We start from the raw sequence: 57070 nt of genomic DNA on the forward strand, positions 1-57070 counted from the left end.
CCCCGCCGTGGCGGCGACGGCCGCCACGGCGAGGACCCACGCGCGCCCGCGTCGTCGCGGGGCGGTCATCAGATCGGGGTGGTCGTCACCTGCCAGCCGAGCCGCTGCGGCGCGGTGGAGGTCCACGTGACGGTCTTGATGTGCGTGTGCTTGCCGGCGCTGTACGCGTCGTAGGAGGTGTTGCCGCTGACCTTGGGCACGTAGATGCCGTAGGTGCAGTAGCGCGTCGACTTGGCCGGGACGTTGACGGTGATGCTCGAGCCGTACGTCGTCGACATGCTCGCCGAGACGCCCGAGGTGACCGAGGCCTTGAACTCGGCCAGGATCGACGCCTTGACCGCCGCCTCGACGGTCGCGCTGACGGTGTGGGACGCCGAGGTGGTGCTCGACGCGGTGCACGTCAACGACATCGAGCTCCCCGTGCGGTTGATCGCCGAGTCGCGGTAGGCGACCTTGAAGCTGGTCGCCTGGACGGACGTCACCTTCGAGCAGGCGGACACCGACGCGCTGAGCGCGGTGCACGAGGTCGCCGAGGCGGGCGCGGCCAGGGCGACCGGCGTGCCGATGCCGAGCGCGAGGAGCAGGGCGGTCGAGGCGAGTCGGCGACGGGTGGTGGTTGTCACGGGTTTCCCCCTTTGTCTGGTCCGGACGGACGCGTCACTGTGACACCCGTCACCCGACGCCGACATGCCCCGGGCAGCGGATCACCCGAACGGCGCAGCCCTGCACGGCGTGTCGCCCGGCGCGTCCGGGCGCGCCCGAGGCGTGTGGCTTCGACCGGTTCGCGGTCGGCGTCCTGATCACCTGGTGAGACGGCACGTCCGTCACCTGGGCTGATGTCCCAACTCGGTAACGGAACCTGCAGGGATACTCCCCGGTAACATGCGCGTCACCTCGCGCTCACTAGAGTCCGATCCAACGACCGGCCCGTGCGATCTGGTGCACCCGCCGCACCGCGGCACCGTGCGTGCCGGGGGACGTGCGTCCACCGACGCGCCGGGTCGGTGCTCTGACGAGAACCCAGGAGACACGCGTGAAGAAGCTCATCCGTGTGGCCGCGCTCAGCGGGGCGGTCGCCCTCGCGCTCACGGCCTGTGGCAGCGCCCCCAGCGACGACGACACGACGCCCGGTGCGGGGGCGACCGGCGGCGAGACCACCGCGGCCGCGCCCGAGGAGGTCGACTTCAAGGCATGCATGGTCTCCGACTCCGGCGGCTTCGAGGACAAGTCGTTCAACCAGTCCGGTGCCGAGGGCCTGCAGCGCGCGGCCGACGAGCTGGGCGTCCAGATCAACATGGTCGAGTCGACCGCCGCGACGGACTTCACGCCGAACATCGACCAGATGATCGCCGACGACTGCAACCTGGTCATCGGCGTCGGCTTCCTCCTCGAGGACCCGATCCAGGCCGCGGCCGAGGCGAACGCGGACGTCGAGTTCGCGCTGATCGACTCGCCGTTCCGTGACGCCGAGGGTGGCGTCGTGACGATCAAGAACGCCAAGCCGCTGCTGTTCAACACGCAGGAGGCCGCCTTCCTCGCCGGCTACGTCGCCGCGGGTACGAGCGCCACCGGCACGGTCGCCACGTTCGGCGGCATCCAGCTGCCGTCCGTCTCGATCTTCATGGACGGCTTCGCCGACGGCGTCGCGCAGTACAACACCGACTCGGGCAAGACGGTCAAGGTCCTCGGCTGGGACAAGGCCAAGCAGACCGGCTCGTTCACGGGTGACTTCGAGAACCAGGCCAACGGCCAGAACCTCGCCAAGGGCTTCATCGACCAGGGTGCGGACGTCATCATGCCCGTCGCCGGCCCCGTCGGCCTCGGTGCTGCGGCCGCCGCGAAGGACGCGGGCGACGTCGCGCTCGTCGGCGTCGACGCCGACTGGTTCCTCACGGCGCCGGACTACTCGAGCATCGTCCTGACCTCCGTCATGAAGGAGATCGGCCAGGCGGTGTACGACACGGTCAAGGAGGCCGCCGCGGGCAGCTTCTCCTCCGAGCCCTACGTCGGCACTCTCGAGAACGGCGGCATCGGCATCGCCCCGTTCCACGACTTCGAGTCGAAGGTGCCCGCCGAGGTCACCACGCGCGTCGAGGAGCTCAAGCAGCAGATCATCAGCGGTGAGCTGAAGGTCGAGTCGCCGAGCCAGAACTGACGGCCCACGACGGTGGCCCGGGCACGCGCCCGGGCCACCGTCGTGCCGGTGCGGCTAATGTGCAAGCAACGACGCGAAGGAGCGTGACCTCGTGAAGCTCGAGCTGCGGGGCATCACCAAGCGGTTCGGCGCGCTGGTGGCGAACGACCACATCGACCTCGTGATCGAGCCCGGCGAGATCCACGCCCTGCTCGGCGAGAACGGCGCCGGCAAGAGCACGCTCATGAACGTGCTCTACGGGCTGTACGACCCCGACGAGGGCGAGATCCTGCTCGACGACCAGGCGCGCACGTTCGTCGGCCCCGGCGACGCGATGGCGGCCGGGATCGGCATGGTGCACCAGCACTTCATGCTCGTGCCGGTGTTCACCGTCGCGGAGAACGTCGCCCTCGGGCACGAGCCGGTCAAGGGCGGCGGCATCCTCGACCTCGCGCAGGCCCGCCGCACGGTGCGGGAGATCTCCGACCGCTTCGGGTTCGACGTGGACCCCGACGCGCTCGTCGAGGACCTGCCCGTGGGCGCGCAGCAGCGCGTCGAGATCATCAAGGCGCTCTCGCGCCGCGCCGAGGTCCTCATCCTCGACGAGCCCACCGCGGTGCTCACGCCGCAGGAGACCGACGAGCTGATCGCGATCATGCGCCAGCTCAAGGAGTCGGGCACGTCCATCGTCTTCATCACGCACAAGCTGCGCGAGGTCCGGGCCGTCGCGGACACGATCACCGTGATCCGTCGGGGGAAGGTCGTCGGCACCGCCGAGCCCACGTCGAGCGAGACCGAGCTCGCCTCCCTCATGGTCGGCCGCTCCGTGTCCCTGGGCGTCGACAAGGCGCCGGCCGAGCCCGGCGCGGTCGGCCTCGAGGTCCGCGGGCTGACCGTCATCGACGCCGCCGGCGTGCGGCAGGTCGACGACGTGAGCTTCGAGGTGTCACGCGGCGAGATCGTCGCGATCGCCGGCGTGCAGGGCAACGGGCAGACCGAGCTGACCGAGGTCATCCTCGGCCTGCAGAAGCCGGTCGCGGGTGCCGTGCGGCTGGACGGCACCGACCTCGCCGGCCGCAGCGTCAAGGAGGTGCTGCGCTCGGGCGTCGGCTTCGTCCCCGAGGACCGGACGCTCGACGGCCTCGTCGCCGACTTCACCGTGGCGGAGAACCTGGTCCTCGACCTGCACGACGAGGAGCCGTTCGCCCGGGGCGTGCAGATGGACCTCGCCAAGGTCCGCGCGAACGCCGAGCACCGCACGGTCGAGTTCGACGTGCGCACGCCGTCGATCGACGCGCCCGCCGGCACGCTGTCGGGCGGCAACCAGCAGAAGGTCGTGCTCGCGCGCGAGATGAGCCGGCCGCTGCGGCTGTTCATCGCGTCGCAGCCCACGCGCGGCCTCGACGTCGGGTCCATCGAGTTCGTGCACAAGCGGATCGTGCAGGAGCGGGACCACGGCACCCCCGTGATCATCGTGTCCACCGAGCTCGACGAGGTGCTCGCGCTGGCCGACCGGATCGTCGTGATGTACCGCGGTCGGATCGTCGGCACCGTGCCCGGCGACACCGACCGCGACGTGCTCGGTCTGATGATGGCCGGCGTGCCGCTCGCGGAGGCCCGGGCCCAGGCGGCGAGCCACCACACGGTGCTCGGCGAGCTCGACCTCGAGACGGACGACGACGTCACCGACGCGCCCGGCTCGCAGGACCCCACCCAGGAGGCAGACCGGTGAGCACCACGCCACCACTTCCCGACGGCGCTCCCGGCGAGCACGTCCCGCCCCCGGCGGGCACCGGCACCGACGCGGTGACGACGACGAAGGAGCAGCCCGAGCCGCGCAGCAGCTCGGTGCTGCGCGAGATCCTGTCGAGCGGGTGGCTCGTCACGGTGCTCGCGGTCGTGCTCGCGCTCGTCCTGTCCGGCGTGCTCATCGCCGCGGCGGACGAGGAGGTCCAGAAGGCCGCGGGCTACTTCTTCTCCAAGCCGACGGACACCCTCACGGCCGCGTGGGACGCCGTGTCCAGCGCCTACGTCGCGCTGTTCCACGGCGCGGTGTACGACCCGAGCAAGGACACGTTCGCGGCGTCGATCAAGCCGCTGACCGAGACCATGACGACGTCGGTGCCGCTGATCCTCGCGGGTCTCGGCCTCGGCATCGGGTTCCGTGCGGGCCTGTTCAACATCGGCGCCCAGGGGCAGATCATCCTCGGCGCGGTCGGCGCCGGCTGGGTCGCGTTCCACCTCGACCTGCCCCCGGTGCTGCACCTGCTCGTCGCGATGCTCGCGGCCGCGGTCGCGGGCGGTCTGTGGGCCGGGATCGCCGGCTTCCTCAAGGCGCGCACCGGTGCGCACGAGGTCATCACGACGATCATGCTCAACAACATCGCCGTGTACCTCGTCGCGTACCTGCTGACGACGTCGGTGCTCAAGAACCCGGGCAGCACCAACCCGATCTCGCCGCCCGTGCCCGAGTCGGCGCAGTACCCGGCGCTCCTCGGCGGGCAGTTCCGCCTGCACTGGGGGTTCGTCGTCGCGGTGCTCGCGGCGGTGTTCGTCTGGTGGCTCATGAGCCGCTCGACCATCGGCTTCAAGTTCCGCGCGGTCGGCTCGAACCTGCACGCCGCGCGCACCGCCGGCATCTCGGTGAACGCGTCGTTCGTCTGGGTCATGGTGGTCGCGGGTGCGCTCGCCGGGCTGGGCGGCTCCGCGCAGGTGCTCGGCACGGACAAAGTCCTCACCGCGGACGTGGCCGCGAGCTTCGGGTTCGACGCGATCACGGTCGCGCTGCTCGGCCGGTCCAAGCCGCTCGGCACGTTCTTCGCCGGTCTGCTGTTCGGCGCGCTGCGCGCGGGCGGGTTCGCGATGCAGGCGCGCACGGGCACGCCGATCGACGTCGTGCTCGTCGTCCAGTCGCTCGTCGTGCTGTTCATCGCGGCACCGCCGCTCGTCCGTGCGGTCTTCCACCTGCCGACCCCCGGCACCCGGCGCGAGCGCGCGCCCCGCCCCACGACGAAGGAGGTGGCCGCGTGAGCGCCCCGACGACGGACCGTCCGACGCCCGCGGGCGCCGGACCGGCGCAGACCAAGCCGCTGCCCCCGATCTCCTACAAGGCCCCGATCGGCTACGGCGTGGTCGGCGTGCTCTCCCTGGTGCTGTTCGGGCTGCTCCCGGAGGGTGGGCTGGAGTCGACCTTCACGGTCTCGACGAGCAAGGACTTCGTCACGATCGACCCGGTCACGGTGCCGTCCAAGCTCACCGCGATCGTGCTGTCCCTCGTCGCGCTCGCGCTCGCCGCCTACTCCTACCGGGCCGCGAGCCGGCGCCGGAAGGTCGGCGTGTGGCTGCCGGTCCTGTTCGGCGTCGCCGTGATCCTCGCGTTCCTCACCTGGGCGGACGCGGGCAAGGCCTCGCCCATGCCGCTGACCGGGCTGCTGCAGGGCTCGCTGTTCCTCGCGATCCCGCTGGTGTTCGGGGCGCTCGCGGGCACGCTGTGCGAACGGTCCGGCATCGTCAACGTCGCCATCGAGGGGCAGCTGCTCGCGGGCGCGTTCCTCGCGGCCGTCGTCGCGTCGATCACGCAGTCCGCGTACGCCGGGCTCGTCGCCGCGCCGATCGCGGGAGCGCTCGTCGGTGCCCTGCTCGTGCTGTTCTCGATCCGGTACGTGGTGAACCAGATCATCGTCGGCGTCGTGCTCAACGTGCTCGTCGTCGGCGTCACGAGCTACCTGTTCTCCACCGTGCTGAAGAACGACGCGGCCACGTTCAACTCGCCGCCCAAGCTCCAGACGATCGACATCCCGCTGCTCAGCCAGATCCCGGTCGTCGGACCCGTGCTGTTCCGGCAGACCGCGCTCGTCTACATCATGTACGTCGTCGTCGCCCTGTTGCAGATCTTCCTGTTCCGCAGCCGGTGGGGCCTGCGCCTGCGGTCCGTCGGCGAGCACCCGAAGGCCGCGGACACCGTCGGCATCAAGGTCAACCGCACGCGCATGCGCGCCACGCTGCTGGGCGGCGCGGTCGCCGGTCTCGGCGGCGCGTTCTTCACCGTCGCGGCCGGTCTCGCGTTCGGCAAGGAGATGACCGGAGGCAAGGGCTTCATCGCCCTGGCCGCGATGATCCTCGGCCGGTGGAACCCGGTCGGGGCGCTCGCCGCCGCGCTGCTGTTCGGCTTCTCCGACAACCTGCAGGTGGTGCTCGGCATCATCGGCACGCCCATCCCGTCGCAGATCATGCTCATGACGCCGTACGTCGTGACGATCTTCGCCGTCGCCGGGCTCGTCGGCCGGGTGCGCCCGCCGGCGGCCGAGGGCATCCCGTACGCCAAGTGAGGCAGGTCGTCAGGTGAAGGAAGTCGACTGGGACGCGCTGCGTGCGGTCGCGACGGAGGCGATGCGCCACGCGTACGTGCCGTACTCGCGGTTCCCCGTGGGTGCCGCGGCGATCGTCGACGACGGGCGCGTGGTCAGCGGGGCGAACATCGAGAACGCGAGCTACGGCGTGACGCTGTGCGCGGAGTGCTCGCTCGTCTCGGCGCTCGTGATGTCGGGCGGCGGGCGGCTGGTCGCGTTCACGTGCGTCGACGGGCATGGCGACGTGCTCATGCCGTGCGGGCGCTGCCGCCAGCTGCTGTTCGAGCACGGCGGTCCGCGGCTCGTGCTCGAGACCGTGTCGGGAGTACGGACGATGGACCAGGTGCTGCCCGACGCGTTCGGGCCCGCCGACCTGGAGGAGCGAGCATGAGCGAGCAGTTCGACGCGGTCGACGTCATCGTCGCGAAGCGTGACGGGCACCGGCTGAGCGACGCGCAGATCGACTGGGTCATCGACGCGTACACGCGCGGCGTGGTGGCCGACGAGCAGATGTCCGCGCTCAACATGGCGATCCTGCTCAATGGGATGGACCGCGCGGAGATCGCGCGGTGGACCGCCGCGATGATCGCCTCCGGCGAGCGCATGTCGTTCGCCGACCTGGGCCGCCCGACCTCGGACAAGCACTCGACCGGCGGCGTGGGGGACAAGATCACGCTGCCGCTCGCGCCGCTCGTCGCGGTGTTCGACGTCGCGGTGCCGCAGCTGTCCGGCCGCGGGCTCGGCCACACCGGCGGCACGCTCGACAAGCTCGAGTCCATCCCCGGCTGGCGCGCGGCGCTCAGCAACGACGAGATGATGCGCCAGCTCGCCGACGTGGGAGCGGTGATCTGCCAGGCCGGCTCCGGCCTCGCACCCGCGGACCGCAAGCTCTACGCGCTGCGCGACGTCACGGGCACGGTCGAGGCGATCCCGCTCATCGCGAGCTCGATCATGAGCAAGAAGATCGCCGAGGGCACGGGCTCGCTCGTGCTCGACGTCAAGGTCGGCTCGGGCGCGTTCATGAAGGACCTCGACCGCGCCACCGAGCTCGCGCGCACGATGGTCGAGCTCGGCACGGACGCGGGCGTCACGACCGTCGCGCTGCTCACCGACATGTCCACCCCGCTCGGCCTGACCGCGGGCAACGCGCTCGAGGTGCGCGAGTCCGTGGAGGTGCTCGCGGGCGGCGGTCCGGCGGACGTCGTCGAGCTCACGCTCGCGCTCGCGCGCGAGATGCTCGACGCCGCGGGACGCCCCGACGCGGACCCGGCGGCGGCGCTCGCGGACGGCCGCGCGATGGACGTGTGGCGGCGCATGATCGCGGCCCAGGGCGGCGACCCGGACGCGACGCTGCCCGTGGCGCGCGAGACCGAGGACGTCGTCGCGCAGAGCGACGGCGTGCTCACGACGCTCGACGCGTACGCGGTCGGCATCGCGGCGTGGCGCCTCGGTGCGGGACGCGCCCGCAAGGAGGACCCGGTCCAGGCGGGCGCGGGCGTGCAGATCCACGTGCGTCCGGGCGACCGCGTCACCGCGGGCCAGAAGCTGCTCACGCTGCACACCGACACCCCGGAGCGGTTCGCGCGGGCGCGCGAGGCCCTGGACGGCGGCGTGGTCGTCGACCCCGCCGCTGCGCCCGGTGCCGGCCCGCTGGTGCTCGGCCGGGTCACGGCCTGACCACCGGCACCCTGCCGGCGCCCGGCGCCCGATGCCGGTGCGGCCGTGCGGTGCTGCGGACCAGGGCTGCCGACCAGGGCTGCCGGGCAGGGCCGCTGACCAGGGCCGAAGGCCCACTGGCGGCGGACAGGGCACGGGAGAAGGATGAGCAGGACGACCCGGCGACGAGGAGGACGCGATGAGCACGCTGCCCGGACCTGACGCCTGGCGGGACGCGGGGCTCGAGCCCGCCGACCCGGCCGTCCCCGCCCGGCTGACCGACGACGAGACGGACCGGCCCGCCGACGCGCCGGACCCGGAGGAGTACGTCCCGGACTTCGCGCGGCCCGACCGTGACGGCGCCGCCGACGAGGCGGACGTCGTCGAGCAGGACACCGAGGTCCCCCTGGACGACGACGAGGACGAGGCGTGAGCAAGAAGACGGACGAACCGACGCACGACACGGCCGGCGACAGGGCTGACGAGGACGCCGGCGGCAGGACCGAGGAGGGCGCCGGCGAGCAGTCCGCCGAGGTGGTGCAGGCGGACGACGCGGTCCCCGACGCGGTGCAGGCGCTCGTCGCGTTGGTCCCCTCGTTGCCGAAGGTGCTGCTGCACGACCACCTCGACGGCGGGCTGCGTCCGGCCACGCTCGTCGAGCTCGCGGCGCAGATCGACCACGCGCTGCCCGCGACGGACCCGGGCGAGCTGGCGGCCTGGTTCGTCGACGCCGCGTCGGCCGGCTCGCTCGAGCGGTACCTGGAGACGTTCGCGCACACGGTCGCGGTGCTGCAGACCGCCGACGCGCTGCGCCGCGTCGCGCGGGAGGCGGTGCTCGACCTCGCGGCGGACGGCGTGGTGTACGCCGAGCTGCGGTACGCGCCCGAGCAGCACGTCGAGGGCGGGCTGAGCCTGCAGGAGGTCGTGGACGCGGTCGGCGCGGGTGTGGACGAGGGCGTCACGCAGGCGCGCGAGGCCGGCACCCCGGTCCGGGTCCAGCTGGTGCTGTGCGCGATGCGGCACCTGGACCGCTGGGCGGAGGTCGCCGAGCTGGCGGTCGCCAACCGGGACGCCGGTGTGGTCGGCTTCGACCTCGCGGGCCCGGAGGACGGCTACCCGGCGTCCGCGCACCCCGAGGTGTTCGCGATGCTGCGCGCGGCGCACTTCCCGTTCACGCTGCACGCGGGCGAGGCGGCCGGTGTGGAGTCCGTGTCCGACGCGGTCGCGGCGGGTGCGTTGCGGCTGGGCCACGGCGTGCGGCTCGTCGACGACGTGGGCTCCGACGACCTCGGCGACCGGTTCGGCCTGGTCGCGCACTGGGTGCGCGACCAGCGGCTCGCGCTCGAGGTGTGCCCGTCGTCGAACGTCCAGACCGGCGCCGCACCCTCGGTCGCGGAGCACCCGGTGACCCGGCTGCGCCGGCTGGGCTTCGCGGTCACCGTCAACACCGACAACCGGCTGCAGTCCGGCACCACGCTCGGCCGCGAGCTCGCGCTGCTCGTCGAGCAGGCGGGCTGGACGCTGCACGACCTGGAGGACGTCGCGGTCACCGCGGCCGCGCAGGCGTTCCTCCACCACGACGAGCGCGCCGCGCTCATCGACACCGTGATCCGGCCCGCGTACGCCGCGGCCCGGGGAGGAAGGCACCGCGCATGACCCACGACCCGCTCGACGCAGCAGCCCTCGCCCAGTTCGTCGACCACACGCTGCTCAAGCCCGAGGCCACCCGCGCGGACGTCGACGCGCTCGTCGTCGAGGCGGGCCGCCTCGGCGTCTACTCGATCTGCGTGTCGCCGTCGTTCCTGCCCGTCGACGTCTCGGGGGCGCCCGGCCTCAAGGTCGCCACGGTGTGCGGGTTCCCGTCGGGCAAGCATCACAGCGAGGTGAAGGCCGCCGAGGCCGCGCGTGCGGTCGCGGACGGGGCCGACGAGGTCGACATGGTGATCGACGTGGGCGCGGCCAAGGAGGAACGGTTCGACGACGTGCAGGCGGACATCGCCGCCGTCCGCGCCGCGATCCCCGCGCCCGCCGTGCTCAAGGTCATCATCGAGTCCGCGGCGCTCAGCGACCACGAGATCGTGCACGTGTGCAAGGCCGCGGCGGCGGCCGGTGCGGACTTCGTCAAGACCTCGACGGGGTTCCACCCCGCGGGTGGCGCGTCGGTGCACGCGGTGCGCATCATGGCCGACACCGTGGGCGGTCGGCTCGGCGTCAAGGCGTCGGGCGGCATCCGCTCGGCGGGCGACGCGCTGGCGATGATCGAGGCCGGCGCGACGCGTCTCGGCCTGTCCGGCACGGCCGCGGTCCTCGCGGGCCTGGAGTCCGAGTCTGCCTACTGAGCCACCCCGCTCGCGGTGACGGGTGGAGAAGCGCTCACCAGACGAGCGCTTCTCCACCCGTTCGGTGTGTCAGGCGATGCCGAGGGCCGCGCGGACGTCGGAGGCGACCGCGTCGAGGCGCTCGCGCGCGCGGTGGCGGGCGACACCGACCGCGGCCTCATCGGCGTCGGGCACGACCGGCTCGACCACCTCGAGGTAGCACTTGACCTTCGGCTCGGTGCCCGAGGGGCGCACGATGACGCGCGTGCCGTCGGCCGCGTCGAGCCGCAGCCCCTCGGTGGGCGGCAGCCCGCCGCGCTCCTCGTCGGTCCCGTGCGCGAGGTCGACGACGCGCGTGACGGGGGAGCCGCCGAGCGTGGTGGGCGGCTGCGTCCGGACCCGGCCGACGGTCGCGGGGATCGCCGCGAGGTCGTCGTACCGGGCCGACACCTGGCCGGTGAGGTACAGCCCGTGCGTGCGCGCGAGGTCGTCGAGCGCATCGACCAGCGTGCTCCCCGACGCCTTGAGCCGCGCCGCGAGGCCGGCGACGAGCAGCGCGGCCGAGATGCCGTCCTTGTCCCGTACGGTGCCGGGAGCCACGCAGTAGCCGAGCGCCTCCTCGTACGCGAACACCAGGCCGTCGACGCGCGAGAGCCACTTGAAGCCCGTCAAGGTCTGGACGTGGCGCACGCCCGCCCGCTGCGCGATCTGCGCGAGCTGGCGCGAGGAGACGATCGAGCTCGCGAACGCGGCCTCGGGGTCGAGCGGCCCGCCGTCGGCGGCCATCCGCTCGGCGGCGACCTGCCCGAGGAGCGCGCCCGTCTCGTCGCCGTGCAGCATGCGCCAGCCCTCGGCCGCCGCCGTGTCGGGTCCGCGGTACGCGCGTGCGCGCGGGTCCTGGATTGCGACCGCGCACCGGTCGGCGTCCGGGTCGAGCGCGATCACGAGGTCGGCGCCGCGGTCGGACGCGAGACCGAGCGCGAGGTCGATCGCGCCCGGCTCCTCGGGGTTGGGGAACGCGACCGTGGGGAAGGCAGGATCGGGCTGCTCCTGCTCGGGGACGACGAGCACGTCCGTGAACCCCGCCTCGGCGAGCACACGCTGCGCGACCGCGCCGCCCACGCCGTGCAGCGGGGTCAGCACGACGGACAGGTCGCCGGCGACCGCGCGCACGGTCGGGTCGGCCAGCGTGAGCGTCGCGTCGACGTACGCGTCGACGACGTCCTCGCCCAGCACGGTCCAGCCGTGGTCGGCCCGCGGCACGGACGCGACGGACGGCACGCGGGCGATCTCGGCGGCGATCGCCGAGTCGGCGGGCGGCACGATCTGCGCGCCCTGGCCGCTGTCGGTCACGACGCGCCCGCCGAGGTAGACCTTGTAGCCGTTGTCCTGCGGCGGGTTGTGCGACGCGGTGACCATGACGCCCGCGTCGGCGTCGAACCGGCGCACGCAGAACGCGAGCACCGGGGTGGGCAGCGGGCGGGGGAGCAGGAGCACCTCGATGCCGACGGCCGTCAGGACGGCGGCGGTGTCGAGGGCGAACTGCTCGGACTTGCGGCGCGCGTCGTAGCCGACGACGACGCGCGGCGCCGGGGTGAGGCCGTCGAGCTCGCCGAGCAGGTAGTCCGCGAGCCCCGACGCGGCGCGGATCACCACCGCGCGGTTCATGCGGTGCGGGCCGCCGGCGATCGCGCCGCGCAGCCCCGCGGTGCCGAACTGGAGCAGCCCGGAGAACCGGTCGGCGAGCTCGGCTCGCGCGTGCCGCGCGGTGCGCAGCACCGTGAGCTGCTCGAGGTCCGGGTCGGCGCCCTCCTCGAGCCCGGGCGGGGACTCCTGCGCGAGGCGCAGCAGCTCGCGCAGCTCGTCCGCGGTCTCGGGGTCCGGGTCGTCGGCGATCCATGCCTCGACCCGGGCCGTGAGGTCATCCCACGCGTCGTCGGCGCTCATGCCCCCAACGTACTGACCAGTACGCTCGCGCACGAACCGAACGTCCCGGCCCCGCCGCGCGGCGGTGTGTCAGCGGCGGTGTATCAGCGGCGGGGTGTCAGCGGCAGGCCGTCACAGGCGGCGGATGATGTCGGCCAGCAGCGCACTGATGCGCGGCCCGGCCGCGAGACCGGCCTCGAGGACCTCCTCGTGCGACAGCGGCTGCTCGCTGATGCCGGCCGCGAGGTTCGTCACGAGCGAGATCCCGAGCACCTCGAGCCCCGCCTGCCGCGCCGCTATCGCCTCGAGCGTCGTCGACATCCCGACGAGGTCGCCACCCAGCCGCCCGGCCATGCGCACCTCGGCCGGCGTCTCGTAGTGCGGTCCGCGGAACTGGACGTACACGCCCTCGTCGAGCGACGGGTCGACCTCGCGCGCGAGGCCCCGCAGACGGGGCGAGTACAGGTCGGTCAGGTCGACGAACGTCGCACCCTCGACCGGCGAGGTCGCCGTCAGGTTGAGGTGGTCGCTGATGAGCACCGGCGTCCCCGGACCCCACGCCGGGTTCAGGCCGCCGCACCCGTTGGTGAGCACGACGGTCGTGGCGCCCGTCGCCGCCGCGGTGCGCATGCCGTGCACGACGCGCCGCACCCCCTTGCCCTCGTACAGGTGCGTGCGCGAGCCGAGCACGAGCGCGTGCTTGCCGCTCGCGCCGATGCGCACCGAGCGGATCGTGCCGACGTGCCCGTGCACGGCGGCGGCCGAGAACCCCGGCACGTCGGTGCTGGCGACCTCGGCGACCGTCTCGCCCAGCAGGTCCGCCGCACCGCCCCAGCCCGAGCCCAGCACGAGCGCCACGTCGTGGCGCGGCACCCCCGTCGCGTGCGCCAGGTGCTCCGCGGCCGCGCGGGCCACGTCGAACGGGTCGGTCGTCGGGTCGTCGAGGTCCAGGACGTCGGTCATGACGAGAACGCTAGCCCCGACCGCGCCCGGGGCACGCGTCACGGCGCGCGGGACGTGCCGAGCCTCACGCAGGCTGCCCACCGGCTGCTCGTGAGGCATGCGCCGGCACCGGGCAGAATGCACACGTGAGCACACCGCCCGGTACGCACGCCCTGCCCGACACCCGCGTCGTCATCGTCGGGGGAGGCCCCGGTGGCTACGAGGCCGCTCTCGTCGCGCGGCGCCTGGGCGCCGACGTGACGGTGGTCGAGGAGAAGGGGCTCGGCGGGTCGGCCGTGCTCACGGACGTCGTCCCGTCCAAGACGCTCATCGCGACCGCCGAGTGGATGACGATCGCCGACCGCGCGCCCGAGCTCGGGATCCGCAGCGGCCTGAGCCACGACCACGGCCACCACATCGACCTCGCCGCGGTGAACACGCGCGTCAAGGCGCTCGCGGCCGCGCAGTCGGCGGACATCCGGGGACGCCTCGAGAAGGAGGGCGTGCACGTCGTGCTCGGCCGCGGCCGCCTCGACGGGCCGCAGCGGGTCGTCGTCGACCTCGTCGACGGCGGCGGCGAGACGACGCTGGACGCCGACGTCGTCCTCGTCGCGACCGGCGCGCGCCCGCGCGAGCTGCCCGAGGCGCGGCCCGACGGCGAGCGCATCCTCACGTGGACGCAGCTGTACGACCTGCCCGCGCTGCCCGAGCGGCTCGTCGTCGTCGGCTCGGGCGTCACCGGTGCGGAGTTCGCCGGCGCGTACACGTCGCTCGGCTCGGACGTCACGCTGGTCTCGTCGCGCGACCGCGTGCTCCCGGGCGAGGACGGCGACGCGGCCGAGCTCATCGAGGAGGTCTTCAAGCGCCGCGGCATGACCGTGCTGTCGCGCTCGCGGGCCGCCGGGGCGCGCCGCACCGCCGACGGGGTCGTCGTGACGCTCGCCGACGGGCGGGAGGTCGAGGGGACGCACGTGCTGTTCGCGGTCGGCTCGATCCCGACGACGAGCGGGCTCGGGCTCGAGGAGTCCGGCGTGCGCCTGGCGCCGTCCGGGCACATCGAGGTCGACAAGGTCTCGCGCACGAGCGTGCGCGGCGTCTACGCGGCCGGGGACGTGACCGGGGTGCTCCCGCTCGCGTCGGTCGCGGCGACGCAGGGGCGCATCGCGATGTCGCACGCGCTGGGCGACGCGGTCATGCCGCTGTCGCTGCGCGCGGTCGCGGCGAACATCTTCACGGCACCGGAGATCGCGACGGTCGGCTACTCCGAGCAGCGCCTGCAGGAGGAGGGGGTCGCGTACGAGGTGAGCACCCTGCCGCTGACCCGCAACCCGCGGGCCAAGATGCTCGGTGTGCGCGAGGGGTTCGTCAAGATCTTCGCGACGCGCGGCGCGGGCACCGTGCTCGGTGCGGTGCTCGTCGGCCCGCGCGCGTCGGAGTCGGTGTTCCCGCTCGCGCTCGCGATCACGCACCGCTTGTCCGCCGACCAGGTCGCGCAGGTCATCACGGTCTACCCCTCGATGTCCGGCACGCTGGCCGAGGTCGCGCGCACGCTGCACCACCGCGCCGCGGACTGACCGCGGGGAGCGTCAGGGGAGCGTGACCCGGACGACGAGCGGGAGGTGGTCGCTCGTCGTGACGTCCGTGAGCACGTCCGCCGACGCGAACCCGACGTGCCGGCCGAGCACCCAGTCGATCCGCTCGGCGGGTGCGTCGGACGGTGAGGTGAGTGCGTCGGCGTCACCGACCTCGTCGACCGCGCTGACCCACCCGGCGTCCGTGAGCAGCTCGACCTCCGGCCACCCCGGCCGGGCGTTGAGGTCACCGCCCAGCACGCTCGGCCCGGTGCCCGGCTCGGCCGCCAGCAGCGTCGCGAGCTGGTCCAGGCGCGTCGGCGTGTTCTCGGCGCGGTGCTGCAGGTGGACGGACGTCACGCGCACGGCCTCGCCCCCGGCCGTCGTCACCGTGGCCGAGAGTGCCGAACGCCCCTGCGGACCGGCGCCGTACGGCAGGACGGTCACGGCGACGTCCGTGAGCCCGGACCTGGCCAGCACCGCGTTGCCGAACTGCCGGTCGGCCGCCGGCGCGTACTCGACCGTCATGCCCAGACGGCGCGCGAGCCACGTCGCCATGTCCGCTCCGCCGCCGAGCACCCAGCCGCGCTCCACCTCCTGGAGCAGGACCACGTCGGCACCCGCCGCCTCGACGGTCGCGGCGGCGGACTCGAGGTCGACGCCGCCGGACGGCGTGACTCCGTAGTGCAGGTTCCAGCTCACGACCGTGAGCGCGTCGCCCGCGGCGCGCGCGGGCACGTCCCGGCCGTGCGTGCTCGTCGTCGACGGGCCGAGCCCGACGAGCGCGAGCACGACCGGCGGGACCAGCAGCAGGCGCGCGGCGCGCACGCGTGCGGGCTGGCGCAGGTCCGGTGCCGGGTCCGGGGCGGGGCCCTGCGCGCCGCCCGACGCGCTACCGAGCGGGGCGACGGGCGCCGGTGTGCGGTGGTGCAGGCCGCAGACCGCGACGACCACGGCCGCGGCCACCGGCACGTACGCGTTGTCGAACGGCAGCGGGACGTCGTAGTCGAGCATGTAGCCGAGCAGCGGCAGCACGACGCCGAGCCCGGCGACCGCGACCGCACCCGCGGTGCGCCACGTGCCCGGAGGCGCCGAGCGGCGCACGGAGAGCGTCCCGACGAGCACGACGCCGAGCACGGCGTCCAGCACCACGACGGCGACGAGCGCCGTGCCGCCGGAGGTGAGCATCGCGAGCGCGACCGCGGCGACCACGAGGACCGCGGCCCCGACGCGCACGGCTCCCGGCCAGCGGTCGGGGCGCAGCAGCAGCCACCCGCCCAGCCCGGTCGCGAGGACCACGGCCAGCCCGGCCCAGCCCAGCGCGATCCCGGCCTGCGACGCGAGGAACGCGGGGTTCGCGCCGATCATCACGGCGATCGCGATGACCGGCCCGAGCGCCCACAGCCGGCGCGGACGGTTCGTCGCGGGCGCCCCCGCGCCCGTCCCGCCCGAGGTGACGCGGACCGCGGCGAGCGGCGCGACCGCGACCGCGACCGCGACGACCCAGCCGACCCACGACGACCGCCACACGGCGTCCCACGAGCCCAGCAGCACCTGGAGCCCCGCGGACAGCCCGCAGCCGACGACGACCCCGAGCGCGGCCTGCCGCGGCCCCGAGGCGCGCCCCGCGACGAACGCGGCCGCGACGACGAGCACGCCGACCGCCCAGGCCACGGACACGAGCCCGAGCCCGTACCGCGCGTCGCCGTCGAGGCCCTGCAGCACCACGCGCAGCACCGCGAGCACCGCCGCGCCGACGATCACGGTGCGGCCGGTCGGGACCCCGCTCGGCGCGCGCGTGGCGACCAGGAGCGCCCCCGCGACGAGCCCCGCGGCGGCGTACGTGGCGAGCGCGGTGACGCCGACGGTCACGACGCCCGACGCGAACGCGTGGTCGAGCAGCGGACCGCTCGCGCGCACGAGCTCGAGCGTGGCGACGACGAGCGCCGCGAGCAGCCAGACGCGCGTGGGCGTGCCGTCGTCGGGCGGCCGGGCGACGCTGCCGGCCGGTGCCTGCTCGTCGGCGGACCCGGTGGGCCGCGCCTCTCGCGTGTCGTCGCTCGTCACGCGCCGAAGGGTACGCGCCGGGCCGTGAGCGGCCCGCGCGGGACACACGTCCCGGCCCGGGGCGTCCCGGTGGGCCCATGATGCGGCACATGCGCCCGCACGGTCCCGTCGTCCGAACCGTCCGCCACGACCCGGCGGACCGGCCGCTGCTGGTGATCTGGGAGGCCACGCGTGCGTGCGCGCTGTCCTGCGTGCACTGCCGGGCCGAGGCGCAGCCCCGCCGTGACCCGCGCGAGCTCGACACCGAGGAGGCGACCGAGCTCATGCGTCAGGTCGCGTCCTTCGGACGGCCGTCGCCGATCTTCGTCATCACGGGCGGCGACTGCTTCGAGCGCGAGGACCTCGACGAGCTCGTGCGGCGCGGGCGTGGGCTCGGGCTCGCGGTGGCGGTCTCGCCGTCGGGCACCGCGAAGCTCGACCGTGCGGCGCTCGTGCGGCTGCAGGAGGCGGGCGTGACCGCGATGTCGCTGTCGCTCGACGGCGCGACGGCGCAGGTCCACGACGGCTTCCGCCGCGTGCCGGGGACGTTCGACCGGACCGTGCAGGCGTGGGCCACGGCGCGCGAGCTCGGCATGAAGGTGCAGGTCAACTCGACGATGTCGAGCCGCACGGTGCACGAGCTGCCCGACCTGGCGGCGCTCGTGCGCGAGTACGGCGCGATGACGTGGAGCGCGTTCATGCTCGTGCCGATGGGCCGGGGCGTCGACCTGGGTGCGCTCAGCGCGCAGCAGTGCGAGGACGTCATGAACTACCTGTACGACCTGGGCCCGCACGTCCCGGTGAAGACGACCGAGGGCCACCACTTCCGGCGGGTCGCGCTGCAGCGCGCGGTGCTCGAGGAGCGCGGCGCGGACCACGTCGAGGTGATGGGCCTCGGCGAGCTGTACGCCGAGCTGACCGAGCGGACGGCCGTGTTCGGGTGGGGCGACGCGGTGCGGGCGCGGCGCCCCCCGGTCAACGTCAACGCGGGCTACGGGTTCGTCTTCGTCTCGCACGTCGGCACCGTGCACCCCTCGGGCTTCCTGCCGGTCTCGGCCGGCGACGTGCGCGAGCAGCCGCTCCCGGAGATCTACCGCTCCTCGGAGCTGTTCACCGGCCTGCGGGACACCTCGCTGCTGACCGGGCGGTGCGGGACGTGCGAGTTCGCCCGGGTGTGCGGCGGCTCGCGGTCGCGCGCGTACGCCACGTCCGGCGACCCGCACGCGTCCGACCCGCTGTGCGCCTACGAGCCGGGCTCGTTCCCGTACGCCGAGGACGTCGCCGCGCTGCTGGCGTCCTGACCTGCGCGACGCACCCGCGTGAGCGGGTGCGCGCGGCGGGTGCAGCCCGCACACTCGTCGTCATGCTGCGTGACGTCACCGCCCACCTGACGCTCGACGTCCGCGCCCCCGCGACCCTCGCGCTGGCGCTCGCGGTGGCGACGGGTCACGACGCCGACGAGCGCCTCGAGGTCACGCTCGACGGCGTCCCCCTCACCCCGCGCGAGGTCCCCGACGCGCACGGCACGCGCCTGCACGTGCTCGACGCGGGGCCGGGCACGCTCGTCGTGGACTACGGCGCGACCGTGCGCGGACGCACCACCACACCCGGGGCGAGCGAGGCCGACCGGCTGCGCTACCTGCGGCCGAGCCGGTACTGCGAGTCGGACTCGCTCGGGCCGACCGCGCGCGCCGAGTTCGCCGGGCTCGCCGGGCAGGACCTGCTCGCGGCCGTCTCGTCGTGGGTCGGCACGCGCCTCGCCTACGTGCCGGGCTCGAGCCTGCCGACCGACGGCGCGGTGCGCACGCTGCTCGCCCGGCAGGGCGTGTGCCGGGACTACGCGCACCTCGTCGTCGCGCTGCTGCGCGCGCTCGACGTGCCCGCGCGGCTCGTCGGGGTGTACGCGCCCGGGCTGGACCCGATGGACCTGCACGCGGTCGCGGAGGCGTGGGTGGACGGCGCGTGGCGCGTGGTCGACGCGACGACGCTCGCACCCCGGTCCACCCTCGTGCGCGTCGCCACCGGGCGCGACGCGTCGGACACCGCGTTCCTGTCCGTGCACGGCGGCGCCGCGGACCTCACCGCCTTCCGCGTGGGCGCGGTCGTCGACGAGCTGCCCGACGACGACGTGCGCACGCTCGTGACGCTCGGCTGAGCGCCTCAGGCGAACAGCGCCTGACCGACGAACGGGCTGTGGCTCGTCGTGATCGGGGTGCCGTCGCTGCCCGTCACGAGCGAGCCGTCGGGCACGCCCGGCGGCACCGCGAACAGACCCGAGCCGGTGTGCTGCAGGTACTCCATGAGCCCGTCGTCGCGCGACAGCGTGGTCTGCATGGGGACGTAGTGCGTGCGGGGGTCGCGGACGAACGCGATGAAGAACAGCCCCGCGTCGAGCCGCCCCAACGAGTCGTTGCCGTCGGTGAAGTTGTAGCCGCGGCGCAGCATCCGCACGCCGTCGTTGTGCGTGGGGTGCGCGAGCCGCACGTGGCTGTTGAGCGCGACGAGCGGCGTGCCCTCGCGGCCGGTGACCTCGAAGTCGGGCTCGGTGAGCTCTTCGCCGCCGGACAGGGGCGCGCCCTCACCCTTGGTGCGTCCGACGAGCGCCTCCTGCTCGCGCAGCGACGTGCGGTCCCACGTCTCGATCTGCATCCGGATGCGCCGTGCGACGAGGTAGGTGCCGCCGACCAGCCACGACGAGTCGCGCGAGTCGTGCGCGGCCGCGTCCTCGCCCACCCACACGTGCCGCTCGAGCTCGTCGGGCTCCTCGGCCTTGAGGTTGGCGGTGCCGTCCTTGAAGCCGAACAGGTTGCGCGGCGTCGTCTGCGCCGTGGACGTCGAGGACGTGCGCCCGTACCCGAGCTGCGTCCAGCGGATCGTCGCGGCGCCGAAGGCCGCGCGCGACAGGTTGCGGATCGCGTGGACCGCGACCTGGGGGTCGTCGGCGCACGCCTGCACGACGAGGTCGCCGTCGCTGCGCGCCGGGTCGAGCGCGTCCGCGGGGAAGTGCGGCAGCTCGACGAGCGCGTCGGGCAGACGGTCCGCGAGGCCGAACCGGTCGGTGCCGTCGGCGGCGACGAACAGCGAGCGGCCGAACCCGAACGTGACGGTCAGCCCCGCGGCGGGCAGGTCGGCGGCCTCGCCCGTGTCGTCGGGCGGCGCGTCGTACGGGCCGGACGCCGCACCGTAGGGGCCCGCCGACAGCCCCTGCGTGAGGCGTGCGGCGATCGTCGTCCAGCGCTGGAGCAGCGCGACGAGGTCCTCGCGGTCGTCGGTCGTCACGTCGAACGACGCGAGGTACAGGCGGTCCTGCGCGGGCGTCACGATGCCCGCCTGGTGCCGGCCCGTGAACGGGTAGGTCCCCGCGGCGCGGGTGTCCGGGGCAGGCTCGCCGGCCGACGCCGCCGCACGACCGGCGGCGAAGCCCGCGGCGCCGACGGCGGCGGCACCGAGCAGACCGCCGCCGAGCACCGCGCGACGCGTGACGCCCCGCGACCCGGGGGCGGGCGGCTGCTCGGTCACGTCAGACCCCCGTGACGACGGCGGTCAGCCGGGACAGCGGCTCGGAGAGCGCGTCGACCGCGGTGGACAGCTGCTTGACCTGCTGCGCGGTCAGCTCGTCGTACGCCGTGAAGCCCTTCTCCACCGAGCCGTGCTCGGCGAGCAGCCCCTCGAGCGCGGCGAACCGCTCGACGAGCGTCGCGGCCAGGTCCGGGTCGGCGCCCTCGACGACGTCCGCGAGCACCTCGTACGCCACGCGCGCGCCGTCGACGTTCGCCTGGAAGTCCCACAGGTCGGTGTGCGACCAGATCTCCTCCTCGCCCGTGACCTTGCCGGTCGCGACCTCGTCGAGGAGCTCCTTGGCGCCGTTGGCGATCTGGAACGCCTCGAACGTGAACTGCGGGTCGTTGACCTGGTCGACGAGCTGCTGCGTCCACCCGACGAGGTCGTCCGCCGCCTTGGTGCGCTCGGCGTCGGTGAGCGGCACGTACTCGACGCCGCCGTTGTCGGCGGCGAGCGGCGGCCACAGGTCCTTCTCGATGTAGTGCCAGCCGCTCCAGGTCTGGCCGTCCTCGAGGTCGGCCTCGCGCGCGTCGGTCAGCGGGTCGAGGTCACCGAAGGACTCGGCGACGGGCTCGACGCGCTCCCAGTGGACGCGCGTCGCGGCGTAGAGCGCGCGCGCCTCGTCGTCGTCGCCCGCGGTGTAGGCGTCCGCGAACTCCTGCGTGCCGGCGATCAGCGCGCCCACCTGGTCCTTGACGTACGCGACGTACTGCGCCTCGGCGGCGGCGAGCTGGTCGGCCGCGTCGCCCGTCGGCCCGACGGCCTCGCCCGAGTCGGTCACGGTGAACTCGGCGCGGATGCCGTCGCCCACCATGCCCGGCTTGCACGCCGTGTAGTACGTGCCGGGTCGCACCTGCACGACGAGGTCGCGCGTGAGGCCCGGGCCGATGTTCTCCACCTCGGAGACCACCCGCAGGCCGTCCTCGCCGAGCAGGTAGAACTCGGTGACGTCCGTGCCGTCGTTGCTCACGGCGAACGTGAGCGTGCCGCTCGGGGCGGTCGTGGCCGACACCTCGCACGCGTCCTGGGTGCTGCTCACGGTCAGCGCACGCCCGGGCGCGCCCGACGCGGCCGGGGTCGCGTCGTTGTCGACGCAGGCGGCGAGCGGCAGGACGAGAGCGACGAGCGCGAGCGCGCCGAGGGTGGAGCGGGACATGGGTCTCCTCAGGAGCGGGGTGGAGGTGCGGGCGTCCGACGCGGGCGTCAGGGGGTCGCGACGGGCGCGACGACGGCGGGCGCCGACGGCCTGGGCGCCGTCGACCGGCCCCACGTCGTGCGGACGAACACGGTCAGGACGACGGCGACGTAGGAGGTCCACGCGACGAGCTGGAGCCACGTGGTCGCGGGCGTGAAGTTGAAGACGCCCTTGGCGAGCGTCGCGTACCAGGACGAGGGCGGGATGCTCGCGGAGACGTCGAACGCGAGCGAGTCCAGGCCGGGCAGGATGCCGGCCTCCTGCAGGTCGTGCACGCCGTAGGACAGGACGCCTGCCGCGACGAGGACGAGGAACAGCCCGGTCCAGGCGAAGAACCGGCGTAGGTCGAGGCGCACCGCGCCGCGGTACATGAGCCACGCGGCCAGGACCGCGACCGCGATGCCGAGCGCGGCGCCGGCGAGCGGCGCGCTGGTGCCCGACGAGGTCGCCTGCGCGCCCGCCCACAGGAACAGCGCGGTCTCGAGGCCCTCGCGGCCCACGGCGAGCAGCGCCATGACGACCACGGCGCCCTTGCCGGCTGCGATCGCGTCGTCGAGCTTGTGCTGCAGGTCCGCCTTGAGGTGGCGGGCGGTGCGCGCCATCCAGAAGATCATCCAGGTGATGAGGCCGACCGCGACGATCGACAGCGTGCCGCCGATGGCCTCCTGCGCCTCGAACGACAGCCCCTTGGGCCCGAACGTCAGCAGCGCGCCGAACGCGAGCGAGACCCCCACGGCGACGGCCACGCCGCCCCACAGCGCGGGCAGCAGGTCGCGTCGCCCGGTCTTGACCAGGTACGCCACGAGGATGCTGACGACGAGGGCTGCTTCGAGCCCCTCGCGCAGGCCGATGAGGAAGTTCGCGACCATGGTGACCGTTCGCCGAGTGTGTGCGTCCGCGGCGCCGGACGCCGCGAGGTGAGGTCAGGCTTACCTCACACGATTCGCGAGGTTACACCCGTGCCCGGGGTCGGCGGGAGCCCGGTACCGAGCCCGACGATGTGTCTCGCGTCACGCGTCCAGGCCGCACGGGGCGCTCTGCGGGGTCGCCGGGATCGCGGCCAGGAGCGTCGGCCACGCGTCCGCGAACGCGGGCAGCAGGTCGAGCGCGGCGACCTGCTCGATCGGGACCCACGCGACCGCGAGGGACTCGGCGTCCGTGGCGCGCGCCTCGAACGGGCGCACCTCGTCGGCCAGCACGGTCGTGTACGACCAGTCCGGGTGCCGCAGCACGTGCGACGCGAACGGCCGCACCGCGTCCGCGGGGACGCCGGCCTCCTCGTGCGCCTCGCGCAGCGCGGCCGCGGTCGCGTCCTCGTGCGGCTGGCGTGCCCCGCCCGGGATGCCCCACGTGCCGCCGTGGTGGCTCCACGGCGCGCGGTGCTGCAGCAGCACGTGCGTCGGCCGGCCGTCCGGGGCGCGGCGCGCGACCAGCAGCCCCGACGCGCCGTGCAGACCCCAGTGCCGCGCCCCGCACCCGCGCTGCACCCAGCCGTCGCCCGGCGCGGGCGCGTGGCGGGGCAGGTCGGTCATGCGGTCGGGCTCAGTCGACGATCTCGCAGATCGCGGTGCCGGCGCTCACGCTCGCGCCGACGCTCGCGGCGAGGCCCGTGACCGTCCCACCGCGGTGCGCCACCAGCGGCTGCTCCATCTTCATGGCCTCGAGCACGACGACGAGGTCGCCCTCCGCGACCGTCGCACCGTCCTGCACCGCGACCTTCACGATCGTGCCCTGCATGGGGGAGGCGAGCGTCGTGCCGTTGGCCGCCGCCTTCGGCCCGCTCGCGTTGCGGCGCGCGGGCCGGCGCGGCATCCCTGCGCGGGCCGGACCGGGACGCCCCAGGCCGAGCGCGGCGGGCAGCACGACCTCGAGCCTCTTGCCGCCGACCTCGACGACGACGCGCTCGAGTGCCGGCGGCTCCTCCTCGGGAGCCGGGGCCGCGGCGGGCGCCCTGCCGAGGGTTGCGAGCGTGTCGGCGAACTCGGTCTCGATCCAGCGCGTGTGCACCGCGAACGGCGTGGCGGCGTCGGCCGGCGCGAACGCCTCGTCCTCGAGCACCGCACGGTGGAACGGCACGACCGTCGGGATGCCGACGACCTCGAGCTCGGCCAGCGCGCGCCGGGCGCGCGCGATCGCCTGCGGCCGGTCGGCGCCGGTGACGATCAGCTTGGCGATCATCGAGTCGAACGCACCGGAGACCGTGTCTCCCTCGACCACGCCCGAGTCGACGCGCACGCCGGGGCCGGACGGGAAGCGCAGCGTGGAGATGCGGCCCGGCGCGGGCAGGAAGTTCGCGGCCGGGTCCTCGCCGTTGATGCGGAACTCGATCGAGTGCCCGCGCGTGGCGACCTCGTCGTAGCCGAGCGGCTCGCCCGCCGCGATGCGCAGCTGCTCGCGCACCAGGTCGACGCCCGAGATCTCCTCGGTGACCGGGTGCTCGACCTGCAGGCGCGTGTTGACCTCGAGGAACGAGACGGTCCCGTCGGCGCCGACGAGGAACTCGCACGTCGCCGCGCCCACGTAGCCGGCCTCGCGCAGGATCGCCTTGCTGGAGGTCACCAGCTGCTCGCGCTGCGCGTCCGTGAGGAACGGCGCGGGCGCCTCCTCGACGAGCTTCTGGTGGCGGCGCTGCAGCGAGCAGTCGCGCGTGCTCACCACGACGACCGTGCCGTGGGCGTCGGCGAGGCACTGCGTCTCCACGTGCCGCGGCTTGTCCAGGTACCGCTCGACGAAGCACTCGCCGCGGCCGAACGCGGCGACCGCCTCGCGCACCGCCGACTCGTAGAGCTCGTCGACCTCGTCCGCCGAGCGCGCGACCTTGAGGCCGCGGCCGCCACCGCCGAACGCGGCCTTGATCGCGATCGGCAGGCCGTGCTCCGCGACGAACGCGTGGATCTGCGCCGGGCCGTCCACCGGGTCGGGCGTGCCCGCGACGAGCGGCGCGCCCGCCTTCTGCGCGATGTGCCGCGCGCTGACCTTGTCGCCCAGCGCCTCGATGGCGTCCGGCGACGGGCCGATCCACACCAGGCCCGCGTCGGTCACGGCGCGCGCGAAGTCCGCGTTCTCCGCGAGGAACCCGTACCCGGGGTGCACCGAGTCCGCGCCCGCGCGGAGCGCGACGTCGAGCAGCTTCTCGATCGACAGGTACGTGTCCGCCGCGCGGGCGCCGTCGAGCGCGAACGCCTCGTCCGCGAGGGTCACGTGCAGCGCGGTGCGGTCCTGGTCCGCGTAGACGGCGACGGACCCGACGCCTGCGTCACGGCAGGCGCGCGCGATGCGGACGGCGATCTCGCCGCGGTTGGCGATGAGGACCTTGCGCAGCGGGCGCACGGCAGGGGCGGACAGGCTGGAGGGCACGGCTCACCGTAACGCCCCGGTGTGCGGCGCGGCCTCGTCGTCGCCGCCCGCCGGAGAAGATTGGGCTTGCACCCAACCTGCGCGGCCCGGGTTTTGTAGGAACCCGACGACGCCCGCGCGCCGCTCGGGGGTCGGTGTCCGGACCCCGCTGCACGATCCCCACAACCCGACCGTGGCGCACGGCGCGAGCGGGGCGGGTGGGTCAGGGGGTCCAGAGGGCCGGCAGCGGCAGGTCGACCTGGAGCAGGAGCGTGCGCAGCAGCGGCAGCGAGAGACCGACGACGCCGTGGTGGTCGCCCACGATGCGCTCGACGAACGGGCCGCCCCGCCCGTCGATCGTGAACGCCCCCGCCACCGTCAGCGGCTCGCCCGTCGCCACGTACGCCGCGATCTCCTCGTCGGACACGTCGGCGAAGTGCACGACGGTCGACGACGTGTCGCCCAGCACCGCCCCCCGCCCCGCCCCGAGCGTCCCGGGCCGCGGCTCGGGCGCGTCCTCGTCGGGCTCGCGCAGGTCCACCACCCAGTGGCCCGTGTGGAGCGTGCCCGCGCGTCCGCGCATCGACCGCCAGCGCGCGACCGCGTCGTCCGCGTCGCGCGGCTTGCCGAGGACCTCCCCGTCGAGCTCGAGCATCGAGTCGCAGCCCAGCACCACGAGGTCGGTGGCGTCCGCGAGGTCGTCGGGCAGGTGCGCGGCGACGTCGTGCGCCTTGGCCTGCGCGAGCACGAGCACCGCGTCCGCCGGGTCGAGCACGCCGTCCGCGTCCCCGTAGCGCTCGCGGGCCCGGGCCAGCACCGCGTCCTCGTCGACGGACGAGACCGCCACGAGCGGCTCGATGCCGGCGGCGCGGAGCGTGGCACGGCGGGCGGGGGAGGCGGAGGCGAGCAGCAGGCGGGTCACGGCCCGCACCCTACCCACGCAGGTCGCGGGGTCCGAGCCGCGCGCCGAGGGACGATTGTCGGGGTTCGCGCACAGGAACGTGGGTCACAATGGCGGTCGCGCGCTTGCGCAGCGTCGGGGGCCGACGCAGGACGCCGGGTGGCTCGGGAGGGCTCGTGGGCAAGGAGAACACCGTGGTCGACGTGGACGACGACGACCTCGAGCTCGACGACCTGGTCGACGACGACCCCGACCTGCTCGCGCCGCCGGACCCGGCGTGGCGGCGGCGCACCGCGATCGAGATGGTGGTCTCGGGCCTGATCGGCCTGTACGCGTCGTTCGTGCTGTCCATCGAGGCGCTCGTGCTGGCCGCCGACAAGAACGCCAAGCTCAGCTGCAGCTTCAACGAGAAGATCAACTGCGCCACGGTCGCGAAGCACTGGGCCGCCGAGCTGCTGGGCTTCCCGAACGCGTTCCTCGGCATCGCCGCCGAGGCCGTCGTGCTGACCGTCGCGGTCGCGCTGGTCGGTGGCGTGGTTTTCCCGCGCTGGTTCATGCGCACCGCGCAGGCGATCTACACGATCGGGTTCCTGTTCGCGTGGTGGCTGTTCTACATGTCGTACTTCGTGATCGGCGCGCTGTGCCCGTGGTGCCTGCTCATCACGCTCACGACGACCCTGGTGTGGGCCGGGCTGACGCGCATCAACATCCGCGAGGGGCACATCGCGCTGCCGGGCCGGGCCGGTGCGGCCGGCCGGCGGTTCGTCCAGGAGGGCAACGACTGGTTCGTGACGATCGCGCTGCTCGTCGTCATGGCCGGGATGATCATGGTCAAGTACGGGTACACGCTGTTCTGAGCGGAGCGCGCGAGCCGCACGACGAAGGCCCGGACCCCGAGAATCCGCCCACAGGGGCCGGGCCTTCGTCGTGGGCGGGTCAGAACGCGAGCTTGAGGACGTCCAGGGGGAGCGAGCCGAGGTCGAGCGCCTTGGCGTGGAACGCGCGCAGGTCGAACGCGTCGCCGGCGGCGGCCCGTGCCGCGTCACGCGTCTGCTCCCACAGGCGCTGGCCGACCTTGTAGGACGGCGCCTGGCCCGGCCACCCGAGGTAGCGCATCCACTCGAACCGCACGAACGACTCGGGCATGTTCACGTTCGCGAGCAGGAACGCGAGCGCCTTGTCGGCGTCCCAGCGGCCGCCGCCCCACTGCTCGGGAGCGGGCAGGCCGAGGTGCACACCGATGTCGAACACGACGCGCGCCGCGCGCATCCGCTGGCCGTCGAGCATGCCGAGGCGGTCGCCCGGGTCGTCCAGGAAGCCGAGGTCCGCCATCAGGCGCTCGGCGTACAGCGCCCAGCCCTCGCCGTGACCCGAGGTCCAGCAGGCGAGGCGGCGCCACGTGTTGAGGTCCGCCCGGTTGTACACCGCGGCACCGACCTGCAGGTGGTGACCCGGCACGCCCTCGTGGTAGACGGTCGTCTTCTCGCGCCACGTGTTGAACGTCGTGACGTCGGCCGGCACCGACCACCACATGCGGCCGGGCCGCGTGAAGTCGTCCGACGGGCCCGTGTAGTAGATGCCGCCGGACTGGGTCGGGGCGATCCGGCACTCGAGCGTGTGCAGCGGCTCGGGGATGTCGAAGTGCGTGCCGTCGAGCGCGGCGATCGCCGCGTCCGAGGTCTCCTGCATCCAGCGGCGCAACTCGTCCTTGCCGTGCAGGGTGCGCGACGGGTCCGCGTCGAGCGCCGCCACGGCCTGCTCGACCGTGGTACCCGGTCCGGCGATCTGCGCCGCGACGGCCTCCTGCTCCGCGACGACCCGCGCGAGCTCCTCGAGCCCCCACTGGTAGGTCTCCTCGAGGTCCACGGCCGCGCCCAGGAACGCCCGGGAGAACAGCTGGTAGCGGTCGCGGCCCGCGGCGTCGTCGGTGGGGGCCTGCGGCGCGAGCTCGTCGCGCAGGAACTCCGCGAGCCGGCCGTACGCCTCGCGCGCACCCGCGGCGCCGCGCTCGAGCTCGGCGCGCACGAGCGCGCACGACGACGAGTCGTCCAGCGCGGCCGCGGCGGCCTCGCCCTGCACGAACTCGGTGAAGAACGAGCTGCCGGCGGCGAGCTCGACGGCCTGCGTCACACCCTCACGGACCTGCCGGACCGCCGGGACGAGCCCGCGCGCGGCGCCGGCGCGCAGGGACTCGACGTAGCCGTCGACCGCGTGGGGCAGCGCCGTCAGACGCGCCGCGATGTTCTCCCAGGCCTCGATGTCGCCCGTCGGCATGATGTCGAACACGTCGCGCAGGCCCTGGACGGGCGACGCGATGTTGTTCAGGTCGCGCAGGTGCTCGCCCGCGGCGTGCAGCTCGAGGTCCAGCCCGAGCCGCTCCCGCATGGCCGCGACCGTGATGCGGTCGACGTCGTCCACCGGCGCGAGGGCGTCGAGCTCGAGGAGCGTCGAGCGCGTGAGGTCCGCGCGCGCGTCGTGCCCCGCGGGGGACAGGTCGGTCATCTCGTGGTCGTGGCCCGACAGACCCATCGCTGTCGCGGACAGCGGGTCGAGCGAGGCGTAGGTGCTGACGTACTTCTCGGCGACGGCGTCGACGGCCGTGGGTTCACGCATGCGCCCGACCCTACTCGTCGGTAGCGACGCGCCCGGGACCGGGGACGGCGGTCGCGGGAGCCGCGGTCAGCCGCGCAGGCTCCAGCGCCAGGAGTCCGCGCCGGGGGCGGCCGAGGGCACCGGGCGGAGCTGGCGGCGCCGGTCGGACCACGCGGCCCGGGGCGCCGCGGGCGGGTCGAGCGGGGCCGCCGTCGCGGCCGCCATGATGCCCGCGACGAGCGCGGCGAGCTCGACGTCGTCGGGCGTGCCGCGCACCACCTGGAGCTGGCCGTCGTCGCTCACGCGTCGTCCTCGTCGTCGTCCTCGTCGCCGAAGTCCACGTGGGCCCCGCGCGAGACGCCCCACTCCGCGACCTCGAAGCCCGCGTCGACCAGCGCCTGCGTGAGGTCGCCCGCACCGGACTCGACGATGTCGAGCGCCGAGTCGAGCGTCCGGTCCCCCGCGGCGGGCGTGCGGACCACGACGAGCCCCACGTGGAACGTGTCGGCCTCGTCGTCCTCGGACGGCGCGTCGTCGTGCCCGCCCTCGTCCTCCTGCCAGGTCATGCCCGTCAGGTCCGAGTGCATGCCCAGGCGGTCGTGGATCTGGTCGTACAGCGCGGCGTTGAGCGTGCCCACGCGCGCCTCGAGCGCCAGGATGCGCGGGTCCTCGTCGGCCTCCGTGGAGCCGAACTCGGCGCGCACGCCCACCGCGGCGTCGACGTACTCGTGCAGCGCGGCGGCGAGCGCGTCCACGGCGGCGTGCAGCCCGGCCGGGTCCACGTCCGTCAGCGGCGCGGGCCCGTGCGTGGCCGAGTCGTGACCCTCGTGGTCGTCGTCGAGACCGTGCCCGTGGTGCTCGTCGTGCTCGTCGTGCTCGTGCGTCATCGTCTGGTCCAGTCTCTACAGCGGGATGTTGCCGTGCTTCTTGGGCGGCAGGGACGCGCGCTTGGTGCGCAGGAGGCGCAGCGCCTTGGTGATCTCGGCGCGCGTCGCGGACGGCTCGATCACCGCGTCCACGTAGCCCCGGTCGGCAGCGTCCCACGGGTTGACGATCGCGTCCTCGTACTCCGCGGTGAGCCGCCGGCGCTCCGCCTCCACGTCGCCGCCGGAGTCGGCGACCTTCTTCAGCGCGCCGCGCTGCAGGATGTTCACCGCGCCCCCCGCGCCCATGACGGCGATCTGCGCGGTCGGCCACGCGAGGTTCACGTCCGCGCCGAGCTGCTTGGAGCCCATGACGATGTACGCGCCGCCGTACGCCTTGCGCGTGATCACGGTGACCAGCGGGACCGTCGCCTCCGCGTACGCGTAGATGAGCTTCGCGCCGCGGCGGATGATCCCGTTCCACTCCTGGTCCGTCCCGGGCAGGAACCCGGGCACGTCGACGAACGTCAGCACGGGGATGTTGAACGCGTCGCACGTGCGCACGAACCGCGCGGCCTTCTCCGCCGCGTTGATGTCGAGCGTGCCCGCCATCTGCTGCGGCTGGTTCGCGACGACGCCCACGGGGTGACCCTCGACGTGCCCGAACCCGACGACGACGTTGCCGGCGTACAGCGGCTGCACCTCGAGCAGCACCCCGTCGTCGAGCACCGTCTCGACGACCGTGCGCATGTCGTACGGCTGGTTGTCCGAGTCCGGGACGAGCGTGTCGAGCGCGAGGTCCTCGTCGGTGGGCGCGAGGTCGGTCTCGTGCGCGTACAGCGGCGGGTCCGAGAGGTTGTTCTGCGGCAGGTAGCCGAGCAGCGAGCGCACGTAGTCGATCGCGTCGTCCTCGTCGGACGCCAGGTAGTGCGCGACGCCCGAGCGGGTGTTGTGCGTGGTCGCGCCGCCGAGCTCCTCGAAGCCGACGTCCTCGCCCGTGACCGCGCGGATCACGTCCGGGCCGGTGATGAACATGTTCGACGTGCCGTCGGCCATCACGATGAAGTCGGTCAGCGCGGGGGAGTACACCGCGCCACCCGCCGACGGGCCCAGGATGAGGCTGATCTGCGGGATCACGCCCGAGGCGGCGACGTTGCGGCGGAAGATCTCCGCGAACTGCGTCAGGCCCGCGACCCCCTCCTGGATGCGTGCGCCGCCGCCGTCGCTGATGCCGATCAGCGGCACGCCGGTGCGCAGCGCGAGGTCCATGACCTTGGTGATCTTCTGCCCGTGCACCTCGCCGAGGCTGCCGCCGAACACCGTGAAGTCCTGCGAGTACACCGCGACCGGGCGTCCGTCGACCGTGCCGTGCCCGACGACCACGCCGTCGCCCGGGATGCGCCTCGCGTCGAGGCCGAAGTTCGTCGAGCGGTGCCGCACGAGCGCGTCGATCTCGGTGAACGACCCCGGGTCGAGGAGCTGGTCGATGCGCTCGCGCGCGGTCTTCTTGCCGCGCGCGTGCTGCTTGTCCACGGCGGCCGCCTCGGCGCTCGCCTGCGCCTCGCGGCGGGCCGCGAGGTCGGCCAGCTTGCCGGCGGTCGTGCGGGCGGGCGCGCTCGGGCTGGTCGCGTCTGTCTGCGTCACCCGACCGAGGCTAGTTGTCGGCACGCTCCAACGCGGTGCAGGGCGCGGACGGGTTTGCGCGTCGTTCGTCGTGCCGATCCCACAACACGCCGACGGCACGCCCGGCCCGGCGCGATTCGGGGGCAGGATGGGGGGACCGGCACGAAGGTGAGGACGGGCGCATGACGACGCGACCAGCGCTGGACCCCGACGAGGTCCGCGCGCTGCTGCAGCGGCCGGACGGCCCGCTCACGCGGGTGGAGGTCGTCGCGAGCACGGGCTCGACCAACGCCGACGTGGTGCGCGACCTGCGCGCGGACCCGCGGTCGTGGCCCGACCGCAGCCTGCTGGTCGCCGACCACCAGGTGGCGGGCAAGGGCCGGCGCGACCGGACCTGGCAGACGCCGGCCGGGGCCGCGGTGACCTGCTCGTTCGTCGTGCACCTGGGCATGCCCTCCGACCGGTACGGGTGGTTGCCGCTGCTCGCGGGCCTGGGTGCGGTGCGGGCCGTGCGCGCGACGGCCGGCGTCGCGGCGTCGCTGAAGTGGCCCAACGACGTGCTCGTGCCCGCGTCGGGCGACGTCGAGGGCTGGGGGTCGGCGCGCAAGGTCGGCGGGGTGCTCTGCGAGCTCGTACCGCTCGCCGACGGGACCGTCGCGGCGGTCGTCGGGATCGGCCTCAACGTGCTGCAGACCGCTGACGAGCTGCCCGTGCCGTCCGCGGGCTCGCTCGCGCTCGCGGGCGCGCGGCACGTCGACCGGCTCGCGGTGCTCGTCGGGCTGGTCGAGGCGCTCGAGGACGTGGAGTCGCGGTGGGACACCTCGGGCGGGGCGGTGCAGGAGTCCGGCCTGGCCGACGAGGTCGCGTCCGTCCTGTCGACGCTCGGCACCGGGGTCGCGGTGGACCTGCCCGGCGGGGACGTCCTCGAGGGCGTCGCGGTGCGCCTCGACGACGACGGTGCCCTCGTCGTGCGCACCGCCGCGGACGACGAGCGACGCGTCCTCGCCGGTGACGTGCGTCACCTGCGGACCCTGGCGTGAACTACCCTCGACCCGTGCCCGACCCTGCCGCCGACGCCCCCGAGGAGCACGCCGCCCTCGCGTCGACCGTCGAGGAGATCGACGCCGCCCTGCTCGGCGGCACCCGGCGGTACACCGCACGTGACCTGGCTGCTCGCGCGGACATCTCGCTCGACTTCGTCCAGACCTTCTGGTCGACGCTCGGCCTGCCGCACCCGGACCCGGACGACGACTACTTCTCCGAGAACGACGCGGACGCGATCGGCCGCGCCGCGTCGCTCGTGCGGGACCACGGGCTGGACCTGCGCACGGTCCTGACCGTGACCCGCGCGCTCGGGCACACGTCGGACCGGCTCGCGCTGTGGCAGGTCGAGGCGCTCGTGGAGGACATGTCCTCGCGCTACGAGCTCGACGACACGACCGCGCGCCTGCTCGTGCTCGACCGTCTAGCCGACCTCGCGCCCGTCCTCGAGGCGCAGCTCGTGCACTCCTACCGCCGCCAGCTCGCGGCGATCGCGGGCCGGTACGCGGCCGAGTTCGGTGACCTGGGCCGTCCGGGCGACGACGAGCCCGGCGCGCTGCCGCTCGCGCGTGCCGTCGGGTTCGCGGACATGGTCTCGTTCACGCGGCGCACGGCTGGGCTGGGGTCGACGGACCTGTCGGCGTTCGTGCAGCGGTTCGAGGCCGAGGCGCGTGACGTGGTGACCGCCGCCGGGGGCCGGGTCGTCAAGACGATTGGCGACGCCGTGCTGTTCGTCGCGGACACGCCCCAGACGGGCGCCCTGGTGGCGCTGGGCCTCGCCGACGCGCTCGGGCGCGAGCTCGACGTGTCGTCCGCGCAGGCCGCGGGCGGCCTCGCCGAGGGCGCGCGTGGCGTCACGCCCGTGCGCGTCGGGTTCGTGTGGGGCCGCGTGCTGTCCCGGTTCGGGGACGTGTTCGGGCCGTCCGTGAACCTCGCCGCGCGGCTGACGGACATCGCCGAGCCCTCGACCGTGCTGGTCGACCAGGGCACGGCCGCGGTGCTCGCGAGCGACGCGCGGTTCGTGTGCGAGGAGCAGCCCGTCCGCGAGCTGCAGGGTCTCGGCACGGTGACCCCGGTCCGTCTGCGGGCCACGCCCGGCTGACCTGCAAGCAGACCGGCTCGTCTGGCGACAGTATTGCCGCATCGCAGGCAGTACTGTCGCCATGAAGCAGGTGTCTGAGCCCGGGACGTGGTCCCGGACGCGGTCGCCCGACGACATCGGAGCGTTCCTGCGCGAGGCGCGCAGACGTGCGGGGCTGTCCCAGGACGAGCTGGCCGGCGAGCTCGAGATCGATCGCCGGGTACCGCAGAGGATCGAGTCCGGAGAGTCGACCCTCTACATCCGACGCGTCTTCAGCCTCCTGGACAGGCTGGGTGTCGACATGGAGCTGCGGCAGCGATGACGACCGCACTGGACGCCTGGCTCGACGGCACCAGGATCGGCGACCCGACGCGGGACCGAGCGCTGAGCGTGCCCGTCCTCTAGTGGGCCTCCGGGTCGGGTGCCAGGAGGTCCGGGCCGTTGTTGCGGACCGCGTTGACCAGCGGACGCACCGGCGTGGGCTCGAGGGTCGGCGGGGCCGCGGCGAGCAGGTCGCTCGCGGCCGGGGCGTCGACCGCCGGGTCGAGCCACGCGTCCCACGCGGCGTGCGGGAGCATCACCGGCTGGCGGTCGTGGATGAACGCGAGCCGCTCGCTCGCGGGGCGCGTGAGGATCGTCGCCGAGACGAGCCAGCGGTCGGGGTCGTCGTCGGCCTTGGCCGGGTCGCGCCAGAACTCGTACAGGCCGGCGAGCGCGACGAGCGACCCGTCGTCCGGGTGGATGTAATACGGCTGCTTGCGCTGCACGGGCGCGTCCGGTGAGGGCTTGCGCCACTCGTAGTAGCCGTCGGCCGGGATGAGGGCGCGGCGCTGGGCGAACGGGCGCGCGAACGCGGACTTCTCGGCGACGCTCTCCACCCGCGCGTTGATCATCCGGTTGCCGACGGACGGGTCCTTGGCCCACGACGGGACCAGACCCCAGCGTGCGACGCGCAGCTGGCGGGTGATCTCGCCCGTCTCGCGGTCGGCGCGCTCGACGACCATCCGGATGCCGTCGGTCGGGGCGACGTTCCACGACGGCGGCAGCAGGCGCACATCGTCGGCGACGACGGCCACGGCGAACTCGTCGGCGATGGCCTGGTCCTCGCGGAAGGAGGCATAACGACCGCACATGCGGCTCAGCCTGCCAGCCGCCGCCCACACACGCGCGACCTCGCTGGGCCCGTGAGCGCCGGTTCGCGAGGTCCGTGCCGGTGCCGGGTCAAGTCACGGTCAGCGCACGGACGGCCGCGGGTCACGGGATCGAATCGATTCGCGCCGCGTGCGTCGGGGTGTCACCATGGATCCCGCGACAGCCGACGACGGACGCCGGCCGAGCGGTCGGCACGCACCGTCGTCGGACCGCCGACCTCCCCCCGGACACCGACGACGGACCCGAAGCCCCTGTGACGACGCCCACCGACGCCCCCACCCACAGCCCGACGACAGTCGACCACGCACGCACCGCCGCGCCCGCGTACCGGCCCAACGCCAAGTACGTGCTGCTGCTCGGCATGATGTGCGCGCTGCCCGCGATCTCGAACGACATCTACCTGCCGTCGCTCCCGGACGTCGCACGAGACCTCGGCACGTCCGCCACCGCCGCGCAGCTCACGATGACCGCGATGATGCTCGGCGGTGCCGTCGGGCAGCTCGTCATCGGCCCGCTGTCCGACCGGTTCGGCCGCCGCGCGCCCGTGCTCGTCGGCGTCGCCCTGCACATCCTCACGTCGCTCCTGTGCGCCGTGGTCACCGGCGTCGAGATGCTCATCGCGCTGCGCGTCGCGCAGGGGTTCTTCAACGCGTCCGCGACCGTCGTCGCGATGGCCGTCATCCGCGACCGGTTCGTGGGCGCCGACGCCTCGCGCCTCATCTCGCGGCTCATGCTCGTCATCGGCATCGCGCCGCTGTTCGCGCCGTCCGTCGGCGGGCTCATCGCCGGCGAGTGGGGCTGGCGGGCCGTGTTCGTCGGCCTCGGCGCGTTCGGCGCGTTCCTGTGGGTCGTGTGCTGGCGGCGGCTGCCCGAGACGCTGCCCGCCGCGCGCCGCCGCGACGGCGGTCTGCGCACCGCGCTGCGCGGCTACCGCACGCTCCTGCGCGACCGGCACTTCCTCGCCCTGGCGATCATGCCGGGCCTCGGCAACGCCGTGCTCATGAGCTACGTGATCGGCTCGCCGTTCGTGCTGCAGGAGGGCTTCGGGCTCTCGTCGCACCAGTTCTCGCTGCTGTTCGCGCTCAACGGCATCGGGCTCGTCGCCGGCGCGCAGGTCAACGCCGCGCTCGTCCGCAAGGTCGCGCCGATCCGGATCATCCGCGTGGTGCTGCCCGCGTCGCTCGGGATGACGCTCGCGCTGCTCGTCGTGTGCGCCACGGGGTTCGGCGGCCTGCCGCTGCTGCTCGTCATGCTGTGGCTCGTCCTGGCGCTGGTGAACTTCGCGCCGCCGAACGCGTCCGCGCTCGCGCTGTCCCGGCACGGCGAGATCGCCGGCACCGCCGCGGCCATGATCGGCGCGACGCAGGCCGCGATCTCCGGCGTCATCTCGCCGCTGTCCGGCTTCCTCGGCGGCGACGCCGTCGCGATGGCCGTCGTCATGGTCGGGTCGTCGATGGCCGCGCTCGCGGTCCTCGCGCTCGCGACGCCCGCCTACCGACGCGGCGGTGGCTGGACCGGCTGAGTCAGGCCCCGAGCCGCGCCAGGCGGCCGACCGCCTCGGCGAGCACGTCGTCGCGCTTGACGAACGTGAACCGCACCCAGGACCGCAGGGCCTCGTCGGTGGGCGAGCCGGGACGTGTGAACGCGCTGACCGGCACGCCCACCGCCCCGCACAGCCGCGGCAGGTCCCGGCACAGCGCCACGCCGTCGTCGTAGCCCAGCGGGGCAGCGTCGGCGACGACGAAGTACGTGCCCTGCGGCCGCGCGACCGCGAAGCCCGCGGCGCGCAGACCCTCGCTCAGCAGGTCCCGACGCCGCGCGAGCGACGCCGCGAGCTCGTCGACCCACGCCGCCACACCCGCGTCCTGCAGCGCGAACGCGATCGCGGGCTGGAACGGCGCGCCGTTCACGTACGTGAGGAACTGCTTGACGGTCCGTACCGCCGTGAGGATCTCGGCCGGCCCGGTGACCCAGCCGATCTTCCAGCCCGTGAACGAGAACGTCTTGCCCGCCGACGAGATCGTCAGCGTCCGCTCCGCCATGCCCGGCAGCGACGCCATGGGCACGTGCTGCGGCCGCGACCCGTCCGGTCCCGGCAGCGTCAGGTGCTCGTACACCTCGTCGGTCACGACGAGCGCGTCGTGCTCGCGCGCGAGGCGGCCGACCAGCTCGAGCTCCGCGCGCGTCAGCACCGCACCGGTCGGGTTGTGCGGGGTGTTCACGACGACGAGGCGCGTGCGGGATGTGAACGCGGCGGTGAGCGCCTGCTCGTCGAGCCGGAACCCGTCGGGCGTCGCGCGCAGGGGAGCGGTCGTGTGCGTCGCACCCGACAGCGCGATCACCGCCGCGTACGCGTCGTAGAACGGCTCGAGCGTCAGCACCTCGTCGCCCGGCCCGGCCAGCGCGAGCACCGTGGCCGCCATCGCCTCCGTGGCCCCCGCAGTGACGAGCACCTGGCTGTCCGGGTCCAGCTCGATGCCGTAGTGGCGTGACTGGTGCGCTGCGACCGCGTGCCGCAGCTCGGGGATCCCCGGACCCGGCGGGTACTGGTTCACCCCCCTGGCGATCGACTCCGCCGCGACGCGCGCCACGGACTCCGGCCCGTCGACGTCCGGGAACCCCTGGCCGAGGTTCACCGCGCCCGTGGCCGCCGCGAGCGCCGACATCTCGGCGAAGATCGTCGCGCGCGGCCTGCCGTCGTCGCCGAGCAGGTTGGCGGCCTTGGCGACGTCGACCCAACGGGGAGTGCTCATGGCAAGGGAGCGTAGGTCGCGCGTCGACAGAGCGCGGACGCGTCTCGTCGTCCGTGAGGTGTCGTGTTCCCGAACGACATCCCTCGAGGCCGCAGTGGCCGGAGCCTGACCCGGTTTACCGGACAGTTCGGTTGGGTGATCATGCCGCCGCGGTAGCGGCGGTGTGAAGGTCCTCAAAGTCGTTCGGGGACCGGTAGCCGAGGCCGGAATGGCGCCGGAGCGGGTTGTAGAAGCCCTCGATCCACTCGAAGATCGCCGAGGCGAGCTCCTCGCGGGATGCCCCGGCGCGACGATCGAGCAGCTCGCGCTGCAGGGTCGACCAGAACGACTCCATCATCGTGTTGTCCACGCTCGAGGCGACCCGGCCCATGGATCCGAGCAGGCCGGCGGAGCGCAGCCGGTGCCCGAAGATCCAGGACATGTACTGGCTGCCTCGGTCCGCGTGCACGATCGCACCGGGTGCGGGCTGGCGGCGCCATATGGCCATCTGCAGGGCGTCGACGACCAGCTCGGAGCGCATGTGGTCGGCGATCGACAGCCCACTATCTTGCGGGTGAACACGTCCAGGACGGCAGCGCAGTAGACCTTCCCGGTGCTCGTGGGGTGCTCGGTGCTGTCCGTGCACCACAACCGGTCCGGGCCATCGGCGCTGAACCGGCGCTGCACGAGGTCATCGTGCGGCGCCGGCAGCGGTCGCTGGCCACGGCGTTTGCGTCGGTGACACACCCCGGCCAGCCCTGCCGCGCGCATCAACCTGGCCACGCGCTTGCGCCCGCAGGAGACCCCGAGCCCGAGGCGCAACTCCGCGTGAACTCTGGGGGCACCGTAGGTCGCGCGCGACCCGTGGTGGATCGCCACGATCGTCGCGGTCAAGGCATGGTCGGCGACCGCGCGAGCACTCGGCGGCCGACGAATGGCGTCGTAGAGCCCGGAGCGGGAGATGCCGAGCACCCGGCAGGTCAGCGCGACGGGCACCCCGTCGGCCGCCAGCTCATGCACCAGCCGGGCAGTCATTTTGGGAGGACGTTCTCCCGGGCGAAGAACGCCGAGGCGCGCTTGAGGATCTCGACCTCCATCTCCAGCACCCGGTTGCGGCGGCGCAGCTCGACCAGCTCACGGCGCTCGTCCGTGCTGATGCCTTCACGGCGGCCCGTATCGACGTCGTCCTGGGCCATCCACCGGCGCAGGCATGACTCGCTGATCCCCAGATCGGACGCGACCTTCCTGACGGGCTGCTGGCCGCTACGGGCCAGGTCGACCGCTCGACGCCGGAACTCCGGCGGCTTGGCTGCAGGCACAAGGACTCCTCTCGGAGATGACATCGTCACCTCAGGGCAGGTGTCCGGGGAAGCGGGTCAGGCTCCCCTGGCCGCCGGCGGGCTGATCACATAGTCCCCACCCGAACGGCGAAGAGCCAAGCAAAGGTGTCCACGGAAGCGGGTCAGCCTCCAGCCGTCAATCCACCGGGAGGGGCGTCATCCACCAGCCGATGTCCCGGGAATTAGCCCGGAACGACCGTGTACTGGGCGTTTGCGCCGTACGCCTTTTCGACATTGTAAATGCGCGTGTAGACAACCTTCCACGGCATGTCAATGGTGGGTCTGCACTCACCGGTCAGGAGGCCGGCGGCCAGTACCGTCCCGTAGGGGTAGAACACAGGCCCGCCGGAGTCGCCGCCGGCGGCGGTGAAAGTCGCGGTACCGTACCCACACCACGTGCCGTCGTCGTAGCCGCATGTCTTGCCCGTCGTTGCGCCCTTCTTGCAGCGCAAGTCTCCAGTCCAAGTCGATCGCCACGGGCCATCAACCGAGTGGATCTCGTTCGACGAGACGTAGATCTTGCCGATGGCCGGAGCCACGGGGGAGGGCACAGAGAGGAATGCCCAGTCTTGGTCTGGGAGGTAGTTGGGTTCCCCCATAGCGGAACCACTCGCGTATGCGGGGAGGATGGTGCCGCTGCGTCGGATCGTGCCAGCATCCACGCAATGTGCAGCGGTTGTCGAGTATGTGGTACCTGTCGAGATCTTCTTCATCGCATACCCGCTCGTACAGTGCGTATAGCCGCCGACGTCAAGGAATACGCCTGAGGCGAGCGAGTGGCTTTTCACTTCAGGTTGCGCGGGGATCAGGACGACTGGACCTGCGACCACGTACCCGCCTGTCGCTAACGCGGAGGTCATCGCCTTGGCGAGTTGGTCCACCTGACTCTCAGGCAGTTCGGCGGCCCGGGTCACGTTCGCAGCCAAGACGGTGGGGTCGGACCTGATCTGGTCCGGGTCGAGGTTGACCCACCACCGCTCTGCGATCGACGACCCGCTAATTGATCCGAGAGCCAGTTCTGTGAGGGCGCTCTCCACTCGGGTCTTGTACGCATGCGTGAATGGCAACGAGACAAACTCGTACTCAATGTCTGGCGCCAGATCCTTTATTGCTCTTTCCAGCGCGCTGGCATTGTCGCCAACTACGCCGATATATGCGATGGCGCGAAGCGGGTCAACGGCACCGCCGCCGAAGGCGTCGGGATGCTTCTCTGCAAGCAGGTCGAACGACTCGTACGCGGTGCGCGTGAAGGAGTCGCGATCATACCCCCAGAAGGGTGTTTTGTCGGGGAGGTGGCCGTCGTCGGCATTCTGCATCGCCACCGAGTACTGGGCAATGACTTCGCCAGCCTTCTCGCGTACCGGCTCGGTGAGTCTGTCGAACGTTTCTGGGTCGATCTCGTCCACGATCCGGACAGTGTCGTCTGCGGCCCGTACCGGCCCTCCGATAACTGAAGCCCCGATCGCAATCGTCAGTCCCGCCAACGCGCTGATGCTCCTGAATCGTTGCAACGCTCCTCCTCCAGAAAAGTTGCCCAAAGGATGCCAGCGGCGAGAGTGCTGCAGCAAGAGTCCGGGGCTCTGACGTGGACGCCGTGGTCGTGACGGGTCAGGTCGCTGTGGTGCGTAGGGATTCCGGGGTCGGCTCAGGTGCGGGCGACCTCGGCGGGGGTGCGAGGCCAGTCCGGAGTGGGGCCTGTGGTGGTAGGTGTCGATGTACGAAGCGATCTCGTGATGTGAGTCCGAGCTGATCCATCACGAAGGCCCCTCGCGCGACCTGAACCAGGTCGAGGCCGCGACCGCGTCGTGGGTGCTGTGGTTCAACAGCGAGCGCACCCACACCGTGATCGACGACCTGAACCGTCACGGGTTCTCTGCCGCTTCCTTGTGATGAAGGATGGCGAGATGCCCAAGAAGTACGACCCCGAGATCAAGGCTCGGGCGGTGCGGATGGTGCGTGAGCACCTGGTGGACTACGGGTCGGTGACGGCGGCCTCGGTGGCGGTCGGTGCGCAGCTGGGGATCGCGCGGGAGTCGTTGCGCCGGTGGGTCGCGCAGGCGGACATCGACGAGGGTGCGCGCCCGGGTGTGAGCACCGTGGAGTCCGAGGAGATCCGCCGGCTCAAGGCCGAGAACAAGCGACTGGCCGAGGCGAACGCGATCTTGCGGGCGGCCTCGATTTTCTTCGCGGGAGAGCTCGACTCCCGCACCCGTTGATCATGGGGTTCATTGACGCCATGAGAGGCGAAGGCTTCGCGGTCGAGACGATCTGCCGGGTGCTGCGTGAGCAGGGCGTGCGGGTCGCCGCGAGGACCTATCGGGCCTGGTCCAGTCCGGTGCGGCGGGTCGCTGCCAGGACGGTCGCGGATGCTGTCGTCGTCGACGCGATCCGCTCGCTACGCGTCGACGAGGACGGCCGGGCGACCCCGGAGTCGCTCTCCCCGACGAGGACCCCGTTGGCTCGTTGACACTTCCCGGAGCCGTCGGGCTTGGGGACGGTGGTCGCTCTGATCACCCGAGGAGGGTGATGAGCGATAAGCGCAAGTACTGGCAGTCGCGCCCGAGCAGGCGACCGAGGTCGTGCGACCCTCTGCTACGCCAGTGGTGACTCAACTTGCAGGCGGTTCATGGCGCTTGGGGAAGAGCGTCTGTAACAGTTCGACACGCCGGGCCCGTCTATGTCTGTAGAACTAGCAGTGAGGAAGGGGCGTCATGGCGGTCGAGCCGCTGGACTCGGTGGACGACATCGGCGGCTTTGTCGCGCGCTATCGACCCGCGATGCTTCGCCTGGCGCTGGGGCTCTGCCGCGACCTCGACACGGCTGAGGACGTGGTTCAGGAGACACTCGCCCGACTAGTTCCTCGGTGGTCTATGGTCTGCGCCGCCACTTACCCGTGGGCCTACGTCCGCCAGGCCACCGTGCGGGTGTTCCTTAGTTCGCGCGACGAGCGCACCGTATACGTGTCGGAACACGCCGACGTAGCGGACGGCCACGACGCGATGGCGGGCGTCGACGACCTGGACGCCGCAGTGCGCCGGATCCGGTCACTGCCTGCCCGTAGCCGGGCGGTGCTCGCGCTGCGGTACATCGAAGAGCTTGACGATCAGACGATCGCGGACGTGCTGGGGACGACACGCGCCGCGGTTCGCGTCGCTGCGCACCGCGCCCTTCGACAGCTCGCTGTCCAAACGGAGAGGCACAGGGAGATCAAGTGATCAACGAACGAGCGTTCGCCGACAAGTTTCGCGTGACGGTCCAGCGCGAGCTCGCGCAAGCCTTGCGGTGCGATGCGTGCTCGGACTCTCGCGAGCATGTCGAAGTCCTGCCCGTGGTAACGCTTCCCCCAGGACGACAGCCGCGCCGCGCTTTGCTCATCGCGGGTGTCGCGGCGTCCGCGGCGCTGGCCGCTGCACTCGCCGGAGCAGTGTCGCACCAGGTTGGGAGGGAAGCTTCGACGAATCTTGCAGACACGACGAGCGTGGGCGGACAGGAACCCCGCGCCACAGCGCCGCCCAGCCCCCACAAGGTCGAGGCGGTTGTGTCCGAGGGAATCCGCACGTTCCTGGGACCGTCGCTGTACACACTGGCAAGTCGCGACGGATGCCTGGTCGACGAGGCGCGAGGGTTCGTCCTTGCACTCGACACGAGCTGGCGCTGGGATGCGCAGACGGCGACGCTGACCTCCGTGGCCACGGGAAAGAGCTATGGCCTCGGTGACGACGTCGAGATGGCGGGCAACGGGTACGGACGGCTGACGATTCCGGAGGCATGCGCTCACGTCGATCTGCCGCTTCGCGGCGTCTGGGACCCAGCGGCAGGAGGCCGATAGCCTGGTGAACTCATGGCTGCCCTGTGGCGTGACTTCTGGCCCAGGTAACGAAGATCGTGCTGGAGTCCGCGCTCGAGGGTGAAATCACCGCTCACCTGGGTTACGAGAAGCAAGAGAAGGACGCCTCGCGGGGAGGGTAACGCCCGTAACGGCACCCGGGCGGAGACAGTGCTGATCAAGGGTGGCCCGGTGCAGATCGAGGTCCCCAGGGACCGGGCTGGCACGTTCGAGGCGGTGCGGCGTGCCGCGGACCGCCCGATCGACCGCGGTGAGGCACCTCGTACTTGACGGTCGGTCGGGTCGATGCTCCATCACGCCGACGAGCTCGTGCGCGCGATGGATGCACGGACAGGCCGCTGAGCCACCTTCCGTGCCGGCCTGACCGCGCACGGCGCCGATGACGGCGACGAGCGCGCCGGGTCAGAAGGTGCCGGCGGCGGCGGTGAGGCCGGCGATGACCATGAGGGCCAACGACGACCATGCAGCGACGACCCACCACTCGACGTGGTGGCGTCGAACTGCTCGACGGTCTGCCATGTCTCTCAAGATCGGCACCCGCAGCCGCAGAGACAACGTCCCGCGCCGAACGGTCGAGAAATCACCCGAACGGGCGCCATCCGCCGTGCAAGACGGCGCGGCCGCGTGATTCAGGAACCGGAGGCCGAGCGCAGATCGTCCGCGACGTCCTGGAGCTGACCCGCCAGGGCGCTCAGACCATCCGCGGCGTCGCCGCCCGCGTCCGCCGCGGCGTCGTCGAGGGCCTCCTTCGCCTCGTCCACGCGGGCGCGCGCGTCGTCCAGCGCCCGCTGCGACCCGGACGACGCGTCGTCCTTCGCAGCCTCGGCGGCGGCCTTCGCGTCGGCGAGCGCGGCCGTGGCCTCGTCGAGCGCCGCCTGCGCCTCCTTCTTCTTCTCCGGCGTCAGGTCGGCGAGCTGGTCGCGCACCTCGTCGGCCCGGGCGCGCGCGTCGTCGACCGTGCTGCGCAGGCCGTCGATGGCCTCGCGAGCCTTGTCGACCTGCGCCTTGGCCTGGGAGGCGGCGTCGCTCACGGCCTTGCGGGCGTCGTCCGCCTCGGAGCAACCCGCGAGCGTGAAGGACGCGGTCAGCGACGCGGTCAGGACGAGAGCAGCGGCGAGACGGCGGGGGGTCGTCGTGGTCACGCGCACACGGTTCCGGACGAACCACCCTCGCGCAACCCCTGCGGCCCTGAGCGTGCGAGAGCGGCTCGTTGGGGAACGGTGCGCGCACCGCGCCGCGCTCACCCGTCGAGGTGCGCGCGCAGCTCGACGACCTCGAAGGCGGGGGTCGTGGACGTGGTGAGGGCGTTGCCGTCGATCTCGCGCCACTTGTGCAGAGGGTCGACGTCCACCCGGTAGCGGCCCGTCCACGTCGTCGTGAGCGTGATCCGGGCCGTGCCAGGGTGGAAGTACGTGCTGAACACGTCGTGGTCGGGGTAGCGGTGGCCCTGTGACGCCGTGACCAACGGCGGCTGACCGTCGGCGAAGTCCCACGAGTACGACACGGGCGTCGCCTCGATGTCGACGCCGTAGCCCAGCAGGTCGGTGCGCAGCGTCTGCACCTCGGCCTCCGTGTACACGATCGTCTTCTTGTTCACGAGCACCGGGCCGCCGTCGGGCTGCATGCGCGCGGGAGCGGCCGGGATCGTCAGCCGTCGGAAGTCCTCCTGCGTCACACGCGGGATCAGGTCCTCCGGGCAGTGCCACCCGACCTGCAGATGCCACGTCTCCTCCGTGCGCAGTCGGCGCCAGATCGGCATGAGCGGCGCCCCGTCCTCACACTCGGGCGGGTCGTGCTGGACGGCGGACCCGCCCCAGCACGCCTCGTTCGACTCGCGGTCGATCTCCGGGAACCGGCTCCAGCACGGCAGGTCGCGCTTCCAGACGTAGGGCCCCGCCTCCGGGTTCGCCTCGTACCTGCGAATGCCGTCGGTGGAGCGTCGGGCGCGCGCGCTGAACCCGTCTTCGTCGACGCCGGGCTCGACCTGGAGAGAGTAGGCCGGGGTTGCCAACCCCACGGCGATGAGCCCGACCAGCGCGGCCAGGAGTGATCGGTGGCGACGCGTCGTCACGACGCCTCTACCCACGAGGTGACGAGCCAGGCGCCATCGTCGTAGAGGAGGTCGATCTCATGGCTCATCCGACCGCCGATACCCTCGTCGATGACAGACCCGTCGGGGGCGGTCTCGCGGGACGGCGCCTGCGTGAACGTGATGGTCGCCGTGAAGAACTCGGCGTCGCGCTCTTCAACCTCGACGTCCGCCACGATGATGCCTCCGCCGTCTGTGACGATGTCGTTCGCCTCGTACTCCTCCAGCGTGGTGATCACCTGGTTGCAGTACCGGCAGTCGGCGTAGGCGAGCTTCTCGAACGCGTCCAGGTCGTGCGTCACCGCTGCGTACGGAAGCAGGAGAAGGAAGTACTCGGCGACGTGCGCCGCGGCCTGCTTGCTCGGGGGTGCGTCGAGGGCGTCCGGGCGGGGCGGGGGGACCGTCAGGTCGATCGACGAGAAGTCCACGCCGGCGCTCGCCAGGGCGGTGGGAGTCGGCGACGCCGACGGGGTCGGTGCGGCGCTCGCGGTCGGGGCGACCGTCGTCGGGACCGTGGCGGACGGGGTCGGTGCGGCTGCACCGCCGCCCGTGCAGCCGGCGAGCGTGGCAGCCAGGACGAGCGCGACCGCGCCGGACGCGAGCACGCGGCGGGCGGGGCGCGGGGTCGGAGGCGTCGTGGTCGTCGCAGTCGGGTGCACGGCCGTGAACATACCCAAACCGGACAGGCGGACGGGGGCGGTTCCACGAGGCTGTGGACAACCGTCCGAGCGCGCGGTGGGCGGGGAACGCGTGCGGGGAAAGGGTGCGGGAAAAGGTCGACGCCCCGTCCGGCGAGGGATGAGCCGGACGGGGCGTCGCGAGCGGGCGGGGCTCTACCAGCGGCCTGAGCCGCGGGAGCCCCCGGAGGTGGTCAGCCCTCCTGCCCGCTCTTGCGGCCTCGGACGTCCTCCAGCGACGTTCCGTAGTAGGCCGCAGTCATGATGTCCTTCATGTCGTCGATCATCGGCATCCGCGGGTTGGCGGGGGCGCACTGGTCCTCGTAGGCGCCCATGGCGACCTCGTCGAGGCGGGACATGAACTCCTGCTCGTCGACGCCCTGCGCCTGGAAGGACGACGGGATGCCGACCTTCGCACGCAGCGCCTCGACCGCCAGGGCGTAGGACTCGACGCCCTGCTGCGGCGTCGCCGCCGGCAGACCGAGCATCTGGGCGATCTGCTGGAACCGCTCGGGCGCGACGTAGCTCTCGTACTTGGGCCAGCTCGTGAGCTTCGTCGGGACCGTGCCGTTGTAGCGGATCACGTGGGGGAGCAGCGTGGCGTTCGTCCGGCCGTGCACCAGGTGGTACGTGGAGCCGATGACGTGCGCCATCGCGTGCACGATGCCCAGGAACGCGTTGCCGAACGCCATGCCGGCGATCGTCCCGGCGTTGTGCATCTTCTCGCGTGCGTCCTGCGTGGCCGGGTCGGTCGGGTCACCGTTCACCGACTGCGCGAGGTTGTCGAAGATGAGGCGGATGGCCTGCAGCGCCATGCCGTCGGTGAAGTCGTTCGCGTAGACCGCGACGAACGCCTCGGTGGCGTGCGTCAGGGCGTCGAAGCCCGAGTCGGCGGCGAGCGAGCGCGGCATCTTCGAGGTCAGGACCGGGTCGATGATCGCGACCGTGGGGGTCAGCGCGTAGTCCGCGAGCGGGTACTTCTTGCCCGCGTCGGGGTCGGAGATGACCGCGAACGGCGTGACCTCGGCGCCGGTGCCCGACGTGGTCGGGATGCACACGAGCTTGGCCATGTCGCCCAGGACGGGGAACTTGAACGCGCGCTTGCGGACGTCGAAGAACTTCTGCTTGAGGTCGGAGAAGACGATCTCCGGGTGCTCGTACAGCAGCCACATGACCTTCGCGGCGTCCATGGGCGAGCCGCCGCCGAGCGCGATGATCGTGTCCGGCTTGAAGTGCCGCATGTTCGCGGCGCCCTTCTGCACGGTGCGGACCGACGGCTCGGGCTCGACCTCGTCGATGATCTGGACCGCGACCTTGTTGGCGCGCCGGTTCAGCACGTCCAGGACCTTGTCGACGAACCCGAGGGTCGTCATGGTCGTGTCGGTGACGATGGTGACGCGCTCGACGTCGGCCATGTCGGCCAGGTAGCGGATCGCGTTGGGCTCGAAGTAGGTCTTCGCCGGGACCTTGAACCACTGCAGGTTGTTGTTCCGACGACCGACGCGCTTGACGTTGATGAGGTTCACCGCCGAGACGTTGTTGGACACCGAGTTGTGGCCGTAGGAGCCGCAGCCGAGGGTCAGCGAGGGGATGAAGGCGTTGTAGATGTCGCCGATGCCGCCGAGCGACGAGGGCGCGTTGCAGATGACGCGGATGGCCTTGACGCGCTTGCCGAACTCCACGGTCAGGGCGTCGTCACGCGTGTGGATCGCGGCCGAGTGGCCGAGGCCGTCGAACTCGACCATCTTCTCGGCGAGCGTGATGCCCTCCTCGGTGGAGTGCGCACGCAGCACCGCGAGGACGGGGCAGAGCTTCTCGCGGGTCAGCGGCTCGTCGGGGCCGACGCCCGAGACCTCGGCGAGGATGATCGACGTGTCCGCGGGGACCGTGAAGCCCGCCTGCTCGGCGATCCACACGGGCGACTTGCCGACGACCGCGGGGTTGAGCTTCGCGCCGGCGCAGTTCTCGCCGCCGGCCTCGACGCCGAAGATGAACTGCTCGAGCTTGGCCTTCTCGGCGGGCGTCGCGCGGTACGCGTGCAGCTTGGCGAACTCGACCATCGCGGCGTCGTAGATCTCGTCGTCCAGGATCGCGGCCTGCTCGGACGCACAGATCACGCCGTTGTCGAACGCCTTGCTCAGGACGATGTCGTTGATCGCGCGGGCGAGCTTGGCGCTCTTCTCGACGTACGCGGGGACGTTGCCGGCGCCGACGCCCAGGGCGGGCTTGCCGCACGAGTACGCGGCCTTGACCATCGCGTTGCCGCCGGTCGCGAGGATCGTCGCGACCCCCGGGTGGTTCATCAGCGCGCTCGTCGCGGTGAGCGACGGCGCCTCGACCCACTGGATGCAGTGCTCGGGCGCACCCGCGGCGACCGCCGCGTCGCGCACCACGCGGGCGGCGGCGATCGACGACTGCTGCGCGTTCGGGTGGAACGCGAAGATGATCGGGTTGCGCGTCTTGAGCGAGATGAGCGACTTGAAGATCGCGGTCGAGGTCGGGTTGGTGACCGGCGTGATGCCCGCGATGACGCCGACGGGCTCGGCGATCTCGGTGATCCCGTTGAGCTCGTCGACGTTGATGACGCCGACCGTCTTGAGGTTCGCCATCGAGTTCGTCACGTGCTCGCACGCGAAGATGTTCTTCACGGCCTTGTCCTCGAACACGCCGCGGCCGGTCTCGTCGACGGCGAGCTTCGCGAGCTGCCCGTGCTGGTCGAGCGCGGCGACCGCGCCCTTCTTGACGAAGCGGTCGACGTCCTCCTGCGTCATCGACTCGAACTCGGCGAGCGCCTTGGCGGCGTTCGCGACGAGCGCGTCGATCGCGGCGTGGACCTCCTCGTCGGACTGCACCGCGAGCGCCGGCGCCGGGGCGTCGGCCGGCTTGCGGCTCTTGGCAGGACGGGGCGTGCTGGTGGTCACGGAGACTCCCTGGTCGAGACGAAATTCGGTGAGAGGGGCGGGTGCTGGAGGCCCGCCCGAACCGATGGCTCGACGCTAGGGAAGCCCTCGTCGGAAGTGGTGGGATGAAAGTCCCCCGAGGTCAGGAGGGTGCCGCCGAGTCGTGGGCACCGCGGGCCCGAGGGGGACCTGGGTCCTGGTCCATCCCATTCGTCACCCCGGGTTCCTCACCCGGCTCCCGGTGAGGGGTCAGTCGCGCAGCCGCGAGACCCACGACGACGCGAGCGACTCCTCCTCGAGGTCGAGCTCGCGCATCATGCGGCGCATCACCGCCTCGTCGAGGTCGCCCGCGTCGCGGTGCGCCATGAGGACCTCGCGCTGCACGGCGATGACCTGGCGGCGCACGGTCTGCAGCCGCCGTCCGGCGGTGACGGACGTCGCCGCCTTGCCGCCGAGCAGCCCGAGCCCCCGCGCCGCCTCCGCCTGCACGCCCAGCTCCTCGGCGCTGCTCGGGTCGAGCATGACGGCCGCCGCGGTCGCGCGCGAGCGCCAGCCCTGCGACAGCCGCTCGACGACCTCCGCCGCGCGCTCGTCGCCCATGGTGGAGGCGAGCCGGGGCTGCTGCGCCTCGAAGTAGCGCTGCACCGCGTCCGCGGTCGCGACGCGCATCGCGGCCTCCTGACGCGCGTCGTCGGCCGCCTCCTGCGCGGAGCCGACGCCCAGGCGGCTGATCAGCCACGGCAGCGACGGGCCCTGCAGCAGGAGCGTGCCGAGCGCGACCGTGTACGCCGCGAGCTGGATGGTCGCGCGGTGGTCGAACGGCGCGCCGCCCATGGTCGCCGGGATCGCCGCCGCGGCGGCGAGCGTGACCACGCCACGCATCCCCGCCCACGACACGACGGCCGACTCGCGGGCGGTGAGCGCGTCGTTCTCCGGCCGGTGCGAGCCGGGCAGCCGCACGTTGTCGAACCACGCGGTCGAGAAGATGTACACCGGCCGCACCAGCACGGTGACCGCCAGCACGACGAGCGACACGGTGAGCCCGTGCGCGAAGCCCTGGTCGGAGTCCACGACGTCGCGGATCACCCACGGCAGCTGCATGCCGATCAGCGCGAACGTGAAGGACTCGAGCACGAGGTCGAGCGTCGACCAGATCGGCTCCTCGAACAGGCGGGTGGCGAACCCCGCGCGCGGCGACGTGTGGCCCAGGTACAACCCGGCGGCGACCACCGCGAGCACCCCCGAGCCCTCCACCGCCTCCGCGCCCCAGTACGCCGCGAACGGGGTGAGGATCCCGATCGCGGACGCGACGACCGCGTCGTCGAGGTGCGTGCGCACGAGGTGCACGACCACCCCGAGGGCGAGGCCGACGCCGACACCCGCGAGGACGGCCAGCGTGAACGTCCACAGCCCCGCGCCGAGGGCCCACGCACCGCTCGCGACGCCCGCGAGCGCCACCTTGTAGAGGGTCAGCGAGGTCGCGTCGTTGATGAGGCTCTCGCCCGAGAGCAGGGTCATGACGCGCCGCGGCAGCCCGAGCCGCCGGCCGACCGCTGCCGCGGCGACCGCGTCGGGCGGTGCGACGACCGCGCCCAGCACGAGCGCCGCCGCGAACGGCACGTCGTCGAGCACGCAGAACACCGCCGCGACCGCGAGCGCGGTGACGAGCACCAGCCCGACGCCGAGCCGTGTGATCGAGTTCAGCGACGCCCGGAAGTCGCGGTACGACGACGACAGCGCGGCGGAGTAGAGCAGCGGCGGCAGCACGAACTCGAGCAGCAGCTCCGGGTTCACCTCGTAGCGGGGGACGCCCGGGACGAGCGAGACGAGCAGAGCGACCGTGACGACGACGAGCGGCGCCGGCCACCCGCGACGGCGGCTCACCGCCGCGACGAGCACGGCCGCGGCTGCCAGGACGAAGACCTCGACGTGGTGCATCTCGCTCCCGTGATCCTCCGCAGGGACGCTCCGACACTAGCCGCGCGCCAGCCACCGTCCCCGTGGCGGCGTGGTCCGGCCGCACAGGTGCGTCGCCGGGCGCGAGATGATCACCCCGAACTCGCCCAAACCGGCTACAAAGGCGAGATCTGCCTGCTAGCCTCGCTGGCGCTCCCGCGATTCGCGGTCGAGCGGCAGGGGAGGGCGGCTTACTTCATTCCGCGACCGGTCGGCGGCGGGGAGTTTCCAATTGCGTGCGGCCACATCGCAATGCGGTGGTGTGGCAGCAATCACGAAGGGGGTTCGAGTGGCGAACGCAAGAATGAGACAAGTCGGCGTGCGGGTGGGCGCATGCATTCTTGGTGTCGCGCTTCTGGCATCAGTTCCGGCGTCGGCATACGCCGACCTCTGGATCGAGAAGAAGGGCGGTATCGGAGCGACCTACAAGACCAGCTACGGCGCGCAGACCGGGGCCTACGTCGAGGACGTCGCAGCCGACAGCCACGCGGTGAGGATCGACTACTACCGCTATTCGACGGCCAATCCGATGCTCACGCTGCGGGACACGGACGGGTCCAAGGACGGCACCTACAACTTCGACGAGCGCCGCGGCAAGGTCGTGACCCTGAAGCTCTGCGTCTACAACAGCAACCCGTTCGACTGGCAGTGGTGCTCAGGCTGGATCAGTTGAGCGAGGACTCGGGTGCACGGTGGATCAACTGCCGTGCACCCGAGATCGTGCCTTCGCGGGAGAGATCAATGAAACCTCTGGTCGATCTGGAACGCGCCTGCTTCGGCTTTCGGCGCAGGACGATCCTCGACGACGTGTCCTTGACCGTCGAGCGTGGCGAGTCCGTGGCGGTCGTCGGGCCGTCCGGGAGTGGGAAGAGCACGCTGGCCGCCGTCGTCGCGACGCTGCTGCGGTTGCAGTCCGGCGAGCTCCGGATCGACGGGCAGGACGTCCTTGCGCTGCGTTCGGCGAGGCTGGCGGCGTTCCGGCGCGCCACGGTCGGAGTGATCTTCCAGCACGCGGAGCTGGTGCCCACGATGACCGCGCTCGAGAACGTCGCGCTTCCGGCGCTGCTCGACGGGGCAGACCGGGCCACGGCCGAAGGTCGCGCGCGTCGGCTGCTCGACGAGGTTCAGCTCAGTGAGACCGACACACCGGCGGGCGACCTCTCGGGCGGTGAGGCGCAACGCGTGGGTATCGCTCGAGCGCTCGTGAATGCGCCCGCACTCGTCGTCGCCGACGAGCCCACGGCGTCCTTGGACGGCCCGACCAAGGCCGTCGTGGCCGACCTGCTGTACTCACGCCTCGAGGCGCACGGCGCCGGCCTCCTCATTGTCTCGCACGACGTCGCGGTCGCCTCCCGGGCGGACCGTGTTCTGCGCCTCGAAGGCGGTCGACTGACCGCCCAGCTCGCGGAGGTGCACTAGGTTGCTCGGCGTCGTGAGGGCATTGAGGACGGGCGACGCGGTCGACACCGTCTGGCGGGTCGGGATCGGCGTCGCCGCGGCACTCGCGGTGCTCGTCCTGCACCTGTTCCCCTCGGTGCACCATGAGTACGACGCCCGACTCGCACGCGACGCGGCGCGAGCGCCGGTCTTCCTCGCCGAGGGTGCGACGGCCTCCGATGGCGTGATCGGGCACTGGGGCGCGCGGGACGACAGCCTCGACGGGGAGCCGGTGGCGGTCGCCCTGCTCCTGCCCGAGGGCCGGCCGGACCAGACGCCGCCGGGTGTGGACCGTTGGCCCGGACCCGCGGAGGTCTTCGCCTCGCCCGGGGTGCTGGACGTCCCAGGGGCACAGGATCTCGTCGCGCGGTACGGCACACTCGTCGGAGAGATCGACGCCGCGGTGCTCGCGGACCCGCGCGAGAAGGCGCTGTACGTGGGCGTGGACCCCACGGTCCTCGAGGAGCCGTCGTACTGGCTGCCCGTGACCGGGTTCGGGCTGCAGGTCGACCCGGCACGCGGCGACAACGGGTACTTCGGGTCGACGATGTACCAGTCCAGCCGCACGGGTGCGCTGAGCCTGGTGCTGGTGTTCGCGCTGGCGCCCCTCCTGGTCCTTCTGGTCGTGCTCGCCCGGGTCGGCGGGGAACGGCGGGACGCGACGGTCGCGCTGCTCGTCGCGCTCGGTGCGTCGCGGGGCCAGGTGCGCCGAGCACTCTGGCGCGCGGTCCGGGTTCCTCTCGGCGTCGGGGTCGGGCTCGCCGTGCTCATGGCGTCAGTGCTCGCCCGCGTCACCTGGACCGTGCCGTACACCGGCTACGTCATGTCGCCGTCGTCCGACCCGCGCCTGGACCTCTCGCTGCTCCTCAGCGCCGTCGGGGGCGCCGCCCTCACCTGGGCCGCCGTGCTCGCAACGACACGCCCGCGTCGGACGGCGTTCGCGTCGCCCCGACCTGCCCGGGCAGGGCATCGCGCCACCGCGCGACCCGTCATCGCGCTGCTCGCCGTGCTCGCGGCGGTGAACTGGCTGTACGCGCTGGTGAACCCCACCAACCCCACGACCGGGTCGATCGTGCTGTTCGTCGGTGTGCTGGCGTGCGTGCTCCTCATCGGGCCGGTTACCGCGAGCCTCCTGACGGCGCTCGCGGGCGCCGTGACCGCTGCCGCGCGTCGAGGCCGCCGTCCCGTGGGCATGCTCGTCGGACGGGAGCTGGCGTCGATGGCCCGGCCGGCCGTTCGGGCCACGATCTTCATGGGAGTCGTCGCGCTGACCGCGACGTTCGCGACCGTCCTGTCCACCGCGCCGGGTGACTTCCTTCGACAGGTGATCGCCGCGAGCGACGCGAACGCGGGCCGCTCGGTGCGGATCACCACCGGGGAGAGCGCGCGATGGCTCCCGGACCTCGGACGTGCGCTCCCTGAGGGCCAGCACCTGGTCGGCGTGCAGACGGACCCGGTCGCCGGCACGACGGTGATCACCGCGTCCTGCGAGACTCAGACCGCTCTGCTCGGTCGCTGCGCCGACGACGGAGGCGCCGATCTCGGCGCGCTCACGGACGGTGCGGTGCCGGTCGTGCTGCGGGTCTGGGGGATGGACGACACGACCGCCGTCCGGACGGGTGAGCCCCGGCCCGGCGAGGTCCTCGTGGTCCGGGAGGACGACCGGGCCGTCGACACCGTGGCGCTGTCCCGGGCCATGCGGCCCTTGGTCAGCCCGACCCCGCTGATGACGGAGCCGGAGGCGTCATGGGTGATGGGAGCAACCGTCGCGGTCCGGCAGTCCGGCTGGATCGTCGTGCTCGGGGCCGTCGCAGGGCTGTTCGCCGTGACGATGGGATGCGCGTCGCTCGCGGCGGAGCTCGCCCGGATGCGGAGACGCCACCGGGTGTTCGCGGTGTACGCAGGGGGACTGCACCGCCATCTCGGCCTCGGGGTCGGGCTCGTGGGCGTGCCGCTGCTGCTCGGTTCGGTCATCGGGTCCGCCACCGCGTTCGCCGCCAGCTGGAACGCCATCCAGTACGGCAGCGCGTCGACGACGTCGGTCGGCCCGCTCCTGGGCGTCCTGCTGGGGACCGGTGTGCTGGCGGCAGCTGCGGTGAGTCTCGGGTCGGCATGGGCGACATCCCGGAGAGACGTCGCCCGGCGCGGTTCCGGCTGACCGTCTCCGAGCCCGCCGACCCTAGTCGAGACCCCCGGTGGCTCGCTTCGTCATGCGTCGTCGAGCCCCACGGCACCGGCTCCTTGCCGGACTCGTGGCAGGCCCGGACGTACGCGCGGTGCAGCAGCGCACGGTCGGCATCCGGGACCCACGACGCGGAGCGCCGCACCTCGAGCTCGAGCGCGAACGCGGCGTCGTCGTCCGCCGTCAGGGCGTCGAGAGAGTGCCGCAGGTGCGCGACCACCTCGTCCTGGCCCGACCCCGTCGCGTCCCGCGGCGGCGCCTTCCACAGCAGCCGCACGCCGGACGTCGCGGTCGCACCGCCCTTGACGAGCAGCGACGTGAGCCGCCCGGCCTCGACCGCGACGTCGACGCCGAACGTCACCTCGGCCTCGTCGGGCCGTGCGCGGCGCAGCGCGTCCGTCATCGACCGTGCGACGCGCGCGACCGACTCCGCGAGGTCGTCGAACGACAGCACGTCGCTCAGCGCGGAGACGTCCTCCTCACGGTCGTCCTGCCGGGCGATCTCGACCATGACGAGCGGCGCGCCCGGCTCCACTTCGGTGCTGACGATCCGCGTCATCGCTCCGCCCCCCTGGAGACCAGAGAAAGGGGGCTTCTCGGACACGGTAGCGCCGCCCGCCCGGTGTGGCACGGGTGAGAAGCCTCAGGTGGCGCCGCGCGCGGCCCGAGGGGCGATACGCCCGGTCTCGCGGCCCGTCGCCGGGCTAGGTTCGCCGAGCGGGGCCCGAGCGGGGGCGAGCAGCGGACGAGGGGGAGACGGATGGCGCAGGGGGCACGCGGGGTCGCGTTGGTGACGGGAGCAGCCGGGGGCATCGGGTCGGCCGTCGTGAGCGTGCTGCGGGCGCGCGGGTACGCGGTCGTGGGGACCGACCGGGTGCCGCGCGACGACGTGCGGGCGCTCGACATCACGGACGGCGACGCCGTCGCGGCGTTCGTCGCGCGGGTCGAGGACGACCAGGGCCCGGTCGAGGTGCTCGTCAACGCCGCCGGCCTGCTGCGCACGGCTCCGGCGCTGGACGACGACGACGACCTCGTGGCGCTGGTCGCGGTCAACGTCCTCGGCACCGCGACGCTCACGCGCGCCGTGGTGCGGCGCATGGTCGCGCGCGGGCGTGGGTCGGTGGTGACGGTCGCGTCCAACGCGGCGCGCGTGCCCCGCACGGGCATGGCCGCGTACGGCGCGTCGAAGGCCGCGCTCACGGCCTGGACGAAGTCGCTCGGGCTCGAGGTCGCCGAGCACGGCGTGCGCTGCAACGTCGTGCACCCGGGCACCACGCGCACACCGATGCTCGGCGACCTCGGGGACACCGAGCAGGTCGTCGCGGCCGCGATCGCCGGCACGCCCGAGGCCTACAGGGTGGGCATCCCGCTGCGCCGGGTCGCGGAGCCGGAGGACGTGGCGGCGGCGGTCGCCTTCCTCGCGTCCGACGAGGCGCGCCACCTCACGATGCACGAGCTCTACGTGGACGGCGGGGCGTCGCTGCACTGACCCAACCGCGGCGCCGCTGACCCCGGCCGCGTGGCGTGCCGGTCAGCGGGGCAGCGCGAGCGCCGTGACCAGCAGGTCGTCACCGACGGCCCAGCGGCCGCGCAGCTCGTCGACCCCGAGACCGGGCTTCAGCAGCCGGACGACGAACGTGTCGTCCTCGAGGTGCACGCGCACGTCCTCGAACCCGAGCCAGACGCCCGTGATCGGCGACCACACCTTGTAGGCCGACTCCTTGGCGCTGAACAGCACGCGGTCGGCGCACAGCGCCGGGTCGAGCTCGGCGAGCGGGGCACGCTCGGACTCGTCGAGCACGAGGGCCGCGACCTCGGGCGGCAGCGGGGCGCGCGGCTCGGCGTCGATGCCCAGTCCCGCCCAGGCGTCCGCCCGTGCGACGGCCGCGGCACGGTAGCCCGCGCAGTGCGTCATGCTCCCGACGACGCCCTGCGGCCACACCGGGGCGCGGTTCGGTGCGCTCGGCACCGCGAGCGTCGTGACGCCCAGCCGGCTCAGCGCCTCGCGCGCGCACCCGCGCACGGCCGCGTACTCCGCCCGACGAGCGGGCACGGCCTGGGCGACCGCGCGCTCCTCGTCGGCGAACAGCGGGACGGTCACCGGCGGGCCGTGCCGTTCGGTGACCTCGACCCCCGGGGGCAGCAGGTCGGCGAGCACGGCCTCACTGTGCCCGAGACACCTGTGTCCCCGCCGACGCGTCCACACCTGCGCGGGTGCGGTCGCGCCAGACGACGACGGCCCGTGACCGAGGTGGTCACGGGCCGTCGAATGCCGGTGCGCCCGAAAGGATTCGAACCTTCGACCTTCTGCTCCGGAGGCAGACGCTCTATCCGCTGAGCTACGGGCGCGAGACGCGCGAACGCATCGGCCAGCGAGCCTACCAGCCCGCCACCCCAACGCCCGCCACCTCAGCGCCCGCGACCCCCAGTGCCCGCGACCCCGCGCTTCCTCCGGCTCTGGGCGGGGATACCCGGAGGAACCGCGGGGTCGTCGGGTTGGACGGGGTGGTCGGGGTGGACGGGGTCAGGACTCGCCGAGGAGGGCGGACAGGTACGCCGTCGTCTCGGCGACGGCCTTGGCGCTGTCGCCCGCGACGATCGCCTCGACCAGCGCGTCGTGCGCGGTCTGGCCGTGGTAGTCGGTGACGAAGTTGAACCGGATGTTCTCGCCGATGGCGTCGATGAGGTTCTCGTACAGCGACGCGAGCACGGGGTTGGCCGCGGCGCGCACGATCGTGGTGTGCAGCGCGAGGTCGGTCGCGACCATCGCGTCGAGGTCGCCCGAGACGTACGCGGCAGCGCGCTCGTCGCGGCGGTCGAGGAGCGTGCTGGCGTCGAGCGCCGTGCGGCGACGCGAGGCGAGGCGGGCGGCCTCGACCTCGAGCGCGCGGCGCACCTCGACGACGTCGCGCTGGCGGGCCTCGGCGATCTGCCGGCCCATGCTCGCCGCGAGCTCGGACGACGAGAGCACGTACGTCCCCGAACCCTGACGCCGCTCGAGCAGACCGGCGTGCACCAGCGACTGCACGGCCTCGCGCACGGTGTTGCGACCGACCCCCAGCAGCCCGACGAGCTGCGGCTCGGGCGGGATGCGGGAGCCGACGGGCCACTCGCCGCTCGTGATGCGCGCGCGTAGCTCCTGTACGGTCGAATCGATCAGACCGGTCCGTCGCGTCATCGGGACAGGACTCCGTGAACAGGCATGCGGTGCAGTCAACACGAGCCGGGTGTCTGCGTGCCAGGGGTGTCCGTCGCGCCGACCGTCCCATCCTGCCGATTCACCCTGCGGAGTGTCGTGACGCCTGGTTCGCCCCCTCCGGCTCCCTGGCGCGGGCGGCTCGTGGTGCTCCTGGGCGTCGTGCTCGTGGCGCTGAACCTGCGCATCGCGGTGGCGGCGGTCTCACCGATCCTGGACGCGGTGAGGGAGGACGTCGACCTGTCGCCCGCCCAGGTGGGGGTGCTCGGCACCGTGCCGCTGCTGTCCTTCGCGGTGTTCGGCTCGCTCGCGTCGCCGCTGGGCCGGCGCCTCGGCCTGGAGCCGACGGTCGTGCTCGCGCTCGCGCTGTCGACCGTGGGGGAGGTGGCGCGAGCGCTGTCGTCGTCGGCGCCCGCGTTCCTGGCGT

Annotated in this window: 52 protein-coding genes, 1 tRNA gene and 2 pseudogenes (1 of these 55 cut by a window edge); 26 read left to right on the forward strand and 29 right to left on the reverse strand. The window is 72.9% G+C overall.

Annotation, left to right across the window (positions count from 1 at the left end):
• Positions 1–68 precede the first annotated feature (68 nt).
• A complete protein-coding gene (locus CUD01_RS06120; protein WP_141319544.1) occupies positions 69–623 on the reverse strand; it encodes a hypothetical protein in 555 nt (184 codons plus the stop codon).
• A gap of 410 nt (positions 624–1033) precedes the next feature.
• On the opposite strand from CUD01_RS06120, the gene CUD01_RS06125 reads away from it, so the two are divergent.
• The 9 genes from CUD01_RS06125 to deoC all read left to right on the forward strand — a co-directional run bounded on the left by CUD01_RS06125 (position 1034) and on the right by deoC (position 10478).
• Complete coding sequence (locus CUD01_RS06125) at positions 1034–2155, forward strand: BMP family lipoprotein (RefSeq protein ID WP_141319546.1); 1122 nt, start codon at positions 1034–1036, stop codon at positions 2153–2155.
• A 91-nt stretch (positions 2156–2246) separates the two neighbouring features.
• Entirely contained in the window at positions 2247–3866 is a 1620-nt protein-coding gene (locus CUD01_RS06130) for an ABC transporter ATP-binding protein (protein ID WP_141319548.1), read from the forward strand.
• Entirely contained in the window at positions 3863–5164 is a 1302-nt protein-coding gene (locus CUD01_RS06135; RefSeq protein ID WP_371860760.1) for an ABC transporter permease, read from the forward strand. The genes CUD01_RS06130 and CUD01_RS06135 overlap by 4 nt, the downstream gene beginning before the upstream one ends.
• Positions 5161–6462: an ABC transporter permease gene (locus CUD01_RS06140; RefSeq protein WP_141319550.1), complete on the forward strand. Its 1302-nt coding sequence runs from the start codon at positions 5161–5163 to the stop codon at positions 6460–6462. The genes CUD01_RS06135 and CUD01_RS06140 overlap by 4 nt, the downstream gene beginning before the upstream one ends.
• A 13-nt stretch (positions 6463–6475) precedes the next feature.
• Complete coding sequence (locus CUD01_RS06145) at positions 6476–6874, forward strand: cytidine deaminase (RefSeq protein ID WP_094179376.1); 399 nt, start codon at positions 6476–6478, stop codon at positions 6872–6874.
• The gene (locus tag CUD01_RS06150; RefSeq protein ID WP_094179377.1) at positions 6871–8160 is read left to right on the forward strand and encodes a thymidine phosphorylase; all 1290 of its coding nucleotides are present in this window, start codon (positions 6871–6873) and stop codon (positions 8158–8160) included. The genes CUD01_RS06145 and CUD01_RS06150 overlap by 4 nt, the downstream gene beginning before the upstream one ends.
• 178 nt (positions 8161–8338) lie before the next feature.
• The gene (locus CUD01_RS06155) at positions 8339–8572 is read left to right on the forward strand and encodes a hypothetical protein (RefSeq protein WP_094179378.1); all 234 of its coding nucleotides are present in this window, start codon (positions 8339–8341) and stop codon (positions 8570–8572) included.
• A gap of 104 nt (positions 8573–8676) precedes the next feature.
• Positions 8677–9795: an adenosine deaminase gene (locus CUD01_RS06160; RefSeq protein WP_141319632.1), complete on the forward strand. Its 1119-nt coding sequence runs from the start codon at positions 8677–8679 to the stop codon at positions 9793–9795.
• Entirely contained in the window at positions 9792–10478 is a 687-nt protein-coding gene (gene deoC, locus CUD01_RS06165; RefSeq protein ID WP_141319552.1) for a deoxyribose-phosphate aldolase, read from the forward strand. The genes CUD01_RS06160 and deoC overlap by 4 nt, the downstream gene beginning before the upstream one ends.
• Positions 10479–10547: 69 nt before the next feature.
• Here deoC and CUD01_RS06170 read toward each other — a convergent pair whose 3' ends face one another.
• Together CUD01_RS06170 and CUD01_RS06175 are read right to left on the reverse strand one after the other, a co-directional pair.
• Positions 10548–12404 (reverse strand): phospho-sugar mutase, encoded by a 1857-nt coding sequence (locus CUD01_RS06170; protein WP_141319554.1) that lies wholly within the window; start codon positions 12402–12404, stop codon positions 10548–10550.
• Between the two features lie 111 nt (positions 12405–12515).
• On the reverse strand, positions 12516–13346 hold the full coding sequence (locus CUD01_RS06175) for a purine-nucleoside phosphorylase (protein ID WP_141319556.1): 831 nt from the start codon (positions 13344–13346) through the stop codon (positions 12516–12518).
• A 125-nt stretch (positions 13347–13471) separates the two neighbouring features.
• Here CUD01_RS06175 and CUD01_RS06180 point away from each other — a divergent pair, with 125 nt between their 5' ends.
• Positions 13472–14899, forward strand: coding sequence for an NAD(P)H-quinone dehydrogenase (locus CUD01_RS06180; RefSeq protein ID WP_094179382.1), 1428 nt, complete (start codon positions 13472–13474; stop codon positions 14897–14899).
• A gap of 12 nt (positions 14900–14911) precedes the next feature.
• On the opposite strand, the gene CUD01_RS06185 is transcribed toward CUD01_RS06180, so the two are convergent.
• A complete protein-coding gene (locus CUD01_RS06185; protein ID WP_166772138.1) occupies positions 14912–16963 on the reverse strand; it encodes an endonuclease/exonuclease/phosphatase family protein in 2052 nt (683 codons plus the stop codon).
• Between the two features lie 89 nt (positions 16964–17052).
• Here CUD01_RS06185 and CUD01_RS06190 point away from each other — a divergent pair, with 89 nt between their 5' ends.
• Both CUD01_RS06190 and CUD01_RS06195 read left to right on the forward strand, forming a co-directional pair.
• On the forward strand, positions 17053–18243 hold the full coding sequence (locus CUD01_RS06190) for a TIGR04053 family radical SAM/SPASM domain-containing protein (RefSeq protein ID WP_307722669.1): 1191 nt from the start codon (positions 17053–17055) through the stop codon (positions 18241–18243).
• Between the two features lie 62 nt (positions 18244–18305).
• Complete coding sequence (locus CUD01_RS06195; RefSeq protein ID WP_141319558.1) at positions 18306–19097, forward strand: transglutaminase-like domain-containing protein; 792 nt, start codon at positions 18306–18308, stop codon at positions 19095–19097.
• A gap of 5 nt (positions 19098–19102) precedes the next feature.
• Here CUD01_RS06195 and efeB read toward each other — a convergent pair whose 3' ends face one another.
• The 6 genes from efeB to CUD01_RS06225 form a co-directional block, all read right to left on the reverse strand.
• Positions 19103–20461: an iron uptake transporter deferrochelatase/peroxidase subunit gene (gene efeB / locus CUD01_RS06200; protein WP_141319560.1), complete on the reverse strand. Its 1359-nt coding sequence runs from the start codon at positions 20459–20461 to the stop codon at positions 19103–19105.
• A 1-nt stretch (position 20462) separates the two neighbouring features.
• Positions 20463–21659 (reverse strand): iron uptake system protein EfeO, encoded by a 1197-nt coding sequence (gene efeO, locus CUD01_RS06205; protein ID WP_141319562.1) that lies wholly within the window; start codon positions 21657–21659, stop codon positions 20463–20465.
• Between the two features lie 47 nt (positions 21660–21706).
• Positions 21707–22567: an iron uptake transporter permease EfeU gene (gene efeU / locus CUD01_RS06210; protein WP_094179386.1), complete on the reverse strand. Its 861-nt coding sequence runs from the start codon at positions 22565–22567 to the stop codon at positions 21707–21709.
• Between the two features lie 141 nt (positions 22568–22708).
• Positions 22709–23230 (reverse strand): NUDIX hydrolase, encoded by a 522-nt coding sequence (locus CUD01_RS06215; RefSeq protein ID WP_141319564.1) that lies wholly within the window; start codon positions 23228–23230, stop codon positions 22709–22711.
• Between the two features lie 10 nt (positions 23231–23240).
• A complete protein-coding gene (locus tag CUD01_RS06220; protein WP_244937686.1) occupies positions 23241–25055 on the reverse strand; it encodes an acetyl/propionyl/methylcrotonyl-CoA carboxylase subunit alpha in 1815 nt (604 codons plus the stop codon).
• A 202-nt stretch (positions 25056–25257) separates the two neighbouring features.
• Positions 25258–25956, reverse strand: coding sequence for a Maf family protein (locus tag CUD01_RS06225; protein WP_141319566.1), 699 nt, complete (start codon positions 25954–25956; stop codon positions 25258–25260).
• 155 nt (positions 25957–26111) lie between these two features.
• Between CUD01_RS06225 and CUD01_RS06230 the strand changes: the two genes are divergently transcribed.
• A complete protein-coding gene (locus CUD01_RS06230; RefSeq protein WP_244937687.1) occupies positions 26112–26792 on the forward strand; it encodes a vitamin K epoxide reductase family protein in 681 nt (226 codons plus the stop codon).
• Positions 26793–26871: 79 nt separating this feature from the next.
• Here CUD01_RS06230 and CUD01_RS06235 read toward each other — a convergent pair whose 3' ends face one another.
• The 4 genes from CUD01_RS06235 to CUD01_RS06250 form a co-directional block, all read right to left on the reverse strand.
• Complete coding sequence (locus CUD01_RS06235; RefSeq protein ID WP_141319570.1) at positions 26872–28548, reverse strand: DUF885 domain-containing protein; 1677 nt, start codon at positions 28546–28548, stop codon at positions 26872–26874.
• Between the two features lie 66 nt (positions 28549–28614).
• Positions 28615–28830 (reverse strand): acyl-CoA carboxylase subunit epsilon, encoded by a 216-nt coding sequence (locus tag CUD01_RS06240; protein ID WP_094179391.1) that lies wholly within the window; start codon positions 28828–28830, stop codon positions 28615–28617.
• The gene (locus CUD01_RS06245; protein ID WP_141319572.1) at positions 28827–29414 is read right to left on the reverse strand and encodes a hypothetical protein; all 588 of its coding nucleotides are present in this window, start codon (positions 29412–29414) and stop codon (positions 28827–28829) included. The genes CUD01_RS06240 and CUD01_RS06245 overlap by 4 nt, the downstream gene beginning before the upstream one ends.
• 15 nt (positions 29415–29429) lie before the next feature.
• Positions 29430–31034, reverse strand: coding sequence for an acyl-CoA carboxylase subunit beta (locus CUD01_RS06250; RefSeq protein ID WP_141319574.1), 1605 nt, complete (start codon positions 31032–31034; stop codon positions 29430–29432).
• Positions 31035–31195: 161 nt separating this feature from the next.
• On the opposite strand from CUD01_RS06250, the gene CUD01_RS06255 reads away from it, so the two are divergent.
• The 3 genes from CUD01_RS06255 (at position 31196) to CUD01_RS06265 (ending at position 33457) form a co-directional block, all read left to right on the forward strand.
• Complete coding sequence (locus tag CUD01_RS06255) at positions 31196–32053, forward strand: biotin--[acetyl-CoA-carboxylase] ligase (protein ID WP_141319576.1); 858 nt, start codon at positions 31196–31198, stop codon at positions 32051–32053.
• Between the two features lie 14 nt (positions 32054–32067).
• Complete coding sequence (locus CUD01_RS06260) at positions 32068–33156, forward strand: adenylate/guanylate cyclase domain-containing protein (RefSeq protein ID WP_244937688.1); 1089 nt, start codon at positions 32068–32070, stop codon at positions 33154–33156.
• 61 nt (positions 33157–33217) lie between these two features.
• Positions 33218–33457: a helix-turn-helix domain-containing protein gene (locus tag CUD01_RS06265; RefSeq protein WP_141319580.1), complete on the forward strand. Its 240-nt coding sequence runs from the start codon at positions 33218–33220 to the stop codon at positions 33455–33457.
• 79 nt (positions 33458–33536) lie between these two features.
• Here CUD01_RS06265 and CUD01_RS06270 read toward each other — a convergent pair whose 3' ends face one another.
• The gene (locus tag CUD01_RS06270; protein ID WP_141319582.1) at positions 33537–34268 is read right to left on the reverse strand and encodes an SOS response-associated peptidase; all 732 of its coding nucleotides are present in this window, start codon (positions 34266–34268) and stop codon (positions 33537–33539) included.
• Between the two features lie 272 nt (positions 34269–34540).
• On the opposite strand from CUD01_RS06270, the gene CUD01_RS06275 reads away from it, so the two are divergent.
• A complete protein-coding gene (locus CUD01_RS06275) occupies positions 34541–35809 on the forward strand; it encodes a multidrug effflux MFS transporter (protein ID WP_371860761.1) in 1269 nt (422 codons plus the stop codon).
• 1 nt (position 35810) lies between these two features.
• Here CUD01_RS06275 and CUD01_RS06280 read toward each other — a convergent pair whose 3' ends face one another.
• The 5 genes and pseudogenes from CUD01_RS06280 to CUD01_RS06300 form a co-directional block, all read right to left on the reverse strand.
• Complete coding sequence (locus tag CUD01_RS06280; RefSeq protein ID WP_141319586.1) at positions 35811–37040, reverse strand: pyridoxal phosphate-dependent aminotransferase; 1230 nt, start codon at positions 37038–37040, stop codon at positions 35811–35813.
• A gap of 139 nt (positions 37041–37179) precedes the next feature.
• Entirely contained in the window at positions 37180–37668 is a 489-nt protein-coding gene (locus CUD01_RS16990; protein WP_371860762.1) for an integrase core domain-containing protein, read from the reverse strand.
• Positions 37669–37760: 92 nt separating this feature from the next.
• A pseudogene (locus tag CUD01_RS17350) lies at positions 37761–38054 on the reverse strand (IS3 family transposase); the annotation flags it as partial.
• A complete protein-coding gene (locus CUD01_RS06295; RefSeq protein WP_166772137.1) occupies positions 38051–38338 on the reverse strand; it encodes a transposase in 288 nt (95 codons plus the stop codon). The pseudogene CUD01_RS17350 and the gene CUD01_RS06295, both read right to left, overlap by 4 nt.
• Positions 38339–38541: 203 nt before the next feature.
• Positions 38542–39765, reverse strand: coding sequence for a chymotrypsin family serine protease (locus tag CUD01_RS06300; RefSeq protein ID WP_141319594.1), 1224 nt, complete (start codon positions 39763–39765; stop codon positions 38542–38544).
• 498 nt (positions 39766–40263) lie between these two features.
• Between CUD01_RS06300 and CUD01_RS17355 the strand changes: the two genes are divergently transcribed.
• From CUD01_RS17355 to CUD01_RS17435, 5 genes and pseudogenes are all read left to right on the forward strand, one after another.
• Positions 40264–40575: a transposase gene (locus CUD01_RS17355; protein WP_166772136.1), complete on the forward strand. Its 312-nt coding sequence runs from the start codon at positions 40264–40266 to the stop codon at positions 40573–40575.
• Positions 40572–40826, forward strand: coding sequence for a hypothetical protein (locus CUD01_RS17360; RefSeq protein WP_166772135.1), 255 nt, complete (start codon positions 40572–40574; stop codon positions 40824–40826). The genes CUD01_RS17355 and CUD01_RS17360 overlap by 4 nt, the downstream gene beginning before the upstream one ends.
• Before the next feature lie 244 nt (positions 40827–41070).
• Positions 41071–41574 carry a sigma-70 family RNA polymerase sigma factor gene (locus CUD01_RS06310; RefSeq protein ID WP_094179402.1) on the forward strand — a complete coding sequence of 168 codons (504 nt, stop codon included), beginning with the start codon at positions 41071–41073 and terminating at the stop codon, positions 41572–41574.
• Positions 41571–42188 (forward strand): hypothetical protein, encoded by a 618-nt coding sequence (locus CUD01_RS06315; protein WP_141319598.1) that lies wholly within the window; start codon positions 41571–41573, stop codon positions 42186–42188. Before CUD01_RS06310 ends, CUD01_RS06315 begins: the two co-directional genes overlap by 4 nt.
• A 32-nt stretch (positions 42189–42220) precedes the next feature.
• Positions 42221–42425: pseudogene (locus CUD01_RS17435) on the forward strand (transposase); the annotation flags it as partial.
• 410 nt (positions 42426–42835) lie between these two features.
• On the opposite strand, the gene CUD01_RS06330 reads toward CUD01_RS17435, so the two are convergent.
• From CUD01_RS06330 to CUD01_RS06350, 5 genes are all read right to left on the reverse strand, one after another.
• Positions 42836–43348 carry a hypothetical protein gene (locus CUD01_RS06330; protein WP_094179404.1) on the reverse strand — a complete coding sequence of 171 codons (513 nt, stop codon included), beginning with the start codon at positions 43346–43348 and terminating at the stop codon, positions 42836–42838.
• A gap of 98 nt (positions 43349–43446) precedes the next feature.
• Entirely contained in the window at positions 43447–44277 is an 831-nt protein-coding gene (locus CUD01_RS06335) for a hypothetical protein (protein ID WP_141319600.1), read from the reverse strand.
• Positions 44274–44954, reverse strand: coding sequence for a DUF6318 family protein (locus CUD01_RS06340; protein WP_141319602.1), 681 nt, complete (start codon positions 44952–44954; stop codon positions 44274–44276). The genes CUD01_RS06335 and CUD01_RS06340 overlap by 4 nt, the downstream gene beginning before the upstream one ends.
• A 212-nt stretch (positions 44955–45166) precedes the next feature.
• Entirely contained in the window at positions 45167–47893 is a 2727-nt protein-coding gene (adhE, locus tag CUD01_RS06345; RefSeq protein WP_094179407.1) for a bifunctional acetaldehyde-CoA/alcohol dehydrogenase, read from the reverse strand.
• A gap of 228 nt (positions 47894–48121) precedes the next feature.
• Positions 48122–49810, reverse strand: coding sequence for a cation:proton antiporter (locus CUD01_RS06350; protein ID WP_141319604.1), 1689 nt, complete (start codon positions 49808–49810; stop codon positions 48122–48124).
• 307 nt (positions 49811–50117) lie between these two features.
• Here CUD01_RS06350 and CUD01_RS06355 point away from each other — a divergent pair, with 307 nt between their 5' ends.
• Together CUD01_RS06355 and CUD01_RS06360 are read left to right on the forward strand one after the other, a co-directional pair.
• Positions 50118–50501 carry a hypothetical protein gene (locus CUD01_RS06355; RefSeq protein ID WP_141319606.1) on the forward strand — a complete coding sequence of 128 codons (384 nt, stop codon included), beginning with the start codon at positions 50118–50120 and terminating at the stop codon, positions 50499–50501.
• Positions 50480–51247, forward strand: coding sequence for an ABC transporter ATP-binding protein (locus tag CUD01_RS06360; protein WP_208405546.1), 768 nt, complete (start codon positions 50480–50482; stop codon positions 51245–51247). The genes CUD01_RS06355 and CUD01_RS06360 overlap by 22 nt, the downstream gene beginning before the upstream one ends.
• A gap of 1988 nt (positions 51248–53235) precedes the next feature.
• On the opposite strand, the gene CUD01_RS17005 is transcribed toward CUD01_RS06360, so the two are convergent.
• Entirely contained in the window at positions 53236–54006 is a 771-nt protein-coding gene (locus CUD01_RS17005; protein WP_243861188.1) for a CU044_2847 family protein, read from the reverse strand.
• A gap of 201 nt (positions 54007–54207) precedes the next feature.
• Here CUD01_RS17005 and CUD01_RS06370 point away from each other — a divergent pair, with 201 nt between their 5' ends.
• A complete protein-coding gene (locus CUD01_RS06370) occupies positions 54208–54936 on the forward strand; it encodes an SDR family oxidoreductase (protein WP_141319610.1) in 729 nt (242 codons plus the stop codon).
• Positions 54937–54978: 42 nt separating this feature from the next.
• Here CUD01_RS06370 and CUD01_RS06375 read toward each other — a convergent pair whose 3' ends face one another.
• The 3 genes from CUD01_RS06375 to CUD01_RS06385 all read right to left on the reverse strand — a co-directional run bounded on the left by CUD01_RS06375 (position 54979) and on the right by CUD01_RS06385 (position 56625).
• A complete protein-coding gene (locus tag CUD01_RS06375; RefSeq protein WP_141319612.1) occupies positions 54979–55605 on the reverse strand; it encodes a 4'-phosphopantetheinyl transferase family protein in 627 nt (208 codons plus the stop codon).
• A 118-nt stretch (positions 55606–55723) separates the two neighbouring features.
• Positions 55724–55796, reverse strand: a tRNA-Arg gene (locus CUD01_RS06380).
• Positions 55797–55971: 175 nt separating this feature from the next.
• Complete coding sequence (locus tag CUD01_RS06385) at positions 55972–56625, reverse strand: FadR/GntR family transcriptional regulator (protein ID WP_094179414.1); 654 nt, start codon at positions 56623–56625, stop codon at positions 55972–55974.
• Between the two features lie 117 nt (positions 56626–56742).
• Here CUD01_RS06385 and CUD01_RS06390 point away from each other — a divergent pair, with 117 nt between their 5' ends.
• Positions 56743–57070, forward strand: partial view of an MFS transporter gene (locus tag CUD01_RS06390; protein WP_244937689.1) — the 5' portion only. It continues 1001 nt past the right edge of the window; 328 of the gene's 1329 nt are visible here — the first part of the coding sequence; the start codon lies at positions 56743–56745; the stop codon falls past the right edge of the window.

This window comes from Cellulomonas uda, assembly GCF_006538705.1.
Lineage (GTDB): Bacteria > Actinomycetota > Actinomycetes > Actinomycetales > Cellulomonadaceae > Cellulomonas > Cellulomonas uda.

Excerpts from the sequence above, each read along its gene's own strand:
- efeU (WP_094179386.1), bottom strand. The coding sequence starts at position 22,567 with ATGGTCGCGAACTTCCTCATCGGCCTGCGCGAGGGGCTCGAAGCAGCC.
- CUD01_RS06385 (WP_094179414.1), bottom strand. The coding sequence starts at position 56,625 with ATGACGCGACGGACCGGTCTGATCGATTCGACCGTACAGGAGCTACGC.
- deoC (WP_141319552.1), top strand. The coding sequence starts at position 9,792 with ATGACCCACGACCCGCTCGACGCAGCAGCCCTCGCCCAGTTCGTCGAC.
- CUD01_RS06155 (WP_094179378.1), top strand. The coding sequence starts at position 8,339 with ATGAGCACGCTGCCCGGACCTGACGCCTGGCGGGACGCGGGGCTCGAG.
- CUD01_RS17005 (WP_243861188.1), bottom strand. The coding sequence starts at position 54,006 with ATGACGCGGATCGTCAGCACCGAAGTGGAGCCGGGCGCGCCGCTCGTC.
- CUD01_RS06370 (WP_141319610.1), top strand. The coding sequence starts at position 54,208 with ATGGCGCAGGGGGCACGCGGGGTCGCGTTGGTGACGGGAGCAGCCGGG.
- CUD01_RS06265 (WP_141319580.1), top strand. The coding sequence starts at position 33,218 with ATGAAGCAGGTGTCTGAGCCCGGGACGTGGTCCCGGACGCGGTCGCCC.
- CUD01_RS06150 (WP_094179377.1), top strand. The coding sequence starts at position 6,871 with ATGAGCGAGCAGTTCGACGCGGTCGACGTCATCGTCGCGAAGCGTGAC.
- CUD01_RS06170 (WP_141319554.1), bottom strand. The coding sequence starts at position 12,404 with ATGAGCGCCGACGACGCGTGGGATGACCTCACGGCCCGGGTCGAGGCA.
- CUD01_RS06280 (WP_141319586.1), bottom strand. The coding sequence starts at position 37,040 with ATGAGCACTCCCCGTTGGGTCGACGTCGCCAAGGCCGCCAACCTGCTC.
- CUD01_RS17355 (WP_166772136.1), top strand. The coding sequence starts at position 40,264 with ATGCCCAAGAAGTACGACCCCGAGATCAAGGCTCGGGCGGTGCGGATG.
- efeO (WP_141319562.1), bottom strand. The coding sequence starts at position 21,659 with ATGTCCCGCTCCACCCTCGGCGCGCTCGCGCTCGTCGCTCTCGTCCTG.
- CUD01_RS06195 (WP_141319558.1), top strand. The coding sequence starts at position 18,306 with ATGCTGCGTGACGTCACCGCCCACCTGACGCTCGACGTCCGCGCCCCC.
- CUD01_RS06255 (WP_141319576.1), top strand. The coding sequence starts at position 31,196 with ATGACGACGCGACCAGCGCTGGACCCCGACGAGGTCCGCGCGCTGCTG.
- CUD01_RS06350 (WP_141319604.1), bottom strand. The coding sequence starts at position 49,810 with ATGCACCACGTCGAGGTCTTCGTCCTGGCAGCCGCGGCCGTGCTCGTC.
- CUD01_RS06175 (WP_141319556.1), bottom strand. The coding sequence starts at position 13,346 with ATGACCGACGTCCTGGACCTCGACGACCCGACGACCGACCCGTTCGAC.
- CUD01_RS06215 (WP_141319564.1), bottom strand. The coding sequence starts at position 23,230 with ATGACCGACCTGCCCCGCCACGCGCCCGCGCCGGGCGACGGCTGGGTG.
- CUD01_RS06245 (WP_141319572.1), bottom strand. The coding sequence starts at position 29,414 with ATGACGCACGAGCACGACGAGCACGACGAGCACCACGGGCACGGTCTC.
- CUD01_RS06190 (WP_307722669.1), top strand. The coding sequence starts at position 17,053 with ATGCGCCCGCACGGTCCCGTCGTCCGAACCGTCCGCCACGACCCGGCG.
- CUD01_RS06235 (WP_141319570.1), bottom strand. The coding sequence starts at position 28,548 with ATGCGTGAACCCACGGCCGTCGACGCCGTCGCCGAGAAGTACGTCAGC.
- CUD01_RS06310 (WP_094179402.1), top strand. The coding sequence starts at position 41,071 with ATGGCGGTCGAGCCGCTGGACTCGGTGGACGACATCGGCGGCTTTGTC.
- CUD01_RS06270 (WP_141319582.1), bottom strand. The coding sequence starts at position 34,268 with ATGTGCGGTCGTTATGCCTCCTTCCGCGAGGACCAGGCCATCGCCGAC.